This window comes from Thiohalocapsa sp. (assembly GCF_022340605.1).
Taxonomy (GTDB): domain Bacteria; phylum Pseudomonadota; class Gammaproteobacteria; order Chromatiales; family Chromatiaceae; genus Thiohalocapsa.
This window is the reverse complement of the sequence record NZ_JAJDNQ010000066.1, coordinates 1-41,614: the sequence shown is the minus strand read 5'-3', so window position 1 is coordinate 41,614 and position 41,614 is coordinate 1. Positions and strand designations below refer to the sequence as shown.

Genomic DNA, 41,614 nt, shown 5'->3' with positions numbered 1-41,614 from the left:
GCACCCGGTGCGGCCAATGATTGAGCCACGCCGCGCGCTCGGCGTTGCCGTCCTCGAGCGCAATGATCGACTGCATGTAGAGCCCGAACTGCGCGAACAGAAACACCAGCGTGAACACCCCCGCCAGCGCCGCCGCCAACGTGGCGTACAGCGGCAGCTTGTCGTCGGCCGCTACGACGTCGTACAGGCAAGCATGCGCCGGCCGGTTGCCAATGCCGACCGTTGGCACGCGCAGACGGCGTCGATCATGAGTCCGTCCCCCGTCGTGGGAGCGCCGTCCTCGGCGCGACGGGCGCCCAATCGCGGCGGGGACGCCGCTCCCACGGGGCCATGGCTCTGGATGCCGTCATGATCAACGCCTCGCAGATGTGCGATCCACCCCTAGACGGGTGCCGTGAGCAAGCCATGGCGGGATTCGGGCCAGGGCAGCGGCAGGCGCACCCGCCAGCCATCCCCCGGTGCGACATCCAGCGGCTGGCCGTCCGGACCCAGCATCTGCGCCGGCCGCACCTCGGCACTGCCGGCGGGTGTCAGCAGCTCCAGCGGCTGGTCGAGGCGGAAGCGGTTCTTCACCGCGACCTCCACCAGCCCGGTGGCGGTGTCTGGCCCCAGCACCTCGCCGACGAAGAGGCGCCGGTGGCTGCGCGAGGCGCCGTCTGCATAGTTCTGCATCTGCTCGGGCGCGTGGCGACGGTAGAAGCCCTCCGTGTAGCCGCGGTTGGCGAGGTGCTCCAGCGCGTCCAGCAGCTCGGGGCGGAAGGGCCGGCCGGCGGCGGCATCGTCGATGGCCCGCCGGTACACCCAGGTGGTGCGCGCGGTGTAGTAGTGCGACTTGGTGCGGCCCTCGATCTTGAGGCAGTCGATGCCCATGTCCGCGAGCGCCGCCACGTGCCGCACCGCGCGCAGGTCCTTGGCGTTGAGGATGTAGGTGCCCTGCTCGTCCTCGAACACCGGCATGTACTCGCCCGGCCGCTTCGCCTCCTCCGCGAGCCAGACCTCGTCCGCCGCCGGGTGGTGGGCGTCCGCCGGCGGCTCCGTATCCACATCCGCAGATGCCGCCGGCCGCGCGAGCCGGTACGCCCAGCGGCAGGCGTTGGTGCAGGTGCCCTGGTTGGCGTCGCGGTGATTGAAATAGCCGGACAACAGGCAGCGGCCGGAATAGGCGATGCAGACGGCGCCGTGCACGAAGACCTCCAGCTCCATGTCCGGACAGGCGGCGCGGATCTCGGCAATCTCGGCCAGCGACAGCTCCCGCGACAGGATCACGCGGCGGATGCCCTGCCGCTGCCAAAAGCGCACCGCCGCCGCGTTGGTGGTGTTGGCCTGCACCGACAGGTGAATCGCCAGGTCCGGCCAGCGCTCGCGCACCAGCAGAATCAGCCCCGGGTCCGCCATGATGAGCGCATCCGGCGCCAGGGCCACCACCGGCGCCATGTCGTCGAGAAAGGTTCTGAGCTTGGCGCCGTGGGGCAGCGCGTTGGCCGCGAGATAAAAGCGCCGGTCCGCGGCGTGCGCCAGAGCGATGCCGGTGGCGAGGTTGGCGAAGTCGAAGTCGTTGTTGCGCACGCGCAGGCTGTAGCGGGGCACGCCGGCGTAGACGGCGTCGGCACCATAGGCGAGCGCATAGCGCAGATTCTTGAGCGTTCCCGCCGGCGCCAGCAGCTCCGGCCCGCCGCCGGCGCCCCGCGGGCGGGGTGGCCCTGCTGAGCCCATATTGGCAGCGTCCACAGCGCTCAATGCAATTGAACGTCGAAGCGGAGCCGCTCGGTACCCCCGAGCATGGTCTTGCGCAGCACCTGCACGGGCACGGTCTCGCCGGGACGGCTGTCCATCAGCGCGATGCGGATGTCGGCATAGCCGTCGATGGCGTTGTCGCCGACGCCGACGATGCGATCGCCCTCCTCGAGTCCGGCCGCCTTGGCGCCGCTGTCGTCGCTGAAGCCCTGCACGCCGAGGCCCTTGCCCGCGGACTCGGTGTCCAGCATCACGCCCAGCAGGCCGGTGGCCGGCAACTCCACCCGCTGCGGGAACAGGATGAAGTCCGCGAGGTCCGGATCGAACGGCCGCTCGGCACCGCTCACCACCGTCGCCGCGGGCACGTCGATGCGCCGCGCGACGCGCCGCGGGATGCCCTGGCCGTAATCCACGTGGCCGGTGCCGGCCAGCACCACCAGGGTCTTGCCGGGGTGCTCGCGCAGGTAGGCGGCGGCGCGCGCGGCCATGCCCTCGTCCCAGAGCAGTTGCACGTCCAAAAAGCGCTCGAAGTCGGAATGCTTGTCCTTCGGGTGCATGGCGAACACTGCCTTCATCCGCGCCCGGTACACCTCGTCGTCACGGTCGATGTCCGCCGGGATCTGCGCGGCCTGGGCCTTGCTCAGGGATGCCATGCCGCCGACCCCCACCTGGTCGGTGATCTCCTTGGGCAGGTTCAGCGCGATGACCGGGATGCGGTGCTCGCGGGCAAAGCGCAGGATGGGCCGGTACAAGCGATAGTCGAAGCGCCAGCGATCGAAGTACTCCGTGCGCTTCAGCAACTCGGCCTCGCCGATCTCGCCCGCGACGAAGGCATCCAGCGCCGGCTGGAACGGCTGCTGAAAGAATTCCATGCCGATGGCGACGTCACGCCCACGCGCCTGCAAGCCGCGGATGATGCCGAGCTGGTTCAGGTGGTCCTCGTAGTGGTCGTGGGACTCGCCGACATAGACCACGCGCCGGTCCACGATCCGCGCGAGCAGATCGTCGAGTCCGGCGACATCGGCCGTGTCCACCACCTCGGTCCTGGTATCGAGAATCTGGTCCTGACCCGGCAACATGGCGGCCGCGGGGGGCTGTGCCGCCGCGGCCGGTGTGCTGGCCACGAGAGTCCAGGCCACGACAGCGGCGGCCAGGCATGCGATGAGGCCGCCACCGGCGACGAACGGGGTTGTGAAGATGCGCTCGATCATGACACCTGTTGCGATTGTCTGGCGGACATCGCCATTATGGGGCAACTGCGCGGGACAGGCCGCCCCACCGCTCGACCGCACGTCCCGCCCGCGACCGGACCGAACACGGAGCGCCCATGCATTCCACTGTTGAGCTCAACGCGGCGCGGACATCCGCGCCCAACGCAACTCGCTCGCCGAAACGATTCCCTCGCGCGCGGCCCCTGCTTCGTCCGCTGTCGTGGCTGCTCCTGCTCGTGCCGCTGCTGGCAACGGCGTCCACCGAGCAGCCGGTGGTGGCTCACCGCATCGACGCCGTCATCGACCCCGCCGCCGGCACCTTGCATGCCACGGACCAGCTTACCCTGCCGACCGGCGTGCAGCAGGTGACCTTCCTGCTGCACCAGGGACTGCGGCCGCGGGTCAGCAGTGGCGACGCGGTGCTGGAGCGCATCGGCCGCGAGGGTCACCTGGAGCGCTTTCGGCTCAGTGTCGAAGACGGCGAGGCGGTGACCCTCGGCTACGGCGGCCGCATCCGCCATCCGTTCGAGACGGTGCGCGAGGGCATGGGGCGGAACAGCCAGCAACTGGTGGGCACCATCAGCAACGACGGCGTCTTCCTCACCGGGTATACCGGCTGGTATCCGAACGTCCCGGGTGCGCTGAACCGCATGGCCCTGACGGTGCAGGTGCCGCCGGGCTGGCTCGCCGTCTCCCAGGGCGCGGGGCCGGAGTCGGTGGACGGCACCGAGCACCGCATCCGCTGGACCGAGGAGCACCCGCAGGACGAGCTCTATCTGAGCGCCGCCCGCTTCCGCCTGTACCGCCGGGCGACGCCGCATGGCGAGGCGCAGGCTTACCTGCGACTTCCGGACGAGGCGCTCGCCCGGCGCTACCTCGACGCCACCGCCGACTACCTCGACCGCTACAGCCGGCTCATCGGCGAGTACCCCTACGCCAAGTTCGCGCTGGTGGAAAACTTCTGGGAGACGGGCTACGGCATGCCGTCATTCACGCTGCTGGGCTCGCAGGTCATGCGCCTGCCGTTCATCGTGCACAGCTCCTACCCGCACGAGATCCTGCACAACTGGTGGGGTAACAGTGTTTACGTGGACTACGCCTCCGGCAATTGGGCGGAGGGGCTCACCGCGTATCTGTCCGATCACCTGAACCAGGCACTCGCGGGACACGGCGCCGACTACCGCCGCGACCAGCTCAAGGCGTATGCCGATTACGTGCAGCACGACGAAGACTTTCCGCTGACGGCCTTTCGCGCCCGCCACGGCAGCGCTTCCCAAGCCATCGGCTACGGCAAGATGCTGATGGTGACGCACATGTTGCGCGTCATGCTGGGCGACGACACCTTTCGCACGGGGCTCCGAACCTTCTACCGCCACAACCGCTTCCGTACCGCCGACTTCGACGACCTCCGCCTCGCCTTCGCGCTCGCCGCCAATCGCGATCTGCGCGCGTTCTTCGACGCCTGGACCAGGCGCCCCGGCGCCGCCGAGCTGAAGCTTGGGGACGTGCGCATCGAGCATGCGCCCGGAACCGGCTACACCGTCATCGGCAGCGTCTACCAGATTCAGCAGGCGCCGCCGTTCCCGATGACCGTACCGGTCGTGCTGCACACCGAGCGTGGCGATCCAAAGCGGGTGCTCGCCCGGTTCGACGGCCGCGCCGCGCGCTTCGAGGCCCGGCTCCCGCTGCCGCCGGCGCGGGTGGCGGTGGACCCAGAGTTCGACACCTTCCGCCGGCTGCTGCCGGAAGAGTCACCGGCCTCGCTGAGCAACCTGTTCGGCGCCGAGCAGGGTGTCATGGTGCTGCCGGCGCAGGCCCCGGAGGCCGACCGGCGAGCCTATCGACAGTTGGCCGACGCCTGGCGCCAAGGCCATGCCGGCTGGCAGGTCGCCTGGGACAACGAACTGAAAACGCTGCCGGACAGTGGCGCGATCTGGTTGTTCGGCTGGCGGAACGCCTTTCTCGACCAAGTCGTATCGGCGGACCAGGACTTGGACCCCGATGCCGACACCCACGGCGTGACGCTGGCGGGCAACAGACAGACGGACGCGAACGTCGCACTGGCCGTCGGCGATGCCCAGCGGCCGCTGGGGTGGGTGGCAGCGGCGACGCCCACGGCGGTGCCGGGCCTCGCCCGCAAGCTGCCGCACTACGGCAAGTACGGCTACCTGACCTTCGCCGGCGATGCGCCGGACAACCGGCTCAAGGGCCAGTGGCCGCCGGGTGACTCCGCGCTGACCCGCTGGCTGTCCGACGCGCGCCCGCGCTTGCGGATGCCGGTGCGCAGCACGCTCGTGCCACGCTGACCGCGGCGGCCGCCCGGCCGGAGTGTCGCCCTCCAGGGCGACACGGATAGGAACCGCTCAGGGTGGCGGCTACTCCGCTTCGCTGCACTACGGCCCCGTTTCAGACAATCTTGCAGGCCGCCAACCTGAGTGGGGCCGAAGCCGAGGAACCTGGTCGAAGTCTCTGCTCGTGGTCGTGGTCGTGGTCGTGGCCGAGTATCCAATCACGACAACGACAACGACAACGACAACGACGAAAGCAAAATCTGGAGAACCGCTGTACTAGGGCCCGGTGTGAATGCCCCGCATGCCGGTACCCACGCCTGTGTGCAGCGCGACGGCATACTTGACCAGCTCCGCCTGCGACTCCAGCCCCAGCTTGGACATCATGCGCCGGCGATAGGTGTCCACGGTCTTGGTGCTGATGCCCATCACCTCTGCCACTTCGCGGGCACGCTTGCCCTCCGCGAGACCCTTCAGCACCAGCCGCTCCCGGCGTGACAGGAGCCGCTTCTCCGGGCCGCTCAGAATCTCCCCGGCCTCCGGCAGCCAGCTCTGGCCTCGGGCCACGGTACGGATGGCATGTGCGAGGGTGGCGACCGATTCGTCCTTCAACACGTAGCCCTGCACGCCGGCCTCCACCATCTGCGAGACGAAGGGCCGCTCGCCCTGCGCCGACAGCGCGATGACCCGGGTGCGCGGCAGCAGCTTAACGATCCGCTGCGCGGCCTCGATGCCGTCCACCCCTGGCATGCAGACGTCCATCAGCACGATATCCGGCTTCCAAGCCTGAGCCAGGGTGATGGCCTCGCTACCGTCGCTGGCGAAAGCGACGACCCTGATGTCGGTCTCCCGCGAGAGGAGCGCGCCAAGTGACTCGCGGATCATCTTATGGTCGTCCGCGAGAACGACTGTGATGGTCATGGTGTGCCCCCTGTGGACCTGATGGTGGTAAGTCGGCCGATCAGGTGACTTATATCCCTATACCCCCATCAATCGTCAATGGCGCTCATCGGCTCTCTGAACGGCATTACGCAATTTGTCTAGTAATCGCAGCCGCCGCCGTACGGCCGCGACACCAGGCGGCAGCCGCTCCGCGTGCGCCAGCGCGCGCCGGAGATCTTTGGCCCGGTGCTCGAAATGCTTGGCCAGGGCCTCGCGGGCCGCGGCATCGCCGCCGTCCGCGAGCTGCTCCCAGAGTGCCAGCGCGGAGGGCCAGTCGCCGGCGCGGGCATGCAGCCGCGCCAGCAGATGACGGGCGCCGGCGTCCAGGCCGTCGGCTGCCGTGCCGGCCAGCAGCGCGCGGGCACCGTCGGCATCGCCCGCCGCGAGGCGCCAGCGGGCAACGCGCAGCGGGTCCGCGCCAAATGCGCCCGGTGCGCGATGCGCCGCGGCCAGCACCGCCGGCAGCGCGGCGACGGATGCCAGGTCCATCCGGTTGTGCGCCAGCACCGCGCCAAGCCTGCGCCCGTCGCCGCGGCGCAGCCAGTCGAGCCAGGCCGCCGGTGCCTCGGCACCGGGCAGGTCACCAGTGCGCGCGCGGCCCAGCAGCCGCTGCTCGACACCGGCGAGCCGGCAGTCCGGCCAGCGGGTGGCGAAGGCGCGCCGCACCGAGTGCAGCAGGTCGAGATGGCCGACGCCGTCCGTCGGGTCCGGCAGTCGCGCCAGCCGCAGCCGGGCGGCGAGCAGCGGCAGGTCGAAGGTCTTGCCGTTGTAGCTCAGCAGCAGCGCGGCGCCGGCAAGCTCCGCGGTCACGCGCTCCAGAAAGGCCCGCTCGGCGTCGAGGCGCGTCAGCAGGAATTGGGTGATTTCCAGGTGCGCCGCCCGCCATCGCGCGAGCCCCACCACGAACACCCAGGTGCCGGTGCCGCCGGCGAGGCCGCTGGTCTCGGTGTCCAGGGCGATCCAGCCGGCCGGGTCCGCCGGGGCATCCGGCAGCAGCAGTTGCACCGCGGCCGCGTCCGGCCACAGCGCGCAATGGCCGTGCGGCACCGCCAGCGGCTGGCGCCGGCGCAGGCGCAGCACGCCGGGGGCGAGCTGCTCGGCGCCCAGGTGTGTGGCGAGTGCCGCCTCGTCGGGCATAGCGCCCGACGCGTCCGCTGGCGACGCAGCCCGCGCGTGCGGACGGGCGGACTCGCCAGCCGCTGGTGCGGCACCGCCGCGCGCGGCACCGAGCCGGCGCAGCCGCTCCGCCAGCGTGGGCTGTTCAGGCGAGGCTGGCCCACCCGCAGCGGGTGCCGCCGGCGGCTCGCCCCGCACCCGCCGCAATCGCTCGCGCAGGCTGCTCATTCGTCCGCGGTCTGCTGCGATGGGCGCGACAGCGTGCCGGTACCCGGACCGGGCAGCGCCTCGCCGCGGTCCTCGGCCCCCGGCGCCCGGCCCTCCAGCAGGCCAAGCACCGCCAGCGCCAGATGCTTGGGCGTCTGCACACGCTGCTCGTCCCCCGGCAGGATGGGCCCGATGCAGGCCGGGCAGCCAGCGCGGCAGGCGCATCCCTGCACCAGCGCCCGTGCGTCCGCCAGCAGCGCCCGCGCCGCGTCGAACAGCGGCGCGGACAGGCCGACGCCGCCCGGGTAGTTGTCGTAGAGGAAGAGCGTGGGCTCGAAGCGGCCGGCGAGGCACGCGCCGTCGAGTTGCTCGTTGTCCGGCCCGCGCAGTTGGCCGCGGCCGTCGGCGCCGACCACGGCGAACCAGCGCCCCTGCCCGTCGCCGACGGCGCGGCCGAGGTCGCCGAGCTCCGCCATGGCCCGCAGCGCCGCCACGTGGTGCAGGGCGTAGGCGGCGCCGAGGAAGCCCTCGACGGCCCGCTCGCGGCCGCCGAAGGTCTCGGCGATGGCCGCCTCCAGCGCCCGCGGGTGGACCTGCCACCAGACCGCGGTGGTGTGCATCTCCTGGTCCGGCAGGTCGATGTTGCCGTAGCCGATGTTGTCGTGGCTGTAGTAGCGGATCTTCTTGTAGCCGGGGTAGCGACGCACCAGGTGCACCTCGCCATGCGCCGCGGCGGCCTGCCCGGCGGCCCCGTCCGCATTGGTGATGCGGTCGAATTCGGCCAGGATCTTGAGCTTGGTATAGTCGATGGCGTCGGTGTAGTAGTCCGCGCGGGTTTTGGTGACGAAGGCCTTGCGGCCGGTCCAGTCGAGGCGCTCCACCTGGTAGGGCTGGGACTGGACCATGTAGATGGCGCCCTCGTACACCGTGCCCGGCGCGCCGGTGTAGTCCACCTCGGCGATGATGGTCTGCTTGCCGCCACTGGTGTCGATGACGACGAAGTTGCCTTCCGCCACCGAGCGCAGCGACACGGCGTTGGCCGGGTAGCTGTCGGCGATCCAGTACCACTGCCCGCCCTGGCGCTGCAGCAGGCCCTCGTCGCGCAGGTAGGCGAGCATCTCGGCCAGGTCCTCGGCGCAGTCGCCGAAGGCCTCGCCGTCGCGGAACGGCAGCTCGAACGCGGCGCAGCGCACGTGGTCCATCAGGATCAGGAGCTGGTCCGGGTGGATGCGCGCGTGCTCCGGCGACCTCCCCAAGAAGAACTCCGGGTGCCGCACCATGTACTGATCCAGCGGGTCGCTGGTGGCCACCAGCACGCCGAGGCTGGGGCGATTGCGCCGCCCGGCGCGGCCGAGGCGCTGCCAGGTGGCGGCGATGGTGCCCGGGTAGCCGTTCAGCACCGCCACGTCCAGCGCGCCGATGTCCACGCCCAGTTCCAGCGCCGAGGTGCTCACCACGCAGTCCACCCGCCCCGCGCGCAGTGCCTGCTCGCCGCTGCGCCGCTCGCTCGGCAGGTAGCCGCCGCGGTAGGCGAGCACTCGCGGCGGGCGGCGCGGGTCGCGGTCAAAGACGTCCTTCAGGTACTTGGTGATGACCTCCACCATCAACCGCGAGCGGGCGAAGACGATGTTCTTGAGCCCTTGCCTGGTGGCCGCGCGCGCGATGCGGGTGGTCTGGGAGCGAGCCGACGCGCGGATGCCGAGATCCGGGTCGATGACCGGCGGGTTCCATAGCAGCAGGTGCCGCTCGCCACGGGGCGCCCCGCTGTCGGTGACGGCCCGGACCTCGGCGCCGATGAGCCGGCCGGCCAGCGCCGCCGGATTGGCGATGGTGGCCGACGCGAAGATGAAGCGCGGGCTGGCCCCATAGAAGCGGCAAATGCGCTGAAGCCGCCGGAAGACATTGGCCACATGGCTGCCGAACACACCGCGGTAGCTGTGCAGCTCGTCCACGACGACGTACTCCAGCGACTCGAAGAACTGCGCCCATTTGGTGTGGTGCGGCAGGATCGCCTGGTGCAGCATGTCCGGGTTCGACAGCACGATGTCGCCGCGGGTGCGCACCGCCTTGCGGGCGTCGCCGGGGGTGTCGCCGTCGAAGGTGAAGGCTTTGATGCCTAGCGTGCCCCGGTCGCGCTGATCGGGATCGGGATCGATATTCGCGCCGCGCGCCTTGGCTCCGTGAGGAGTATTCGAACCCGGTGGCAACTTCGATAGCGATTTTGATGGTGCCGCGGCGCTCGCACCGCCCACCAACGCCTGATTCAGCTCCGCTAGCTCCGCCACCTGATCCTGCGCCAGCGCCTTGGTGGGGAACAGATACAGCGCCTTCGCCCCACGGCTCAGCACCGCGTCCAGCACCGGGAGGTTGTAGCAGAGCGTCTTGCCCGACGCCGTCGGCGTCGCCACCACCAGGTGCTCGCCCCGCTGGGCCAGGTCCCAGGCGGCGCGCTGGTGGGCGTAGAGCCGCGTCAGCCCGCGGGCCGCCAGCGCCGCGCGCAGCCGCGGGTGCAGCGCTTCCGGCAGCTCCGCGAAGCGTGCGGGCTGCGCCGGCATGGTCAGCTCGCCGGTGATGCGGGCGGCGTACTTGCGCTTCAGGCCGCCGAGGAGGCGCCTGACGTGGTCGTCATTCGGGTTGGGCGCGCGCTGCGCCGGCGTGGCTATTGCGGATGATTGCTCGGTAGGCCGCAGCTGCGGCGGTAGGGTCAGACTGGCGGGCATCTGCGGGCTCCGGCTCGGGTTTGCCGGAGCCTAGCCGCTGGGGTGGCTCAATCCGTGAGCCCGCGGAGCGCGCCCTTTGTTTCAGCGCGCAGCTCAACCGCACCGTGGCCGATGCGCGGGGTGCGCTCTTCGTGAGAGCGCCACTGCTGTTTGTGGCGCGATTGCGCCGGGTAGCAGTGGTGGCAACAGGACCTAGTCCATCCGCGTAAAGATGCCGAGGCCCTTCTTGCTACAGCCATCCACGTGTCCCTCGGGAGGGCGACATTCCCGGGCGGCGACGGCCGGAGCGCTGGCCGGAGCGCTGGCCGGAGTGTCGCCCTCCAGGGCGACACCGATGAAGTTTCTTCACCGCCCCCGGGGGCCTCGACATGCGTGCGCTCACGCGCTACTCCTCCACGCGCTCGACGCGCGTCTTCAGCTTGTCCACCAGGGCCAGCAGCGCGGCCTCGTCCATGCTGGCCGGGTCGAAGCCGTCCACCTCGACGCTGCGCTCTCCGTCCGTCACCTTGATGCGCAGAGGCCGGTTGCGCAGCGTCCACTCCTTGAGGAACACCACCAGCGCGGGCACCGTCGCCGGCAGCACCGCCAGCAGCAGCGCGCCGGCGGTGATCAGCTCGCCGGACTTGGTGCCAGGTGCGGCGGGGCCGGCCGTGACCGGCTCGATGCGCTCGGCGAGCGCCGCGTCGGTGAGCTCGCGATTCAGCGAGGCGCCGGCGGCGAGCAAGGTCTCGTCGTCGGCCATGGTGGGGTCGGCAAGGATCTGGAGGGTCAGCGGGGCAGTTGGGTTGGACATCTATGGCTCCCGGGCTTGGGCGGTGAAGAATCTCTTGCCGGCCTCGATGATGATTCGGCTCGGCGTCGCGTCCTATCTTTGGTCGGGCCAACGTGAGGGGGTCCGACGTGGCCGTTGCGGATCTGGCGCACGCCGGCCCCGGCGATCTGGTCGTGGCCGACCGCAACTACCCGTCCTTTGGCATGCTCGCCGAGCTGAGCCGGCGCGGGATCGACTTCGCCATCCGCTGCTCCAACCGCTCGTTTCGCCAAGCGCGCGCGATGCGCCGCGGCGCGGGACCCGATAGCCAGATCGTTGAGCTCAGGTCCGCCGACGGCAAGGTCGGCGCCACCCGCGAGGCCGGCCTGCCGACCCGACTGCGGGTGCGCTTCGTGCGCGTGCGCCTGGGCACCGGCGAGTACGAGGTGCTGGTCACTTCGCTGCTCGAAGACCATCGGCGAGCGCCTGACCGCCTTGTTCTTGACCAACCCCACGTCGTACCGCGCGGGTCGCAATCCCCCGCGCAAAAGCACCTCCGCCCGCGGCCTGCTCGACTATCACCGCCGGCGCCGGAAGCATTGCTATTGAACACATTTTGGCTAAATTCAATGGCAGTGACGCTCCAGCGTGGGAGCAAGCGGCGACGCTCCAGCGTCGCGTCGTCGGCGCGGCGGCACCACGCACCGCTGGAGCGGTGCGACTACACTCCCACGCTGGAGCGTGGGAGCGAGGTGAGCAACGCGATCATCAGCGGGTTACGGGCGCCCATCGTCGGGTTACGCTGCGCTAACCCGACTACGGGCTGCGTTGCGCCAAGTCCGAGCCGGCAGGATGCCGGCGCTCCCGGGGGCCAGCAGGATGCCGGCGCTCCCAGAGGGCCCGCAGGATGCCGGCGCTGCCGCCGGCGGGCTGGCCGCGGTGCCGGCGCGGCAGGCGTATTCCCACTCTACCTCGCTGGGCAGCCGGTAGGGCTGGCCGGTCTGTAGCGCGAGCCACTGGCAGTAGGCGATGGCGTCGTCCCACCTGACGTTGATCACCGGGCGCTTGCCGCGGCCCCAGCCCTTGTCATCCGGCTTGTCCGTGGCGGTTGCCGCGCAGAAGCGGTCGTACTCGTCGAAGGTGACGGGAGAGCGGCCGATGGCGAAGGGAGAGCTGATCCGGACCTCGTGCTGCGGCTTTTCGCGTTCGAAGGCCATGCCGTCGCTGTCCGGCGAGCCCATCAGGAAGCGGCCGGGCGGGAGCCAGAGCATTTCCGGGCCTTCTCCGCCATCCTTCAGCGTGTCGAGGAAGGCGGTGAGGGGCTTCGCCGCTCGCGCGGCCAGGGCGAGCTCGATCTCCCGGTAGACGAAGCGGTCGCGCTCCTGCATCTGCCGTTCAGCGAGCACGGTGCGGATGGCCTCACGCGTCGCCGCATCGCAGGCGGGATCATCGAGCCGGCGCGCCAGCTCACGGACGGCGCCCTCGCGGACGTAGAGCTTGCCGGACGCCAGGTCCGCCAGCAGGTCCGCGGGCAGCAATCGTTCCGGCGTCCGCCGCCAGGCAGCACGAGGTCGTCGCGCCCGGCCTCGGCGAACAGGCATTCAATCGCGCCCTCGACGCTGCCGCGGTCGGCGTTCAGCAGGGGCTTGACGCTGTCGAAGCCGCCGATGGCGGGGTCTTCGAGCACCGCGGCGAGGTCGCGCACGTCGTCGGCCGGCACCACCAGCGGGGCGAGCCGGGCGTCCTGGTAGGCGTCGTTGCCGATGAGCAGGGCGGTCTTGTGGGCGGACATCCTTAGGGGTGGCTTCTCCGAGCGGGCTCATTCTGCAGACGGACGGCTATTGGCCGAGGATTCTAAGCGATTCACCGGGCGGTGCGGGCGGTCCGAGAAGTGCCGGCTACACGATCGGTGTCATGTCCGCCGCCGTTGAAAATGTGTGCGCTGTGGCGCGGTGGGAGCGCCACTGGTGTTTGTGGCGCGACGGTGAGCGGGTGGCGGTGGGCTGCGAAGTTTGCGGTGCTGACTTGGGTGGCCGGCCTCGGCGCCGGTCGCGGCACCGAGAGTGCCGCTCCCATGGGTTGCCGGGGCCGACTCGAAGTCGGCGCCCCCAGGGGATGTGGGCGACCCCCGGGGGGCGCGGCCTCGGGGTCAATGGACGGTCACCTGCACCTTGCGGCGGTGGTCGGCGGACTTGGGCAGCTCGACGCGCAGGACGCCGTTGCGGTAGGTGGCGTCGGCCCGGGTGGTGTCGACGGGGCCGGGCAGCGGCACGACGCGCTGAAAGCTGCCGTAGGCGCACTCGGTGACTTGCCAGCGGCCCTCGCTACGCTCGCTGGCCATGTGCTTCTCGCCGCTGACGACGAGGAAGTCATCCTGGACCTCGAGCCGGATGTCGTCCTTGCTCATGCCCGGCGCCTCGACGCGCACCACCACGTGGTCATCGTCCTCGAAGACCTCGGCGGCGAGCAGGCCCCAGCCAGTGCTGCGCTCGGCGAGCTCGCGGGCCTCGTCGGCGTTGTTGCCGCGGCCGACCTTGAAGCGGGTCATGGCGCCGGAGGCGTTTCGAGAGAGCTGGTCCCAGCCTTCCACGACCCGATCCCAGGCCTGGCTCAGGCCTTCGCGAATCTGTTGCAGTGTCGACATGCTCGATACCTCCTCTTGCGCTCGGCACCAGCGCGCGGGCAGCGCCGCGCGCGGTGCCGCTGTTGGTCATTTGCAAGGGCGACGCGAAGGGGCAAGGGCCAAGGGCCGAGCGCCAAGGCCCCGCGCCCTTAGGTCGCGGCTCCAAGGCAACCCGCCCTCCTAGCCCCTAGCCCCTTCTTTCTAGGAAGCCTTCACCTCGATCCGCCGCGGCCGCATCTCCGGATGCTTCGGGATGCGCAGGGTCAGGACGCCATCCTTGAGCCGCGCCTCGATCTTGTCCGGCTCCAGCTCGTTGCTCAGCGTGAAGCTGCGGCTGAAGCGGGTGGTGCGCACGTCGGCATACAGCGCCTCGGCGCCTTTCGGCAGCTCGATCTGGGCATCGCCCTCGATCTGCAGGGTGTTGGCATCCACGTGCACGTGCAGCCGCTCCTTCGCGACGCCGGGCATGTCCGCCATCAGCGTGATGCCCTCGGCGTCTTCGAGGATGTCTACCGGCGGGCGCAGGGCGGTCGTCTCACGGCGCGCCGCGACCTCGGGCGTGTCGGTGCCGGCCTGGGCGTTCTCGACTTGGGTGTTCATGTCGTTCCTCCGAAGCGGTGTGGGTGACTGGCCGGATCTCAGCTCACGGTGATGCGCCGCGGTTGCGACGCCTCGCGCCGCTGCAAGACCACGTGCAGGATGCCGTCGCGATAGCTTGCATCGACGCGCTCGGGGTCGACGTCCTCGGGCAGCGTCAGCGCCCGGCGGAACTCGCCACTGTAGCGCTCGGTGCGGTACCAGCCGCTCTCATCACCGCGGTCGATCTGGCGCTGGCCGGCGATGGTGAGCAGGTTCTGCTGGATGGAGATATCCAGCTCATTGGGGTCCAGCCCCGGCGCGAACAGGTAGACGTCCACCCGCTCGGGGGTGGCGCCGATGTTGATGGGCGGCCAACCGCCGAGGCCCGGGGAGCGCAGCTGCGCCGTGTAAGGCCAACGGCCGAAGGACTCGTCCAGCTCGCGCTGGAGTCGGTTGAGATCATCGAACAGGCTGCCTTGCAGACCAGTGAAGGTGCCGAACATCGCTCTTGCTCCTGTGCGTGGATTGCACGCAGTCTTAGGTTGCTCGATGTGGCGCGACGGGAACCGCCGATTCAGACCTCCGGCGTGTGGCGCGAGGCCGGCGCCGCCATGGCACCCGCCCCTCGGGCGGCAACCCGGCTGGCACGCTGGCACCGTCGCTAGCACCGGAGGACAGCAGCACCGCCGCTGTCACACTGCTTTAGCACTCTAATCGGGAGAGTGCTAACTCAATTTTTGTCCTTTTCCGCACCAAGTCAAGGGGCCCTTTCCGCAATCCAAACAAGGGTCTGCAGCCGCCCACGACGGCCGGTCCGCGGCGCCGACGAACATCGGGGACCACACGGCTTGCGGCGATGCGCAAGCTGGCAGCGGCTCCGCTGGCTGGCGACAATGCGCACGGTTGCCGCGGATGCCATCGCGCCGGCGCCGGATCGTGCCCGCCACCAACGCCACCGGGGAGCCAGCCCATGGACCTGCCGCGTCTGATCAGACAGCGCCTCGACGCCCAACTCGCACCGCTCGCCGAACGCGCCGCGGCCGCGGGTATCACGGGCGACCGACTGCAATGGGGCATGCTCGGCCTCGCCGCCGGGGTCGGTGGGCTGCTGCTGGCGACGCCGGTGCTGCTGCCGGGCGGGTACGGCGTGCTGCTCCTGTTGCCAATGGCGTTGGCGGTGCGCGCGGCCGCGCTGGCCGTCGCGGACCTGCTGGCGCGCGATCACCCCGACCTGCCGCCGCGCGATCCCGCCGCGCGTGAGGTCACGGACGCCGGCGCAGAGGTGCTGCTCTACCTGCCGCTGGCGGCCTATCCCGGCGTGGCGGCGGCACCGGTGGTGCTGCTCGTGGTGCTGGGGCTGCTGGCGGAGATCGCCGGCCTGGCGCCGTTGCTGCGCGGCGGCGAGCGCCGCCGGGACGGCCCCATGGGCATGCACGATCGCGCGATCGTCTTCGCCATCGCCGGGCTGATCCTCGCCCTGGACCCGCGCGGCGCCGCCTGGCTGACCTGGCTGCTGCTCCCCGCCACGGCACTGGCAGTGGTGACCCTCGTGGCCCGAATGCGCCGGGCGGATGCCACCGGCGACTGACGGCACGGACTTGTACGCATGCCATGCGCTTGTCGCGCGTCTGCGGCTATTGCCGCGCCGGTGCTCGGGTTAGACTGCACGGCCGTTTGAGTGCGTACGTCCAGCAGCCCATCAGCGGAAGGACGTGCCGATGATCCGTAGAAACATCCCCCTGGTGCTCGCGCCACCGCGGCCAGGTATCCCGCAGAACCACTTGGAGTCAGGAGAAGCCCCCGGATGCAGCCGCACCGCCTCGTGTTGGGCGCAGCCCTGTGCCTCGGCCTTGCCACCGTTGCCGCCCACGCCGCCGCCGCAACGGCGCAGACGTGCGAATTCACCGATGCCGAGCGAAAGACCGCCGAGATCACCCTGACCACGGTGCAGGCGGCCATGCCGGGCCTGATCGAGCGCTACGGTCTGCCCGGCGCGTCGGTGGCCCTGATCGCCGACGGCCATGTGCGCTGGACCGCCGGCTACGGCTGGGCGATACCGGCCAAGCGCATCCCCTTCTCGCCGGATACCGTGTTCCAGGTGGGGTCAATGACCGCTCCCCTCACTGCCTGGGCGGTGCTGGACCTGGTGCAGCGCGGCAGGATCGATCTCGACAAGCCGGTGAGCAAGTACCTGCGGGGGCGAGATCTGCCCGAGTCGCCCTTCGACGCGGACGCCGTCACACCGCGCCGGGTGCTGAGCAACACCGCCGGGCTGTCCATTAAGCGCTACGGTGGCTTCGGGCCGAAGCAGAAACTCCAGACCCTCGATCAGTCCCTGCGCGGGGCGCTCGACGCCGGCGGCCAGCCGCTGGTCATCGCCGCCCCGCCCGGCAGCGGCTTCGCCTACTCCGCCGGCGGCTTTGCGCTGGCGGAGCTGATGGTGCGCCAGACCGGCAACGAGCAGTTCGGCAAGTTCGTCGACCGGCAGATCCTGCGGCGCCTGGACATGTTCCGCACGAGCCTGCCGGACCGCCCGGACCAGGCGCCGCCACTGGCGGTCACCTACAACGACGCCGGCAAGCCGGCCCCGGCGCGCGCCTTCGCGGCCCTCGGCGCCGCCGGACTCCAGACCACGGCGGCAGACTATGCCCGTTTCGTCGCGGCACTGATGCCGGGCCCCTGCGGCGAGCCGCTGGGCCGGAAGGTCATCAAGGCCGACCTCGTGAAGCAGGCCGTAGAGCCGCAGCCCGACAGCGACAACGAGCTGCTGTTCGCGGGGTCGAAGTACGGCCTCGGGATGGCCATCAAGACCCTGCCGGGCAGTGGCCACACCCTCCTGTACCAGCCCGGTGACAACCCGCCCAACTGGCACGGACTGTTCGCCGCGGTGCCGGAGCGCCAGTCCGGCATGGTGGTACTCACCAGCGCCGCCGGCGGCCGCGACATGCGCATAGCGCTGCTGTGCACCTGGCTAGGCGGCCTCGGCGAGGAGTTGCCGGGGGAGTGCGCGGGGAAGAACTAGTACAGCAGCGTGAATATTCCGAGACCGGTCTCTGGCCGATCCCTTGCAGTGTCGCCCTGGAGGGCGACACGGATTGGCGTTGCGAGCGGTCTCGGCACTTCCGTACCAGCGGACCAGCCGCCGCGGCAGCCGCCACATCCGTCACTGACGGTCAGGAGCCGCAGGACGCCCAGCGGCGAGGCGCTCGTCCAGCAACTCCTCCACCGCTCGCAGAAAGCCCACCAGGTGGTAGAGATCCGCGGTGCGGGCGGTCTTGTACAGGGTCTGCTCGCGCTTGCCGAGCCTGCCCGCAATGGCCGCCATTGGCTCGCCGGCAAGGAGCCCCGCCGCCAGTGGCAACCAGCTGCCACGAGAGCCGTGCAGGCGGCCGAAGGCGAACGCGAGGCCATGGAACGGTTTAAATTTTAAGAATTCTACGAAATTGGTTGAGCGGGCTGCGGATGGTCCGCCGGATGACTCGGGTCCCGGATGCGCGACACCGCGGAGCGGTGTCGCGAGACAGTGGCGAAATCTCAAGGCTTAAACGCTGCACGTCACCTGCCAGGTGCGCGCCGCTGCGGCCGCTCTTTCGAGGATGATGCCAGGCTCGGCGTGTCCTCGAGCCGGCGCTCCGCCTGCGCGCGCAGTTCGATGACTTGACGCCTGCACGCCGCCTGCCATGATGACCGGCTATGCCGATGCGCCCGCGTCGGCTCCCCACCAGCCCCCAGCAGCGCCCCACCCCACCCATGTCCGACCCGGCCGACCGCATCCGCCTGCGCGGGGTGCGGCAGAACAACCTGAAGAACCTGGACCTGGATCTGCCCCTCGGGGAGCTGATCGTCGTGACGGGCGTGTCCGGCTCCGGCAAGTCGTCGCTCGCCTTCGATACCGTCTATGCGGAGGGCCAGCGGCGCTACGTGGAGACCTTCTCACCCTACGCGCGGCAGTTTCTGGACCGCATGGACCGGCCGCGGGCCGATCGCATCGACGGCATCCCGCCGGCGATTGCCATCGACCAGACCAACCCGGTGCGCACCTCCCGCTCCACCGTGGGCACGATGACGGAGCTGAACGACCACCTGAAGCTGCTGTTCGCCCGCGCGGCGCCGCTGTTCTGCCGCGGCTGCGGGCGCGAGGTGCGGCGCGACACGCCGGAGAGCATCTGGGGCGCGCTGCGGCATCGCAGCGGTCAGGATCACGCCGACGCCACCGACCGGCCGGCGCCCGTGCGTGCGCTGATCTGCTTCGACGTGCCGGTGCCAGCGTCCATGTCGACCGAGCAGTTGAAGGAGCTCCTCGGGCAGCAGGGCTACATCCGGTTTCTCGCGGAAACGGACGAGCGCCTGGAGGTCATCCAGGATCGGCTCAAGCTGGATGCGGACAACCAGAGCCGCGCGGTGGAGGCCCTGGCCGCCGCGCTGGAGCACGGCCACGGGCGGCTGCGGGTGTATCCGCTGGACGCCGAGCGCAAGCCCGGCGAGCCGTGGCGCTTCTCGGCGGACCTGCACTGCCCGGACTGCGACATCCACTACCGCGATCCGCAGCCGGCGCTGTTCTCGTTCAACTCGCCGCTCGGGGCCTGCGACACCTGCCGCGGCTTCGGGCGGGTGATCGGCATCGACTGGTCGCTGGTGGTGCCGGACGAGTCGAAGAGCCTGCTCGCGGGCGCCATCAAGCCCATCCAGTCCGACAGTTACTCGGAGGTGCAGGAGGACCTGATCGGCTTCGCCCACCGCCGCGGCATCCCCACCGACGTGCCCTGGCGCGATCTCTCGGACGCCGACCGGCACTGGGTGCTGGAGGGCGAGGGCGAGTGGGAGGACCAGGTCTGGTACGGCATCCGCCGCTTCTTCGGCTGGCTGGAAGGGCGCGCCTACAAGATGCACGTGCGGGTGCTGCTGTCCCGCTACCGCAGCTACGACACCTGCCCCGCCTGCAACGGCGCCCGGCTGAAAGACGCCGCGCTGGACTTCCGCGTCGGCGACCATGCGCTGGCGGATGCCGCGCTGCCCCGTGGCGAGCGCTTCCGGCACGCGCGCGTGAGCATGCCCGAGACCGCCTGGTTCGGCCTGCCGGGGCTCAATGTGCACGACCTCCTGTGCCTGCCCATCGAGCGCTGCCGGGCCTTCTTCGACGACCTGGCATTGCCCGGCGCCATGGACCAGGCGATGGAGCTGCTGCTCGCCAACATCCGCTCGCGGCTCAGGTACCTGACCGAGGTCGGGCTCGGCTATCTGACCCTGGACCGCCAGTCCCGCACCCTGTCCGGCGGCGAGGTGCAGCGCATCAATCTCACCACGGCGCTCGGCACCTCGTTGGTGAACACCCTGTTCGTGCTGGATGAGCCCAGCATCGGCCTGCACCCGCGCGACATGGACCGGGTGGTGGCGATCCTCCAGCGGCTGCGCGACCAGGGCAACACCCTGCTGGTGGTGGAGCACGACCCGCAGGTGATGCGCGCGGCGGACCGCATCATCGACATCGGCCCCGGCCCCGGCGAGCGCGGCGGCGAGTTGGTGTTCCAGGGCACGCCGGCGGCGCTCCTGACGTGCGAGGGCTCGCTCACGGGCGACTACCTGGCCGGGCGCCGGCACGTGGAGCCACCCCGGGAGCCAAAGCCGCCGGCCGACGGCACGCCGGCCATCGCCATCCGTGGCGCACGCGAGCACAACCTGCGCGGCATCGATCTGGACATTCCGCTCGGGCGGCTGGTGGTGGTGACCGGCGTGTCCGGCTCCGGCAAGTCCACGCTGGTGCAGGAGGTGCTGTTCCACCACCTGGCGAAGGCAAAGGGCCACCCGGAGGGTGCGCTCGGCGATTGCGACGCGGTGCGGGGCGCGGACATCATCAATGACGTGCTGATGCTGGACCAGTCGCCCATCGGCCGCACCTCGCGCTCCAACCCGGCGAGCTTCGTCGGCGCGCTGGACCCGATCCGCAAGCTCTTCGCCGCGACGCCGCTGGCCAAGGAGCGCGGCTACAAGGCCGGGCACTTCAGTTTTAACTCGGGCCCGGGGCGCTGCCCCACCTGCGCCGGCTCCGGCTTCGAGCACGTGGAGATGCAGTTCCTGTCCGACGTGTATCTGCGTTGCCCGGACTGCAACGGGCGGCGCTACAAGTCCTCGCTGCTGGAGGTGCGGCTGAACGGGTTAGAGGCAGGGGGCGGTGGGCGGTGCGCGGAGCGGACGCTGCGAGATGGCCTCAACATCGCCGCGGTGCTGGAGCTGACCGTGGCCGAGGCGCTGGCGGCCTTCGCCGAGCATGCGGACGTCACCCGCGCCTTGAAGCCGCTGGCCGACGTGGGCCTGGACTATGTGCGCCTCGGCCAGCCGGTGCCGACCCTGTCCGGCGGCGAGGCGCAGCGCCTGAAGCTCGCCGGGCACCTGGCCAAGTCGCTCAAGAAGCGTCGCGGCGCCGGGCTGCTGTTCCTGCTGGACGAGCCGACCACGGGCCTGCACTTCGACGACATTGCCACCCTGCTCCGCGCCTTCCGCCGGCTCATCGATGCCGGCCACTCGCTGGTGGTGATCGAGCACAACCTGGACCTGATCCGCGCCGCAGACTGGCTCATCGATCTCGGACCCGAGGGCGGCGACGGCGGTGGCGCGGTGGTTTGCACCGGGACACCTGAGCAAGTCGCCCAGCACGCGACCAGCCATACCGGGCGCGCGCTACGAGCGGAGGCGGCGCTCGCCGAGACGCCTGCGCAAGGCGCGCCGGGCGACAGGACCGAGGGCCAAGAGTCAGGGACCTTGGCTGGCGTCGCGGAAGCGCCGGCCGGCTACGTGGTCGCCACTAACGGTGGTTTCTCGCCCCTCGCCTCCAGCCCCTCCATCCTCATTCGTCATGCGCGCGAGCACAACCTGAAGGACCTGAGCCTGTCCATCCCGCGGGAGCGCTTCGTGGTCATCACCGGCGTGTCCGGCAGCGGCAAGAGCACGCTCGCCTTCGACATCCTGTTCGCCGAGGGACAGCGGCGCTACCTGGAGTCGCTGAACGCCTATGCGCGGCAGTTCGTGCAGCCGGCGGCGCGCGCCGACGTGGACGCCGTGTTCGGCATCCCGCCCACCGTCGCCATCGAGCAGCGCACCAGCCGCGGCGGGCGCAAGAGTACCGTCGGCACCCTCACCGAGATCCACCATTTCCTGCGGCTGTTGTATGTCAAGCTCGGGGTGCAGCACTGCCCGGACTGCGACCTGCCCATCGCCGCGCAGCCGCGCGCGGCCATCCTGGAGCGCCTGCGCGACGAGCACGCCGGCCGAACGGTCACGCTGCTGGCGCCGCTGGTGATCGCCCGCAAGGGCATCTACAACGACCTCGCCGCATGGGCAGCCCGCAACGGCCACACCCTGCTGTGGGTGGACGGCGAACCGGCACCGACCCAGCCCTGGCCCGAGCTCGACCGCTTCCGCGAGCACGACATCGACCTCCCCGTCGCCGAGCTGGACCCGGGCAACCTGCCCGCGGCGGAGCTTGCCGCACTGCTGGACCAGGCGCTGGACCTGGGCAAGGGCATGGTGCGGGTGCTGCCGGCGGCCGACGAGGCGCCGACCAGCAACTATTCCACCAGCCGCACCTGCCCCGGCTGCGGCAAGGCCTTCGAAGAGCCGGACCCGCGGCTGTTCTCCTACAACTCCAAGCACGGCTGGTGCACGACCTGCTTCGGCACCGGCGCCGAGCTGGCGGGCTTCGACGCGGAGCAGACCGGCGAAGAAGGAAACTGGCTGGAGGGCGCGGGGCTGACAGAGGACGAGGCCGGCGCCTGCCCTAGCTGTCACGGCGCCCGCCTCAACCCCGAGGCACTGGCGGTGCGCTTCAAGGACCAGAACATCGCTGAGCTCTCGGCACTGACGGTGACGGCCGCCGCGGACTGGCTACGCGCGCTGCGGCTCGACGCGCGGGAGGCGGCCATCGGTGCCGACGTCGCCGCCGAGGTGCGCGCCAGACTCGGCTTTCTGGAGCAGGTGGGGCTCGGCTATCTGACCCTGGACCGCGCGGCGCCGACGCTCTCCGGCGGCGAGGCGCAGCGCATCCGCCTCGCCGCCCAGCTCGGCTCGAGCCTGCGCGGCGTCTGCTACGTGCTGGACGAGCCGAGCATCGGCCTGCACCACCGCGACAACGCGCGGCTCATCGACACCCTGGAAGGGCTGCGCCGGCGCGGCAACAGCGTCATCGTCGTCGAGCACGACGAGGAGACCATGCGCCGCGCGGACGAGATCATCGATCTGGGCCCAGGGGCCGGGCGCCAGGGCGGTGGGCTGGTGGCACGCGGCAGCGCCGCCGACCTGGCGGCCGAGCCCGCATCGGTCACCGGCCGCTTCCTGGCGCGCCCGCCGCAACCGCCGGCGCAGGCGCCGCGCGACTGCCCGGCAGTACCGTCCAAGCGGCTTGTGATTCGCGGCGCCCGCCTGAACAACCTCAAGGACTTGGAGGTCTCGATCCCGCTGGCGCGCCTCGTGTGCGTCACCGGCGTCTCCGGCTCCGGCAAGTCCACGCTGGTGCGGGACGTGCTGGCGCGCTCGGTACACGGCCTGTTGGCCGCCGAGCGGCCGGGCGCGCACGCCCGCAGCCAGGCGCTGCATGGCTGCCGGGAGGTGGCGGGCTGGCCGGCGCTGAGCCGGGTACTGGAGGTAGACCAGACGCCCATCGGCAAGACGCCACGCTCTTGCCCGGCGACTTACATCGGCTTCTGGGACCACATCCGGCGGCTGTTCGCCGCAACGCCGGAGGCACGCATGCTCGGTTGGGGGCCGGGGCGCTTCTCCTTCAACACCAAGGGCGGGCGCTGCGATGCCTGCGAAGGCCAGGGCGTGCAGCGCATGGAGATGAGCTTCCTGCCTGACGTGAAAGTCCCCTGCGAGGTCTGCCACGGCAGCCGCTTCAACGCCGAGACCCGCGCCATCCGCTACCGCGACCACGGCATCGGCGAGGTGCTGCGCTTGAGCGTCGACGCCGCCGTGGATGTGTTTGCCGCGCACCCGGCCGTGCGCGGGCCGTTGGAGCTGTTACAGGCGATCGGGCTCGGCTATCTGACGCTGGGTCAGGCGAGCCCGACCCTATCGGGCGGCGAGGCGCAACGCATCAAGCTGGTGGCGGAGTTGGCCAAGGCGCGCAGCGACGCCGAAGGGCGTGCCGAGCGGCCGACCCTGTATGTGCTGGACGAGCCCAGTGTCGGCCTGCACATGGCGGACGTGCGGCGGCTCATCACGGTGCTGCAGCGGCTGGTGGATGCCGGGCACTCCGTCGTGGTCATCGAGCACGACCTGGACCTTGTCGCGGCGGCGGACTGGGTCATCGACCTGGGTCCGGAGGGCGGCGCGGGCGGCGGGCGGCAGGTGGCGGCCGGCGCGCCGATGGAGATCGCCGCGGCAGGCAGCGGCTACACCGCCGCGGCACTGCGGGGGCGTTTCGGCCTGGACTGATTCAGTTCGCGAGCTGCGCCAGCAGCTTCTGGGCCGCCTCCTGTTCCGGAAAGTCCTTGTTCGCCAACCCCAGCAGGATCACGCGCGCCTCGGCACCGCGGTCCGCCTTGGACAGCGCCAGCGCATAGTGGAAGCCGATGCTCGGGTCCGTGGGGTTGGCGATCTTGGCTTCTTCCAGTAGCTTGAGGCCGCGCGGCAGGTGCCCCGAGCGCACCAGCAGCAGCCCAAGGGTGTCTTTGATGGCCGCTGACGAAGGGTCAGCCCGCAACGCGCGCTCCGCGTAGCCGAGGGCGCGTCCGGGATCGCTGTCCCGCAGCAGCCAGGCGAGGTTGTTCAGGATCAGCGGATCGGCGCGATAGGCGTTGGCCGAGGCCATCAGGCCCTGCAACAGCTTGCGCGCGGCATCCGTCTCCCCCAGCTCCGCCTGCACCTGCGCCAGCATCACCTGTGCCGTCGCGTCGTCGGGATGGCGCGCCAGCCAATCGGTCAGTACTTCACGCGCGGCGGCGCCGTCGTTGCCGGCACGCTGCACGCCGACCAGCTTGCGCATGACGCCGACGTCGTCCGGGTAGCGGCTAAACAGCCCGCGCATCAGCCGCTCGGCGTGGCGATACTCACCGAGGCCCGTGAGCAGGTCCACCTTGGCCGCGATCACGCGCGGGCTCGCATCCGTGGCGGCGAGCAACCTGTCCAGCAGGGCCAGTTGCTGTGCGGGATCTTTATACTGGTCCAGGGCGCGCTTCAGCGCCGAGCGCAACAGCGGGCTGTCCGGGTCCATGGACGCGCCGGTGACCAGGGACACTTCCATTTCCGACAGGTTGCCTTGCTCGGCGTATACGGTGGCGATGAGCAGTTGCGGCGTTGCGCTGTCCGGGGCCTTGAGCCGCAGGATCTGGAGCGTCTCGACCGCGGCATCCAGATCGCCGGCCGCCGCCTGCGCCTGCGCGTTCACCAACATCAGCTCCGGTTGCTGGCGCATGGTCTCGGGCGCGGCCTGCACCGCAATCCGCGCTCGCTCCGGCGCACCGTTGCCCAGGTAGCTGCGTGCCAGGGCAAGACGAAGGCGCAGCTCGTTGGGAAGGGCCTCCACGGCCGCACGCAATCGCCGCTGCTGACCACGCACATCGCCACTGGAGGCGTCGAGGTCGGCGAGCGCCAGGATCCCATCCACGTTGTCCGGTGCCGCGGCCACGACCCGTTCCAGCAGTTCCCGAGCGCCCTGGGTGTCACCGGTGCGCAGGTCGAGCTTGGCGAGGTTCAGTGCCGCATCCGGGAACCCCGGATCGGCGTCGAGGGCGGCGACAAAGGTCGCGCGTGCCTTCGCCTCGTCACCAACGGCGAGCTGGGCCAGTCCCAGGGCGTTGAGCGCATAGGGATTGTCCTGACGCGCGCCGGCGAAGGTCTCGGCACGCGCTAGCGCCTTTTTGGGCTTCCCCTGCGCGAGCAGGATCCTGATCTGCATCAGCGGTGCAGTGCGATTCAGGGGATCTTGCGCGAGCGCCTGCTCGAGCTGCAGCAAGGCATCGTCGTACCTGCCAAGGTGCTGCAGCGCGTCCGCGGCGGCGACCCGATACTCGGCCACCTTCGGAGCCGATTTCACCGCCCGCGATAGCGGCTCGAGCGCGTCCTGCCAGCGGCCCTGCTGACTCAGCGCATGGGCCAACGTGAGCGACAGCCGCGGCTGGTCAGGGCGTGCGGCGAGGGCCTTGCGCAACAGCGTCTCGGCGGCGTGGGGGCTGTGACTGCGCAGCAGCACCTCGGCCAAGGCCTGATTCGCCTGCACCGAATTCGGCTCCAGAGCCAGGTACTTGCGCAGCAGATCCGCGGCCAGATCCAGATTGCCGCGCGTTGCCTCGCCGCTGGCGGACAGATACAGGGCGCGGAGGTTGCGGGGGTCGTACTTGAGGTAGGCGTCGAGCGCGGCGAGCCCGTCGTCCAGATCGCCGCGGCGCAGCGACAATGCCCCGCGGGCGAAGAGCAGGCCCGGAAACTCGGGGAACTGGTCGGCGACCGCTTCGATATCTTTGCCCGCCGCGTCGAGCTCGCCGAGCTCCAAGCGCGCCAGCGCACGCTTGAACCGCGGCATCCATTTGTTGCGCCCGGCGACGACGGCCTTGGTCAGGGACTGCTCGGCAGCCGCGTAGTCACCGCGGGCAAAGTCCACCTCGGCGAGCAGCTCCCAAGCCCGGGCAACCTCTGGATGGCGCTTCGTGGCGGTGAGGAGCAGTTGCCGCGCAACATCGACGCGCTCGTCCATCAGCGCCAGCCGCGCCTGCCCCATCAACGCGTTCGCCTGTCCGGGCTCGATGGCAAGGGCGCGCGCATACTCGGCGCCGGCCGCCTGCCGGTCGCCGAGTCCGCGCTGGGCATCGCCGCGCAGCGCGGCGAGGAGCGCGCGCTCCGCCGGCTCCAACACCGTCGCCACCGCGATCTCGTCCAGCACGCGCTGGCTTTGGCCCCGCAGCAGCAGCGCGCGGGCATGCAGCGGCAGGACGCGGCTCCGGGAGGCGCCGGCAGACTCGGCCTTGCGCAGCTCGGACTCGGCCGCGTCGCCTTGGTAGAGGTCGAGGTAGATGCCGGCCAGCAGGAGCCGCGCCTCCACGTCCTGCGGCTTGTGGCTCAGGTGCTCCTTCAGCAGCAGACCGGCCTGTCTGAGCTCGCCCTGATTCCAATAATCGCGTGCACGATCGACGTCCGTTGCAGCTGACGCGGCCGTTGCGGCCAAGCACAGCAGCACCGCCAGCAGGCGCGATCGAACGGTATACCGCGCCGGCACGATGGACACAAATGCGCTTCGGATCATCGCTCTGGCCTGCAATTCGCCTTGCTCAAGGGTCGAATCTTAGCGGATCGCCAGGACTTAGACCGAGACGGGAATCAGCTCGCCCCTGATTGACGGCGATCTCAAGGAGCCCGAAGGCATTCTCGTACCAGAAGGGTTGGCCCACGCCCACGTCACTGAAGGTACGTGCCCGCGCAATGCGCTCGCCGGCCACGTTGATGACCGCGTCGTGAGGGACGTCCGCGGCGCGCATGCCGGAGACGAGGTTGCCGTAGTGGTCCACATAGCACACCGCGGCCAGCGCGGCGGGCAACTCCGCGCCCACCATGGCGCCCGGCTCCATGCGGACGGCCGCCGGCAACACGCCTGCGCAGACCTGTTGTGCGATCGGAGTGAATATGTCCCGGCCATGAAAGGTCGCCGAGGCCGCCGTCGGCCGCCACGCGATGCGCCACAGCGAGACGGCTTCGCTGGCGGCCCGCAACAACGGCACGAGGAGCCCGTTGTCCGGGGCTACGAGCCAATCGCGGCCAACCTCCGCCGCGAGGATGGCGCGGTCCGTGCCGACGCCGGGATCGACGACACATAGATACAAGGTCCCCGGCGGCATGCGTTGCAGCAGCCCGGGCAACAGGAAGGCGGCGAGATCGGGGCGGAAGGGCGCGAGATCGCCCACCAGCTCGATGACTGGCAATGCCGGTCTTGCGGCAGCCAGCAGCAGCCAGATCTGACCGACGTAGGGGCCGGCGCCGAAATCGGTCACCAGCGCGATCCGTCCAGGCCGCCGAGCGCGCGGGATGCGCCGCCGCCTGGCGCCGGTCAACACGGCTCAGACACGAAAAGGCCGGGGCGTGCCCGGCCGGATTCCCGTGGTGCCTTGCCCCGGCAGAGGGCGCCGGCGGTGCCGCCTGGCGGCACGGCCCACTTAGGCGGCCTTGTCCTCGTCGCCCTCGGCATCTTCGACGATGGGACGGTCGACCAGTTCGACATAGGCCATCGGCGCAGCGTCCCCGGGGCGGAACCCACACTTGAGGATGCGCAGATAGCCACCGGGACGGGACTGGTAGCGCGGGCCGAGTTCGGCGAACAGTTTGCCAACGGCCTCCTTGTCGCGCAGCCGCGCGAACGCGAGCCGACGATGGTGGACCGAATCGTTCTTGGCCAGGGTGATGAGCGGCTCGGCGACCCGACGCAGCTCTTTGGCCTTCGGCAGCGTGGTCTTGATCAGTTCGTGGCGGATGAGCGAGCCGGCCATGTTCCTGAACATCGCCTCGCGGTGCGCGCTGGTTCTGTTGAGATGCCTGCCGGATTTACGATGGCGCATGATCTTGTTTCCGTCTGAATACTGTTTATTTGACCATCAGCTCGTCGATGTTCTCGGGCGGCCAGTTGTCCAGGCGCATGCCGAGCGACAGCCCCCGAGTGGCCAGCACGTCCTTGATCTCGGTCAGGGACTTCTTGCCCAGGTTCGGCGTCTTGAGCAGCTCCACCTCGGTCCGCTGGATCAGATCGCCGATGAGGTAGATGTTTTCGGCCTTCAGGCAGTTTGCCGAGCGCACCGTCAGCTCCAGCTCGTCCACCGGCCGCACCAGGATCGGGTCGAACGGCGGCTCCTTCGGTGCGTGCTCGGCTGGGGACTCCCCGCCCACGGTGGTCTCCAGGTCGACGAAGCTGGAGAGCTGGTCGCGCAGAATCATCGCAGCGCGCTGAATGGCATCCTGCGCGTCGATGGTGCCGTTGGTCTCCAGGTCGATGACGAGCCGGTCGAGGTCGGTGCGCTGCTCCACGCGCGCCGTCGGCACCTCGATGGCGACACGACGGATCGGGCTGAAGGACGCGTCCAACGGCAACTTGCCGATCGGGCGATCCTCACCGGCCTCCAACTCGCGCTGCGTCGCGGGCTCGTAACCGCGCCCACGCCGCACCGTCAGCGTCATGCTGAGCTCGGTTTCCCCGGTAATGTTGGCGATCAGCAAATCCGGATTCGCGATCTCGGCGGTGTGATCGATGGCAATGTCGGCGGCGGTCACGAGACCCGGGCCGACCTTGCTCAGGGTGAAGGTCGCCTCGTCGCGCCCATTGAGCGCAATAGCGAGATCCTTCAGGTTGAGCAGGATCTCGAGCACGTCCTGCTGCACACCCTCGATGGTCGTGTATTCGTGCAGAATACCTTGGATTTCCACCTCGGTGACCGCGCAGCCATCCATGGACGACAGCAGGATGCGCCGCAGGGCATTGCCCAGCGTATGCCCGAAGCCGCGCTCAAGGGGCTCCAGGGAGACCCGAGCACGATGCTCCGAGCCTTCGACGGGCTCGACTTTGACGATGCGCGGCTTGAGGAATCCGCTCCCGGCCTCGGCCATACTTGAAACCTCTGGGCTTGGTGCCTCTGCAATCGCTTACTTCGAGTACAGCTCGACGATGAGCGACTCGTTGATGTCTGCCGGCAGGTCCGCCCGATCGGGAATCCGCTTGAAGACGCCCTTGGCGGACTTGGTGTCCACTTCGACCCAATCGGGGAAGCCGTACTGCTCGGCCAGCGCCATCGCGTTTTGCACCCGCACCTGCTTCTTCGCCTTATCGCGGACCTCGATCTCGTCTTCGGGGCCAACACTGTACGAGGGAATAGACACCACCTTACCGTTGACCAGCACACCCTTGTGGCCGATCAGCTGACGCGCCTCGGCGCGTGTGGAGCCGAAGCCCATCCGATAGACGACGGTGTCGAGCCGGCGCTCGAGCAACTGCAGCAGATTTTCGCCAGTGGCGCCCTTGCGGCGGGCAGCCTCCTGGTAATAGCCGCGGAACTGCTTCTCCATGACGCCGTACATCCGCCGCACTTTCTGCTTTTCGCGCAGCTGGATGCCGTAATCCGACAGGCGGCGACGCCGATCCATGGACTGGCCCGGCACCTTCTCCATGTTGCATTTGGTTTCCAATGCGCGCGCGCGGCTCTTCAGCCCGAGATCGACACCCTCGCGGCGCGCCAGCTTGCAGGTCGGTCCGACGTACCTAGCCATTTAGAATCTCTCTCCAGTTAGACGCGCCGCTTCTTCGGCGGACGACAGCCGTTGTGCGGGATGGGTGTGACGTCCGTGATGCTGGTGACCTTGAAGCCGGCATTGTTGAGCGCACGCACGGCGGACTCGCGTCCCGGGCCAGGCCCTTTGACATTGACATCCAGATTGACGATGCCAAACTCTTTCGCGGCGGCACCGGCACGGGATGCAGCCACCTGCGCCGCGAACGGCGTGCTCTTGCGCGACCCACGGAAACCGGAGCCACCGGACGTGGCCCACGCCAGCGCGTTGCCCTGGCGATCCGTGATCGTGATGATCGTATTGTTGAAGGACGCGTGCACGTGGGCGATGCCATCGGCCACCTGCTTCTTGACCTTCTTGCGTGTTTTTACCTGCTTAGCCACAGTTGCTCCCGGTGGAAAACGCCATGCGCACCGCCTTCATCACGGCCGGTCGGGCCGCGGCATGAAGGGCGGATCAGCGCTTGATCGGACGGCGCGGACCCTTCCGCGTGCGTGCGTTGGTCCGCGTCCGCTGCCCGCGCAGCGGCAGACCGCGCCGATGCCGGATGCCCCGATTGCAGCCGAGATCCATCAGGCGCTTGATGTTCATGGACACCTCGCGGCGCAGATCGCCCTCGACGGTGTACTTGCCAACCTCGGTCCGCAGCCGATCCACCTCGTCTTCCGAGAGGTCCTGGATCCGGGTCGCAGCGGGCACATTCGCCGCCTCACAGATTTGCGCGGCCCGGGTACGGCCGATACCGTAGATGGCGGTCAGCGCAATGACCGTGTGCTTACGGTCCGGGATGTTGACGCCGGCAATGCGGGCCATGCTGAAGACTCCTCAATCACGCGCGCGAACGTAAACCGCGCAGAATATCAATAACCGAACGATGCGTCAATACCAGGTTCATCAACCTTGACGCTGCTTGTGCCGCACGTCCTTACAGATCACGCGCACGCTGCCATGACGGCGGATGATCTTGCAGTGCCGGCACACCTTCTTGACCGATGCCTGTACTTTCATTGCTTGCTCCCGGCGCCCGTTGCGCCCGCGCTGGACCCGGCCCTGCCGGGCCGGCCAGCGCCTTTGGTTGTCGATACTGGCCTGGCTAGCGGGTGAGCCCTGCACCAGGCGCCTTCAGGTTCGCCTTCTTCATCAGACCTTCGTACTGATGCGACATCAGATGCGCCTGCACCTGCGCCATGAAGTCCATGACGACCACCACCACGATCAGCAGCGACGTGCCGCCGAAGTAGAAGGGCACGTTCCAGCCGACGATCAGAAACTCGGGCAGCAGGCAGACGGCGGTGATGTAGATCGCCCCGGCCGCGGTGAGCCGCGTCATGACGGTGTCGATGTACCGCGCGGTCTGCTCACCCGGACGAATGCCCGGTATGAACGCCCCCGAGCGCTTCAGGTTGTCGGCGGTATCCTTCGAGTTGAACACCAGCGCCGTGTAGAAGAAGCAGAAGAAGACGATCGCCACCGTGTAGAGGATCACGTAGATCGGCTCACCCGGCGCCAGCTTGGAGGTGATGTCCGCGAGCCAGCGCATATTTTCCGACTGGCCGAACCACTGCCCCAGCGTGCCGGGGAACAGAATGATGCTCGACGCGAAAATGGGTGGGATCACGCCCGCCATGTTCAGTTTCAGCGGCAGGTGCGTGCTCTGCGCCGCCATCATGCGTCTGCCCTGCTGCCGGCGCGCGTAGTTCACCGTGATGCGCCGCTGCCCGCGCTCCACGAAGACCACCAGCGCCGTTACGGCCAGCACCAGCGCGAACAAGGCCAGCACCGCCAGCGCGTTCATCTCGCCGGTGCGCACCAGCTCCAGCGTCCCGCCGACCGCTGCCGGCAACCCGGCGACGATGCCGGAAAAGATGAGCAGCGAGATACCGTTGCCGATGCCCCGCTCCGTGATCTGCTCGCCCAGCCACATCAGGAACATGGTGCCTGTCACCAGCGACACCGCCGCGGTGAACACGAAGCCAAAGCCCTGATGCGTCACGATGGCCGACCCGCCGGCGGTCTGTCCCTGCAGCGCGATGGAGATGCCGATGGCCTGGAAGCTCGCCAGCACCACCGTGCCATAGCGCGTCCACTGGGTCATCTTGCGCCGGCCGGACTCGCCCTCCTTCTTGATCTGCTCTAGTTGCGGGATCACCGACGCCATCAGCTGCATGATGATGCTCGCCGAGATGTACGGCATGATGCCGAGCGCAAAGATGCTCGCCCGCTTCAGTCCGCCCCCGGAGAACATGTTGAACATGTCCAGGATGGAGCCCTGATTCTGCTCGAACAGGAGGGCCAGCGCCTGCGGATTGACGCCCGGCACCGGTATGAAGGTGCCAATGCGATACACGAGCAGCGCGCCGAGCACGAACAGCAGCCGCTGCCGCAGCTCGGTGAGCTTGCCCATGCCGCCAAGTGACTGCATGGCGGATGCGCCGTATTTCGCCATAGGTATCTCGTCGTCTCCGCGATAGTGTCACCGCGATCGTGTCACGCCACAGGCCGTGTCACGTTTCGCGCCCGATTCAGACCGGCGATGAATCCGCGAACCAGGCGTGAGCTGCGCTGACGGCATGACCGCGAGCCCGGCCTTGAGCCCGGCTGTAAGCCCGGCTCTGACTGGGTCCACCAATTACGCCTCGACCGTCCCGCCCGCGGCCTCGATTGCCGCCTTTGCGCCCGCGGTGACCGCAACGCCACGCACCGTGAAAGCGCGCGCCGGGTCCCCGGACTTGATGATTTTCACGCGCTTGATGCCGCGGCCGATCAGACCGGCAGCACGCAGGGCGTCCAGGGTCACCTCGTCGCCGGCGACGGCGCCGAGCTCGCTCAGGCGGATCTCGTCCCGATCCACCGCCATGCGCGAGCGGAAGCCGACCTTCGGCAGCCGCCGTTGCAGGGGCATCTGGCCGCCCTCGAAGCCGAGCTTGTGGAAGCCGCCCGAGCGCGACTTCTGGCCCTTGTGGCCGCGTCCGGCGGTCTTGCCGAGCCCGCTGCCGATGCCGCGACCGACGCGCTTGCGCGCCCGGTGGCTGCCGGCGGTGGGTTTCAGATCGTTCAAGTGCATGTCAGTTCTCCGCGACCTCGCGCACCATGTAGGCCACTTTGTTCAGCATGCCGCGGGTGGCCGGGGTGTCCTCCACCTCGACGACCTGGTGCATGCGCCGCAGGCCAAGGCCGCGCACGCAGGCCTGATGGTTCTTCAAACGCCCGTGGATGCTGCGAAACAGCTGCACGCGCATGGTCTTGTTGTCGTCCGCCCCGGTCATGACAGGATCTCCTCGACCGTCTTGCCACGCTTGGCAGCGACCAACTCGGCGTCGACCATTTCGGACAGACCGTTGATGGTGGCGCGAACGACGTTCATGGGGTTGTTGGTGCCGATGCACTTGGCGAGCACGTTCTGCACGCCGACCACCTCGAACACCGCGCGCATGGCGCCGCCGGCAATGATGCCGGTACCCTCGGAGGCGGGCTGCATGTAGACCCGGGCGGCGCCGTGCTGACCCACCAGCGGATACTGCACCGTCGTGCCCTTCAGACGCACGTCCACCATATTCTTGCGCGCCGACTCCATGGCCTTTTGGATGGCCACCGGGACCTCACGCGCCTTGCCCGTGCCGAAGCCCACGCGGCCCTTGCCATCGCCGACGACGGTGAGCGCGCCGAATCCGAACACCCGACCGCCCTTGACCACTTTCGCAACCCGGTTGACGGAGATCAGCTTCTCGAGCAGCTCGTCGCCTTCGGGCTTTGGATTGAATGCCGCCATTGCCGCAACCTCAGAACTTGAGTCCGTTTTCTCGTGCCGCGTCCGCCAACGCTTTGACACGACCGTGATATTTGAAGCCCGAGCGGTCGAAGCTCACCTGCTCGATACCGGCGGCACGCGCGCGCTCGGCGACGATCTTGCCAATGGCCGCAGCAGCGCTGACGTTGCCCGAGTGGCCCTGCGCGCCCTGGCGATATTCCTTGTCCAGGGTCGAAGCGCTGGCGATGACCCGATTGCCGTCCGGTGCGATGATCTGCGCGTAGATGTGCCGCGGCGAGCGATATATGCACAGCCGGTGGGCGCCGAGCTCGCGAATCTTGGCGCGTGCGCGTGTGGCGCGACGCAACCTGGCTTGTTTCTTGTCCATCATCGCTGACACCCCTACTTCTTCTTCGCTTCTTTGCGCGCGACTTGCTCGTCGGCGTAGCGCACACCCTTGCCCTTGTAGGGCTCGGGCGGCCGGAACGCGCGGATCTCCGCGGCGACCTGGCCCACACGCTGCTTATCGGCGCCCTTGACGACGATCTCGGTGGCAGTCGGCGTCTCGATGTCGATGCCCTCGGGCACCGGATAGTCGATGGGATGCGAATACCCCAGTGCCAGAGTCAGCACCTTGCCCTTCGCCTGCGCGCGGTAGCCGACGCCCACCAGGGTCAGCTTGCGCTCGAAGCCGGCGCTGACGCCGGTGACCATGTTGCTGAGCAGCGCCCGTGTGGTACCGGCCATCGCCCAGTGCTCGTCGCCGTTCGGCGTGACGCTGACGATGCCATCGTTCACGGCCACGGAGACGTGCTGGTGCACGGTCCAGCTCAGATTGCCCTTTGGCCCCTTCACCGCCACGTCTTGGCCGGCGATGTTCACGTCCACCCCGGACGGGACGTTGATGGGCGCTTTTGCGATTCTCGACATGCCCGGCCTCCGGTTACGCGACGTAGGCGATGATCTCGCCGCCGTGTCCGGCCTCACGGGCCTGGCGGTCGGTCATCAGACCTTGGGACGTGGAGACGATGGCCACGCCGAGGCCGCCCCAGACGCGGGGCAACTCGCCGCGGCCGCGATAGATGCGCAGACCCGGGCGCGAGACGCGCTTCAGCTCCTCGATGACGGGCTTGCCGCGGAAATACTTCAGCCGCACTTCCAGCTGCGCCTTGCCCTCGGCTTCCTGGACCGAGAAGTCGCTGATGTAACCCTCATCCTTGAGCAGTTGAGCGATGGCCTTCTTCTGCTTCGACGACGGCATGCGGATGGTGATCTTGCCGCGTACCTGGCCGTTGCGGATATGCGTCAGCATGTCCGCAATGGGATCCGACATACTCATGTTGTTCCTCCAGGGTCAGGCCGCCATGCCCGGCGCGATACCCAATGGGTTGGGGCCCCAGGCCGCGGATCAGGTGCGGCCGAGCCCTCGAATGCCGGCCCGCGCTCGCGGGCCCGTTACCTGTAGCCTGCTACCAGCTCGCCTTGACCACGCCGGGCACGTCGCCCCGCATCACCGCTTCACGCAGCTTGTTCCGGCACAGGCCGAACTTGCGGTAGACGGCGTGCGGGCGGCCGCTGACGCGGCAGCGGCGCTGCTTGCGCGCCGGACTCGCATCCCGTGGCAGCTTCTGCAGCGCAACGACGGCGACGTCGATGGCCTCCGGCTCCGCGCTGCGGTCGTTGATGATGGCCTTGAGCCGCTCACGCTTCTCGGCGTAGCGCACCGCCGCCTTTGCCCGCTTCGCTTCGCGGGCGATCATGCTCTTCTTCGCCATGACTCGACCTATGTCCGGAACGGAAAGTTGAATGCGTCCAGCAGCGCGCGGCCCTCTTCATCGGTCTGGGCCGTGGTGGTGATGGTCACGTCGAGGCCGCGGATCGCGTCGATCTTGTCGTAGTCGATCTCCGGGAAGATGATCTGCTCGCGCACGCCCATGGAGTAGTTGCCGCGGCCGTCGAAGGCCTTCGGGCTCAAGCCACGGAAGTCCCGAATACGCGGGATGGCGATGTTGATCAGCCGATCGAGGAACTCATACATGCGCTCGTGGCGCAAGGTGACCTTGCAGCCGATGGGCCAGCCCTCGCGGATCTTGAATCCGGCGACGGACTTGCGCGCCTTGGTGACAATCGGCTTTTGGCCGGAGATGCGCGTCAGATCGCCGACCGCGTTCTCCATGATCTTCTTGTCATTGATGGCCTCGCCGACGCCCATGTTGAGCGTGACCTTCACCAGCCGTGGCACCTGCATCACGCTCTTGTAACCGAAGCGCTCCTGCAGCTGGCCGACGACCTGCTCGCGATATTGTGTTGCCAGTCTGGACATATCTGCTCGACTCAAACGTCGACGACTTCGCCGTCGGATTTGAACACCCGTACCTTTCGACCGTCGCCGAGCACCGTGAAGCCGACGCGGTCAGCGCCGTCCTTGGCCGGGTTGTACAGCCCGACGTTGGAGACGTGCATGGGCATCTCTTTATCCATGATCCCGCCTGCAATGCCCTTGTTCGGATTCGGCTTCTGGTGCTTCTTCGCGATGTTGACGTTCTCGACCACCACGTGGTCGGCATCCACGACGCGCAGCACGGTGCCCCGCTTACCCTTGTCCTTGCCGGCGATGACCATGACGTCATCGCCCACTCTGATCTTGCGCATAGTTGTAACCCTGTTCGCCGACGGCGCCGCAGCTCCAAGCATGGCCTCTTAGAGGACTTCTGGCGCGAGCGAAATGATTTTCATGAATCGCTCGGTGCGCAGCTCGCGGGTCACCGGCCCGAAGATACGGGTGCCGATGGGCTGCAGCTGGTTGTTGAGCAGCACCGCGGCATTGCCGTCGAAGCGGATCAACGAGCCATCCGGGCGGCGTACGCCCTTGCGCGTGCGCACGACGACGGCATTGAAGACGTCGCCCTTTTTCACCTTGCCGCGTGGAATCGCGTCCTTGACGGTCACCTTGACGATGTCGCCGATGTTGGCGTAACGCCGGTGGGAACCGCCCAGCACCTTGATGCACTGCACGGCGCGTGCGCCGCTGTTGTCCGCGACCCCGAGGCGGGTTTGCATTTGAATCATTGTCTGGACCTACCTCTGAAGTAGTTTCTGGCGCTGGCAACGGCGCCTTTGCCGACCCGATGTGCGCGACCACCCGTGGCCGCCGTGGTGGTGCCCGCCACGGCCGCGCCGAGCCGCAAGCGCCTCGCGACGTCAGCGCGCCTTCTCGACGATCTCCACCAACCGCCAACACTTGGTCTTGGACAGCGGCCGGCACTGTTCGACCCGCACCAGATCGCCGGCATTGCAGGCGTTCTCGGCGTCATGCGCATGCAGCTTCATGGAGCGGCGCATGAACTTGCCGTACAGCGGATGCTTGACGCGCCGCTCCACCAGCACCGTGATGGTCCGATCCATCGCGTTGCTGACGACGCGTCCGCTGAGGATTCGGTTGCTCTTCTGCTCGGACATGGTTTCTTGTTCCGTCATCGCTGGCTCACCCGGCGGCTGATTCGATCACTGAGGCGGTCACTGCTCGCCGCCAGCGGGCATGGCCTGCTCTGCCAGCACGGTCTTGATGCGCGCGATTTCGCGGCGCACCGTCTTGAATTGCGAGGGCCGGGCGAGTTGGCCGCTGCCCTTCTGCATGCGCAGATTGAACTGCTCCTTCAGCAGCTCCAGCAGTTGCTTCTCCAGGTCTTCGCGCGGCTGGCCGCGCAACTCCGCTGCCTTACTCACAGCACCACCCTCTTCTCGAACTTGGTCTGCACCGGGAGCTTCGCCGCGGCCAGCGTGAATGCCTCGCGTGCCAAGTCCTCGGAGACGCCCTCGATCTCGTAGAGCATGCGCCCCGGCTGGATCAGCGCGACCCAGTACTCGACGTTGCCCTTGCCCTTGCCCATGCGCACCTCGAGCGGCTTCTTCGAGATGGGCTTGTCCGGAAACACGCGAATCCAGAGTTTGCCGCCGCGGCGCACCTTGCGGGTGATGGCGCGGCGGGCCGCCTCAATCTGCCGGGCCGTCAGGCGGCCGCGACCGACGGCCTTAAGCCCAAATTCGCCAAAGGAGACCGCGTTACCGCTCTGCGCAAGCCCGCGGTTGCGGCCCTTGTGCTGCTTGCGGAACTTGGTTCTTTTCGGTTGCAGCATCTGTTATCCCCTCCGCGAGCCGCGCTTCTCGGGCTGTTGCGGCTCCTCGGGCATGCCCTCGAAGACCTCCCCCCGGAAGATCCAGACCTTGACCCCGAGCACGCCATAGGTGGTGCGCGCCTCGGCGAAGCCGTAGTCGATGTCCGCACGCAGGGTGTGCAGCGGCACGCGGCCCTCGCGGTACCACTCGGAGCGCGCGATCTCGGCGCCGTTCAGGCGACCGGCGATGTTCACGCGCACGCCCTCGGCACCGGCGCGCATGGTGGACTGCACCGCCCGCTTCATGGCGCGGCGGAACATGATGCGTCGCTCGAGCTGCTGGGCGATGCCCTCGGCCACGAGTTGGGCATCCAGCTCCGGCTTACGGATCTCTTCGATGCTGATGTGCACCGGAATGCCCATGCGCCGGGAGACTTCGGCACGCAGCTTGTCGATCTCCTCGCCCTTCTTGCCGATGACCACGCCCGGCCGCGCCGTATGAATGGTGATGTGCGCGTTCTTGGCCGGACGGTTGATCTGAATCCGGCTCACCGAGGCGGAAGCGAGCTTCTTCTTCAAGAAGTTGCGCACCTCGATGTCGTTGTTCAGGAAGTCGGCGTAGTCCTTCGAATCGGCATACCAAGTGGACGTCCAGTCCTTGACGATGCCAAGGCGAATGCCGACCGGATTGACTTTCTGTCCCATAACTCTTGCCTCAGCCTTCGGACACAGTCACGCTGATGTGACTCGTCCGCTTCAGAATTCGCGAGGCGCGGCCCTTGGCACGCGCGCGGATGCGCTTCATGGTGGGGCCCTCGTTGACCTGCACCGCGACGACCTTCAGCTCATCGACGTCCGCGCCCTCGTTGTGCTCGGCATTGGCAATGGCCGACTCCAGCACCTTCTTGAAGATGCTCGCCGCCCTCTTGGTGCTGAACTGAAGGTCGTTCAGCGCACGCTCCACGTGCATGCCCCGGATCTGGTCGCCCACCAGGCGCGCCTTCTGCGCCGAGATGCGCGCGTATTTCAGTGTCGCCACAGCTTGCATGACTCGTCTCCCATCCCCTCGCGGCCTAGCGCTTCTTGGCCTTGCGGTCAGCAGCGTGTCCGCGGAAGGTCCGCGTCAGTGCAAACTCGCCGAGCTTGTGGCCGATCATGTTTTCGTTAACCAGGATGGGCACGTGCGCCCGCCCGTTGTGCACGGCGATGGTGAGACCCACCATTTCCGGCAGGACCATCGAGCGCCTGGACCACGTCTTGATCGGGCGCTTGCTGTTCTGCGCCACCGCATCGGACACCTTCTTCGCCAGATGGTGGTCGATGAATGGCCCTTTTCTGACTGAACGTGGCACTGGATCGATCCTCGATTGTGTTCTTACTTGCGGCCTCGGCGACGAACGATCATGCCGTCGGTCCGCTTGTTCTTCCGGGTCTTGTAACCCTTGGTAGGCACGCCCCAAGGCGTCACCGGGTTGCGGCCGCCGGAGGTTCGGCCCTCGCCGCCGCCGTGCGGATGGTCGACTGGGTTCATGACGACGCCACGAACCGTCGGACGCACACCGCGCCAGCGCGACGCGCCAGCCTTGCCCAGCTTGCGCAGGCTGTGCTCGCCGTTACCGACGGCACCGATGACAGCGCGGCACTCGGCGTGCACCTTGCGCATCTCACCGGAGCGCAGCCGCAGCGTCGCATGGTCGCCCTCACGCGCCACCAGCTGCACCGACGCGCCCGCGGAGCGCGCGATCTGCGCACCCTTGCCGGGGCGCAGCTCGATGGCATGCACCTCGGTGCCCACCGGGATGTTGCGCAGCGGCAGGCAATTGCCGACCGCGATGGGCGCCGTCTCGGACGCCACTACGGTGTCGCCCTTGTTCAGACCCTTCGGCGCCAGCACGTATCCCCACTCGCCATCGGCATACTTGAGGAGCGCGAGGTTGGCGGATCGGTTCGGGTCGTACTCGAAGCGCTCCACCGTCGCGGGCACATCCTGCTTGCGCCGCTTGAAGTCCACCAGGCGATAGCGCTGCTTGTGGCCGCCGCCGTGGTGGCGAACACTGATGCGCCCCGCGTTGTTGCGGCCGCCGGTGCGGTTCTTCTTCGTCACCAGTTGGCGCATCGGCTCACCCCGGTGCAGATCCGGGTTGGTCACCTTGACCATGAACCGCCGCCCGGGCGACGAAGGTTTCATCTTCGCGATTGCCATGTCTGCCTACCCCTATCCGGCGTCGCTCAGGCGCCGCCGCCGAAATCGATGTCCTGCCCAGGCTTCAGGCGCACATACGCCTTGCGCCAGTCGGCCCGGCGGCCGGCGCGAGCACCGAAACGCTTGCGCTTGCCCTTGACGTTCAGCACGCGGACGTTGTCCACCTGCACGTCGAACAAAAGCTCCACGGCGCGGCCGATCTCCTGCTTGGTCGCATCGGTGGTGACGCGGAAGACGAACTGGCCGTCGTTGTCGGCGGCAAGGGTCGACTTCTCGGAGATCACCGGGCCGAGCAATACCTTCATCAAGCGTTCCTGGTTCATGCGAAGCGCGCCTCCAGGCGTTGCAGTGCGGCCGTCGTGACCAGCAGATGGCCGAAGCCGATCAGGCTCACGGGGTCTACCGACACCGCGGTCGCGACATCCACCGCCGGCAGGTTGCGCGCGGCCAGCCACAGGTTGTCGTCCTGCTCGTCGACGATAATCAGCGCCTCATCGAGGCTGAGTTCTTCGAGCTTCGCCTTCAGCGCCTTGGTCTTCGGCCCATCCAAGGTCAGCGCGTCGAGCACGTGCACCCGACCCTGGCGGTAAAGCTCCGACAGTATTGAGCGCACCGCGCCACGGTACATCTTGCGGTTCACCTTCTGCGCATAGCTGCGGGGCTGCGCGGCGAACGTTTTGCCGCCGGTGCGCCACAGCGGGCTGCGCGAGGTGCCGGCGCGCGCACGGCCGGTGCCCTTCTGCCGATAGGGCTTGCTGCCGCCGCCTCGCACCGCCGAGCGGCTCTTCTGCGCCTTGGTGCCGGCGCGCGCACCGGCCAGATAGGCGGTCACGACCTGATGCACCAGGGGCTCGTTGTAATCGACGCCGAAGACCGAGTCGGAGACCTCGACCGTCACGCCGTTGGCTGCGTTGAGCTGCATGACTCCCTCAACCCTTGTTCTTCTGCTTCACCGAAGGCAGGACGATGAGCCGGCCGCCGGCCGGCCCCGGTACGCCACCCTTCACCAGCAGCAGGTTGCGCTCGGCGTCCACGCGGACGATCTCGAGGTTCTGCTGGCAGCGGTTCACGTTGCCGTGCTGTCCCGCCATGCGCTTGCCCTTCCAGACCCGGCCCGGCGTCTGGCACTGGCCGATGGAGCCCGGGGCACGGTGCGACAGCGAGTTGCCGTGGGTGCTGTCCTGGCTGCGGAAGTGGTGACGGCGAATGCCGCCGGAGAAGCCACGGCCTTTGGTGACACCTCGCACGTCCACTTTCTGGCCGACCTCGAACAGGCCGACGCCGATGTCTGCACCGGCGGCCAGGTCGTCGCCCTCACCCGGCTCGAGCCGGAACTCGCCCAGGCTGTCGCCAGCCTCGACACCGGCCTTGGCGAAGTGGCCCGCCATGGGCTTGGTGACGCGCGAGGCGCGGCGCGAGCCCGCGGTGACCTGCACGGCACGGTAGCCGTCGGTGTCTTCGGTGCGCACCTGGGCGACACGATTGGGCGTCACCTCGATGACGGTCACGGGGATGCTGGCGCCGTCTTCCGCGAAGACGCGCGTCATGCCCGCTTTGCGACCGATCACTCCAATGCTCATGTCTGCTTTCCCGATTGGTCGCGGAGCCGGCCGTCCCGTTAATGGCCGAGACGGACACCGCGACGATCACTGATTGGTCAACTAAGCCGAATCGACACGTCCACGCCAGCGGCGAGGTCCAGCTTCATCAACGCGTCCACGGTCTTGTCTGTGGGGTCGACGATGTCCATCAACCGCTTGTGGGTGCGCAGCTCGTACTGGTCGCGCGCGTCCTTGTTCACGTGCGGCGAGATCAGCACCGTGTAGCGCTCGTGCTTCGACGGCAGCGGCACGGGGCCGCGCACCTGCGCGCCGGTGCGCTTTGCAGTGTCGACGATCTCGCGCGCGGACTGGTCGATCAGCCGGTGATCGAACGCCTTCAGGCGAATACGAATCCGTTGGTTTGCCATTGGTCTGACTCGCGCCCTTTACTCGATGATCTTCGCGACCACGCCGGCGCCGACCGTGCGCCCACCCTCGCGCACCGCAAAGCGCAGGCCCTCTTCCATGGCGATCGGCGCGATCAGCTTCACCGTCATCTTCACGTTGTCCCCCGGCATCACCATCTC

The 41,614-nt window shown here is 68.7% G+C and carries 46 protein-coding genes and 1 pseudogene; 4 read left to right on the top strand and 43 right to left on the bottom strand.

The window, feature by feature from the left end; all coding sequences use genetic code 11:
* From LJE69_RS08820 to LJE69_RS08810, 3 genes are all read right to left on the bottom strand, one after another.
* On the bottom strand, positions 1 to 229 hold a 229-nt coding region (locus LJE69_RS08820; protein ID WP_296923996.1), incomplete at its 3' end, for a hypothetical protein.
* A 152-nt stretch (positions 230 to 381) separates the two neighbouring features.
* A complete protein-coding gene (gene yegQ, locus LJE69_RS08815; protein WP_296924000.1) occupies positions 382 to 1,713 on the bottom strand; it encodes a tRNA 5-hydroxyuridine modification protein YegQ in 1,332 nt (443 codons plus the stop codon).
* A 20-nt stretch (positions 1,714 to 1,733) separates the two neighbouring features.
* On the bottom strand, positions 1,734 to 2,945 hold the full coding sequence (locus LJE69_RS08810) for a ChaN family lipoprotein (RefSeq protein ID WP_296923994.1): 1,212 nt from the start codon (positions 2,943 to 2,945) through the stop codon (positions 1,734 to 1,736).
* 116 nt (positions 2,946 to 3,061) lie between these two features.
* Here LJE69_RS08810 and LJE69_RS08805 point away from each other — a divergent pair, with 116 nt between their 5' ends.
* Positions 3,062 to 5,251, top strand: coding sequence for a M1 family metallopeptidase (locus LJE69_RS08805; RefSeq protein ID WP_296923992.1), 2,190 nt, complete (start codon positions 3,062 to 3,064; stop codon positions 5,249 to 5,251).
* A 261-nt stretch (positions 5,252 to 5,512) separates the two neighbouring features.
* Here LJE69_RS08805 and LJE69_RS08800 read toward each other — a convergent pair whose 3' ends face one another.
* The 8 genes from LJE69_RS08800 to LJE69_RS08765 all read right to left on the bottom strand — a co-directional run bounded on the left by LJE69_RS08800 (position 5,513) and on the right by LJE69_RS08765 (position 14,674).
* Positions 5,513 to 6,154 carry a response regulator transcription factor gene (locus LJE69_RS08800; RefSeq protein ID WP_296923990.1) on the bottom strand — a complete coding sequence of 214 codons (642 nt, stop codon included), beginning with the start codon at positions 6,152 to 6,154 and terminating at the stop codon, positions 5,513 to 5,515.
* Between the two features lie 75 nt (positions 6,155 to 6,229).
* Positions 6,230 to 7,519 carry a ribonuclease H-like domain-containing protein gene (locus LJE69_RS08795; RefSeq protein ID WP_296923989.1) on the bottom strand — a complete coding sequence of 430 codons (1,290 nt, stop codon included), beginning with the start codon at positions 7,517 to 7,519 and terminating at the stop codon, positions 6,230 to 6,232.
* Positions 7,516 to 10,218: a DEAD/DEAH box helicase gene (locus LJE69_RS08790; protein ID WP_296923987.1), complete on the bottom strand. Its 2,703-nt coding sequence runs from the start codon at positions 10,216 to 10,218 to the stop codon at positions 7,516 to 7,518. Before LJE69_RS08790 ends, LJE69_RS08795 begins: the two co-directional genes overlap by 4 nt.
* 385 nt (positions 10,219 to 10,603) lie before the next feature.
* Positions 10,604 to 11,011: a hypothetical protein gene (locus LJE69_RS08785; RefSeq protein WP_296923985.1), complete on the bottom strand. Its 408-nt coding sequence runs from the start codon at positions 11,009 to 11,011 to the stop codon at positions 10,604 to 10,606.
* Between the two features lie 755 nt (positions 11,012 to 11,766).
* Positions 11,767 to 12,507 carry a formylglycine-generating enzyme family protein gene (locus tag LJE69_RS08780; protein ID WP_296923983.1) on the bottom strand — a complete coding sequence of 247 codons (741 nt, stop codon included), beginning with the start codon at positions 12,505 to 12,507 and terminating at the stop codon, positions 11,767 to 11,769.
* Positions 12,508 to 13,118: 611 nt separating this feature from the next.
* Positions 13,119 to 13,613, bottom strand: coding sequence for an Hsp20/alpha crystallin family protein (locus LJE69_RS08775; RefSeq protein ID WP_296923981.1), 495 nt, complete (start codon positions 13,611 to 13,613; stop codon positions 13,119 to 13,121).
* 180 nt (positions 13,614 to 13,793) lie between these two features.
* Entirely contained in the window at positions 13,794 to 14,192 is a 399-nt protein-coding gene (locus tag LJE69_RS08770) for an Hsp20/alpha crystallin family protein (RefSeq protein ID WP_296923980.1), read from the bottom strand.
* A 38-nt stretch (positions 14,193 to 14,230) separates the two neighbouring features.
* Positions 14,231 to 14,674 (bottom strand): Hsp20/alpha crystallin family protein, encoded by a 444-nt coding sequence (locus LJE69_RS08765; RefSeq protein WP_296923978.1) that lies wholly within the window; start codon positions 14,672 to 14,674, stop codon positions 14,231 to 14,233.
* A 467-nt stretch (positions 14,675 to 15,141) separates the two neighbouring features.
* On the opposite strand from LJE69_RS08765, the gene LJE69_RS08760 reads away from it, so the two are divergent.
* Positions 15,142 to 15,759, top strand: a complete 618-nt coding sequence (locus LJE69_RS08760) for a hypothetical protein (protein ID WP_296923976.1) — start codon at positions 15,142 to 15,144, stop codon at positions 15,757 to 15,759.
* Positions 15,760 to 15,975: 216 nt separating this feature from the next.
* The gene (locus LJE69_RS08755; RefSeq protein WP_296923974.1) at positions 15,976 to 17,193 is read left to right on the top strand and encodes a serine hydrolase; all 1,218 of its coding nucleotides are present in this window, start codon (positions 15,976 to 15,978) and stop codon (positions 17,191 to 17,193) included.
* Between the two features lie 141 nt (positions 17,194 to 17,334).
* Here LJE69_RS08755 and LJE69_RS08750 read toward each other — a convergent pair whose 3' ends face one another.
* Positions 17,335 to 17,496, bottom strand: coding sequence for a hypothetical protein (locus LJE69_RS08750; protein WP_296923972.1), 162 nt, complete (start codon positions 17,494 to 17,496; stop codon positions 17,335 to 17,337).
* Between the two features lie 425 nt (positions 17,497 to 17,921).
* On the opposite strand from LJE69_RS08750, the gene uvrA reads away from it, so the two are divergent.
* Entirely contained in the window at positions 17,922 to 23,597 is a 5,676-nt protein-coding gene (gene uvrA, locus LJE69_RS08745; protein WP_296923970.1) for an excinuclease ABC subunit UvrA, read from the top strand.
* 1 nt (position 23,598) lies between these two features.
* Here the strand turns inward: uvrA and prsT are convergent, their stop codons facing one another.
* The 31 genes and pseudogenes from prsT to tuf all read right to left on the bottom strand — a co-directional run.
* The gene (gene prsT / locus LJE69_RS08740; RefSeq protein ID WP_296923968.1) at positions 23,599 to 26,400 is read right to left on the bottom strand and encodes an XrtA/PEP-CTERM system TPR-repeat protein PrsT; all 2,802 of its coding nucleotides are present in this window, start codon (positions 26,398 to 26,400) and stop codon (positions 23,599 to 23,601) included.
* Between the two features lie 25 nt (positions 26,401 to 26,425).
* A complete protein-coding gene (locus tag LJE69_RS08735) occupies positions 26,426 to 27,142 on the bottom strand; it encodes an SAM-dependent chlorinase/fluorinase (RefSeq protein ID WP_296923966.1) in 717 nt (238 codons plus the stop codon).
* Between the two features lie 162 nt (positions 27,143 to 27,304).
* Positions 27,305 to 27,703: a 50S ribosomal protein L17 gene (gene rplQ, locus LJE69_RS08730; protein WP_296923964.1), complete on the bottom strand. Its 399-nt coding sequence runs from the start codon at positions 27,701 to 27,703 to the stop codon at positions 27,305 to 27,307.
* 25 nt (positions 27,704 to 27,728) lie between these two features.
* Positions 27,729 to 28,742: a DNA-directed RNA polymerase subunit alpha gene (gene rpoA, locus LJE69_RS08725; protein WP_296923962.1), complete on the bottom strand. Its 1,014-nt coding sequence runs from the start codon at positions 28,740 to 28,742 to the stop codon at positions 27,729 to 27,731.
* 36 nt (positions 28,743 to 28,778) lie between these two features.
* Complete coding sequence (gene rpsD / locus LJE69_RS08720) at positions 28,779 to 29,399, bottom strand: 30S ribosomal protein S4 (protein ID WP_296923960.1); 621 nt, start codon at positions 29,397 to 29,399, stop codon at positions 28,779 to 28,781.
* A 17-nt stretch (positions 29,400 to 29,416) separates the two neighbouring features.
* Positions 29,417 to 29,803, bottom strand: a complete 387-nt coding sequence (gene rpsK / locus LJE69_RS08715; RefSeq protein WP_296923958.1) for a 30S ribosomal protein S11 — start codon at positions 29,801 to 29,803, stop codon at positions 29,417 to 29,419.
* A 73-nt stretch (positions 29,804 to 29,876) separates the two neighbouring features.
* Positions 29,877 to 30,233: a 30S ribosomal protein S13 gene (rpsM, locus tag LJE69_RS08710; protein ID WP_296923957.1), complete on the bottom strand. Its 357-nt coding sequence runs from the start codon at positions 30,231 to 30,233 to the stop codon at positions 29,877 to 29,879.
* Positions 30,234 to 30,314: 81 nt separating this feature from the next.
* A complete protein-coding gene (rpmJ, locus tag LJE69_RS08705; protein WP_296923956.1) occupies positions 30,315 to 30,428 on the bottom strand; it encodes a 50S ribosomal protein L36 in 114 nt (37 codons plus the stop codon).
* Positions 30,429 to 30,513: 85 nt separating this feature from the next.
* Positions 30,514 to 31,866: a preprotein translocase subunit SecY gene (gene secY / locus LJE69_RS08700; protein WP_296923955.1), complete on the bottom strand. Its 1,353-nt coding sequence runs from the start codon at positions 31,864 to 31,866 to the stop codon at positions 30,514 to 30,516.
* Between the two features lie 183 nt (positions 31,867 to 32,049).
* Positions 32,050 to 32,484: a 50S ribosomal protein L15 gene (rplO, locus tag LJE69_RS08695; protein WP_296923954.1), complete on the bottom strand. Its 435-nt coding sequence runs from the start codon at positions 32,482 to 32,484 to the stop codon at positions 32,050 to 32,052.
* A gap of 1 nt (position 32,485) precedes the next feature.
* Positions 32,486 to 32,686, bottom strand: coding sequence for a 50S ribosomal protein L30 (rpmD, locus tag LJE69_RS08690; protein ID WP_296923952.1), 201 nt, complete (start codon positions 32,684 to 32,686; stop codon positions 32,486 to 32,488).
* Positions 32,683 to 33,189: a 30S ribosomal protein S5 gene (gene rpsE, locus LJE69_RS08685; RefSeq protein ID WP_296923951.1), complete on the bottom strand. Its 507-nt coding sequence runs from the start codon at positions 33,187 to 33,189 to the stop codon at positions 32,683 to 32,685. The genes rpmD and rpsE overlap by 4 nt, the downstream gene beginning before the upstream one ends.
* 10 nt (positions 33,190 to 33,199) lie before the next feature.
* Positions 33,200 to 33,556: a 50S ribosomal protein L18 gene (gene rplR / locus LJE69_RS08680; RefSeq protein WP_296923949.1), complete on the bottom strand. Its 357-nt coding sequence runs from the start codon at positions 33,554 to 33,556 to the stop codon at positions 33,200 to 33,202.
* Positions 33,557 to 33,570: 14 nt separating this feature from the next.
* Entirely contained in the window at positions 33,571 to 34,098 is a 528-nt protein-coding gene (gene rplF / locus LJE69_RS08675) for a 50S ribosomal protein L6 (protein ID WP_296923947.1), read from the bottom strand.
* 13 nt (positions 34,099 to 34,111) lie between these two features.
* A complete protein-coding gene (gene rpsH / locus LJE69_RS08670; RefSeq protein ID WP_296923945.1) occupies positions 34,112 to 34,507 on the bottom strand; it encodes a 30S ribosomal protein S8 in 396 nt (131 codons plus the stop codon).
* Positions 34,508 to 34,637: 130 nt separating this feature from the next.
* On the bottom strand, positions 34,638 to 34,943 hold the full coding sequence (gene rpsN, locus LJE69_RS08665; RefSeq protein WP_296923943.1) for a 30S ribosomal protein S14: 306 nt from the start codon (positions 34,941 to 34,943) through the stop codon (positions 34,638 to 34,640).
* 8 nt (positions 34,944 to 34,951) lie between these two features.
* Positions 34,952 to 35,491 (bottom strand): 50S ribosomal protein L5, encoded by a 540-nt coding sequence (gene rplE / locus LJE69_RS08660; protein WP_296923942.1) that lies wholly within the window; start codon positions 35,489 to 35,491, stop codon positions 34,952 to 34,954.
* 11 nt (positions 35,492 to 35,502) lie between these two features.
* Positions 35,503 to 35,820 (bottom strand): 50S ribosomal protein L24, encoded by a 318-nt coding sequence (gene rplX / locus LJE69_RS08655; RefSeq protein ID WP_296923940.1) that lies wholly within the window; start codon positions 35,818 to 35,820, stop codon positions 35,503 to 35,505.
* A 48-nt stretch (positions 35,821 to 35,868) separates the two neighbouring features.
* Complete coding sequence (gene rplN, locus LJE69_RS08650; RefSeq protein WP_296923938.1) at positions 35,869 to 36,237, bottom strand: 50S ribosomal protein L14; 369 nt, start codon at positions 36,235 to 36,237, stop codon at positions 35,869 to 35,871.
* 132 nt (positions 36,238 to 36,369) lie between these two features.
* Positions 36,370 to 36,627 carry a 30S ribosomal protein S17 gene (rpsQ, locus tag LJE69_RS08645; protein ID WP_296923998.1) on the bottom strand — a complete coding sequence of 86 codons (258 nt, stop codon included), beginning with the start codon at positions 36,625 to 36,627 and terminating at the stop codon, positions 36,370 to 36,372.
* A 57-nt stretch (positions 36,628 to 36,684) separates the two neighbouring features.
* Positions 36,685 to 36,894, bottom strand: coding sequence for a 50S ribosomal protein L29 (gene rpmC / locus LJE69_RS08640; RefSeq protein ID WP_296923936.1), 210 nt, complete (start codon positions 36,892 to 36,894; stop codon positions 36,685 to 36,687).
* Positions 36,891 to 37,304: a 50S ribosomal protein L16 gene (gene rplP / locus LJE69_RS08635; protein WP_296923934.1), complete on the bottom strand. Its 414-nt coding sequence runs from the start codon at positions 37,302 to 37,304 to the stop codon at positions 36,891 to 36,893. Before rplP ends, rpmC begins: the two co-directional genes overlap by 4 nt.
* A gap of 3 nt (positions 37,305 to 37,307) precedes the next feature.
* On the bottom strand, positions 37,308 to 37,988 hold the full coding sequence (rpsC, locus tag LJE69_RS08630; RefSeq protein ID WP_296923932.1) for a 30S ribosomal protein S3: 681 nt from the start codon (positions 37,986 to 37,988) through the stop codon (positions 37,308 to 37,310).
* Between the two features lie 10 nt (positions 37,989 to 37,998).
* Positions 37,999 to 38,331, bottom strand: coding sequence for a 50S ribosomal protein L22 (gene rplV / locus LJE69_RS08625; RefSeq protein ID WP_296923930.1), 333 nt, complete (start codon positions 38,329 to 38,331; stop codon positions 37,999 to 38,001).
* Between the two features lie 25 nt (positions 38,332 to 38,356).
* Complete coding sequence (gene rpsS, locus LJE69_RS08620) at positions 38,357 to 38,635, bottom strand: 30S ribosomal protein S19 (RefSeq protein ID WP_296923928.1); 279 nt, start codon at positions 38,633 to 38,635, stop codon at positions 38,357 to 38,359.
* Between the two features lie 23 nt (positions 38,636 to 38,658).
* Positions 38,659 to 39,486: a 50S ribosomal protein L2 gene (gene rplB, locus LJE69_RS08615; RefSeq protein ID WP_296923926.1), complete on the bottom strand. Its 828-nt coding sequence runs from the start codon at positions 39,484 to 39,486 to the stop codon at positions 38,659 to 38,661.
* Between the two features lie 26 nt (positions 39,487 to 39,512).
* Positions 39,513 to 39,809 carry a 50S ribosomal protein L23 gene (rplW, locus tag LJE69_RS08610; protein WP_296923924.1) on the bottom strand — a complete coding sequence of 99 codons (297 nt, stop codon included), beginning with the start codon at positions 39,807 to 39,809 and terminating at the stop codon, positions 39,513 to 39,515.
* Complete coding sequence (rplD, locus tag LJE69_RS08605; RefSeq protein ID WP_296923922.1) at positions 39,806 to 40,408, bottom strand: 50S ribosomal protein L4; 603 nt, start codon at positions 40,406 to 40,408, stop codon at positions 39,806 to 39,808. The genes rplW and rplD overlap by 4 nt, the downstream gene beginning before the upstream one ends.
* 7 nt (positions 40,409 to 40,415) lie before the next feature.
* A complete protein-coding gene (gene rplC / locus LJE69_RS08600) occupies positions 40,416 to 41,066 on the bottom strand; it encodes a 50S ribosomal protein L3 (RefSeq protein WP_296923920.1) in 651 nt (216 codons plus the stop codon).
* Positions 41,067 to 41,143: 77 nt separating this feature from the next.
* Complete coding sequence (rpsJ, locus tag LJE69_RS08595) at positions 41,144 to 41,455, bottom strand: 30S ribosomal protein S10 (protein ID WP_295540425.1); 312 nt, start codon at positions 41,453 to 41,455, stop codon at positions 41,144 to 41,146.
* An 18-nt stretch (positions 41,456 to 41,473) separates the two neighbouring features.
* A pseudogene (gene tuf, locus LJE69_RS08590) lies at positions 41,474 to 41,614 on the bottom strand (elongation factor Tu); the annotation flags it as partial.

Excerpts from the sequence above, each read along its gene's own strand:
- yegQ (WP_296924000.1), bottom strand. The coding sequence starts at position 1,713 with ATGGGCTCAGCAGGGCCACCCCGCCCGCGGGGCGCCGGCGGCGGGCCG.
- LJE69_RS08810 (WP_296923994.1), bottom strand. The coding sequence starts at position 2,945 with ATGATCGAGCGCATCTTCACAACCCCGTTCGTCGCCGGTGGCGGCCTC.
- LJE69_RS08805 (WP_296923992.1), top strand. The coding sequence starts at position 3,062 with ATGCATTCCACTGTTGAGCTCAACGCGGCGCGGACATCCGCGCCCAAC.
- LJE69_RS08800 (WP_296923990.1), bottom strand. The coding sequence starts at position 6,154 with ATGACCATCACAGTCGTTCTCGCGGACGACCATAAGATGATCCGCGAG.
- LJE69_RS08795 (WP_296923989.1), bottom strand. The coding sequence starts at position 7,519 with ATGAGCAGCCTGCGCGAGCGATTGCGGCGGGTGCGGGGCGAGCCGCCG.
- LJE69_RS08790 (WP_296923987.1), bottom strand. The coding sequence starts at position 10,218 with ATGCCCGCCAGTCTGACCCTACCGCCGCAGCTGCGGCCTACCGAGCAA.
- LJE69_RS08785 (WP_296923985.1), bottom strand. The coding sequence starts at position 11,011 with ATGTCCAACCCAACTGCCCCGCTGACCCTCCAGATCCTTGCCGACCCC.
- LJE69_RS08775 (WP_296923981.1), bottom strand. The coding sequence starts at position 13,613 with ATGTCGACACTGCAACAGATTCGCGAAGGCCTGAGCCAGGCCTGGGAT.
- LJE69_RS08770 (WP_296923980.1), bottom strand. The coding sequence starts at position 14,192 with ATGAACACCCAAGTCGAGAACGCCCAGGCCGGCACCGACACGCCCGAG.
- LJE69_RS08765 (WP_296923978.1), bottom strand. The coding sequence starts at position 14,674 with ATGTTCGGCACCTTCACTGGTCTGCAAGGCAGCCTGTTCGATGATCTC.
- LJE69_RS08760 (WP_296923976.1), top strand. The coding sequence starts at position 15,142 with ATGGACCTGCCGCGTCTGATCAGACAGCGCCTCGACGCCCAACTCGCA.
- LJE69_RS08755 (WP_296923974.1), top strand. The coding sequence starts at position 15,976 with ATGCAGCCGCACCGCCTCGTGTTGGGCGCAGCCCTGTGCCTCGGCCTT.
- LJE69_RS08750 (WP_296923972.1), bottom strand. The coding sequence starts at position 17,496 with ATGGCGGCCATTGCGGGCAGGCTCGGCAAGCGCGAGCAGACCCTGTAC.
- uvrA (WP_296923970.1), top strand. The coding sequence starts at position 17,922 with ATGTCCGACCCGGCCGACCGCATCCGCCTGCGCGGGGTGCGGCAGAAC.
- prsT (WP_296923968.1), bottom strand. The coding sequence starts at position 26,400 with ATGATCCGAAGCGCATTTGTGTCCATCGTGCCGGCGCGGTATACCGTT.
- rplQ (WP_296923964.1), bottom strand. The coding sequence starts at position 27,703 with ATGCGCCATCGTAAATCCGGCAGGCATCTCAACAGAACCAGCGCGCAC.
- rpoA (WP_296923962.1), bottom strand. The coding sequence starts at position 28,742 with ATGGCCGAGGCCGGGAGCGGATTCCTCAAGCCGCGCATCGTCAAAGTC.
- rpsD (WP_296923960.1), bottom strand. The coding sequence starts at position 29,399 with ATGGCTAGGTACGTCGGACCGACCTGCAAGCTGGCGCGCCGCGAGGGT.
- rpsM (WP_296923957.1), bottom strand. The coding sequence starts at position 30,233 with ATGGCCCGCATTGCCGGCGTCAACATCCCGGACCGTAAGCACACGGTC.
- rpmJ (WP_296923956.1), bottom strand. The coding sequence starts at position 30,428 with ATGAAAGTACAGGCATCGGTCAAGAAGGTGTGCCGGCACTGCAAGATC.
- secY (WP_296923955.1), bottom strand. The coding sequence starts at position 31,866 with ATGGCGAAATACGGCGCATCCGCCATGCAGTCACTTGGCGGCATGGGC.
- rplO (WP_296923954.1), bottom strand. The coding sequence starts at position 32,484 with ATGCACTTGAACGATCTGAAACCCACCGCCGGCAGCCACCGGGCGCGC.
- rpmD (WP_296923952.1), bottom strand. The coding sequence starts at position 32,686 with ATGACCGGGGCGGACGACAACAAGACCATGCGCGTGCAGCTGTTTCGC.
- rpsE (WP_296923951.1), bottom strand. The coding sequence starts at position 33,189 with ATGGCGGCATTCAATCCAAAGCCCGAAGGCGACGAGCTGCTCGAGAAG.
- rplR (WP_296923949.1), bottom strand. The coding sequence starts at position 33,556 with ATGGACAAGAAACAAGCCAGGTTGCGTCGCGCCACACGCGCACGCGCC.
- rplF (WP_296923947.1), bottom strand. The coding sequence starts at position 34,098 with ATGTCGAGAATCGCAAAAGCGCCCATCAACGTCCCGTCCGGGGTGGAC.
- rpsH (WP_296923945.1), bottom strand. The coding sequence starts at position 34,507 with ATGAGTATGTCGGATCCCATTGCGGACATGCTGACGCATATCCGCAAC.
- rpsN (WP_296923943.1), bottom strand. The coding sequence starts at position 34,943 with ATGGCGAAGAAGAGCATGATCGCCCGCGAAGCGAAGCGGGCAAAGGCG.
- rplE (WP_296923942.1), bottom strand. The coding sequence starts at position 35,491 with ATGTCCAGACTGGCAACACAATATCGCGAGCAGGTCGTCGGCCAGCTG.
- rplX (WP_296923940.1), bottom strand. The coding sequence starts at position 35,820 with ATGCGCAAGATCAGAGTGGGCGATGACGTCATGGTCATCGCCGGCAAG.
- rplN (WP_296923938.1), bottom strand. The coding sequence starts at position 36,237 with ATGATTCAAATGCAAACCCGCCTCGGGGTCGCGGACAACAGCGGCGCA.
- rpsQ (WP_296923998.1), bottom strand. The coding sequence starts at position 36,627 with ATGTCCGAGCAGAAGAGCAACCGAATCCTCAGCGGACGCGTCGTCAGC.
- rplP (WP_296923934.1), bottom strand. The coding sequence starts at position 37,304 with ATGCTGCAACCGAAAAGAACCAAGTTCCGCAAGCAGCACAAGGGCCGC.
- rpsC (WP_296923932.1), bottom strand. The coding sequence starts at position 37,988 with ATGGGACAGAAAGTCAATCCGGTCGGCATTCGCCTTGGCATCGTCAAG.
- rplV (WP_296923930.1), bottom strand. The coding sequence starts at position 38,331 with ATGCAAGCTGTGGCGACACTGAAATACGCGCGCATCTCGGCGCAGAAG.
- rplB (WP_296923926.1), bottom strand. The coding sequence starts at position 39,486 with ATGGCAATCGCGAAGATGAAACCTTCGTCGCCCGGGCGGCGGTTCATG.
- rplW (WP_296923924.1), bottom strand. The coding sequence starts at position 39,809 with ATGAACCAGGAACGCTTGATGAAGGTATTGCTCGGCCCGGTGATCTCC.
- rplD (WP_296923922.1), bottom strand. The coding sequence starts at position 40,408 with ATGCAGCTCAACGCAGCCAACGGCGTGACGGTCGAGGTCTCCGACTCG.
- rplC (WP_296923920.1), bottom strand. The coding sequence starts at position 41,066 with ATGAGCATTGGAGTGATCGGTCGCAAAGCGGGCATGACGCGCGTCTTC.
- rpsJ (WP_295540425.1), bottom strand. The coding sequence starts at position 41,455 with ATGGCAAACCAACGGATTCGTATTCGCCTGAAGGCGTTCGATCACCGG.